Raw genomic sequence first — 57,671 nt, 5'->3', positions numbered from 1 at the left:
AGACGCCCAGGGAGAACGACGGATAGTCGATGCCCGCCAGGCTGTTCTCCAGGACGCCCGCGTCGACGGCCGCCTCCTTCACCTTGTCCAGGCCGACATCCATGCCGAGCTGCACATAGGCCGAGTTCACCGAGTACTGCATCGCCTCGCGGAGGTCGATCTGGTACTTCGGTGCGTCGCCGTGGGTCTGGTCACCGTCGTTGACCTGCAGCCACTCCTTGCCCTTGTCGTCGTGCCAGACCGATCCGTCATATTGGTTGATCTTGAGCTTGTTCTTGCCGCTGTACAGACTCTTGGGGGAGACGACGGTCCGCTCGTCCTGGGCCTGGGTGGGCCCGAGGTCGGGATCGCGGACGCCCCACTTCATGGCGGCCGCGAGCACGAACGGCTTGAACGTCGACCCGACCTGGGCGCCGGTCTCGTTCGCGTTGTTGGTGAAGTGCTTGGTGGCGTCCTCACCGCCGTAAATGGCCACGATGGCGCCGGTCGCCGGATCCACGGAAGCGCCACCGAACTGGACGTGCGTGTCGGTCTTGGGGCGCTTCTTGGGATCGATGTTGGCCTTCTGGACCTTCTTCACCGACTTCTCGAGCGCGTCGATCTTCTTCTTGTCGAAGGTCGTCTTGATCGAGAGGCCGCCCGAGCGGAGCTTGCGCTCGGTGACGCCGGTCTTCTCACTGTTGTTGACCAGGTAGCCGTTGGCGAGGTCGACGAGGTAGCCGATCTGGCCGCTCAGCGCCCGGTTGGCCCGGGGGTTCTCGACCTTGGGGAGCGTGGTGTGCTTGGCCCGCTCCGTGGCGTCCAGGTGGCCGTACTCGACCATCTTGTCCAGCGTGTCCTGCATCTGCCGCAGAGCCCGCCTCTTGTTGGCCTCCTCCGTGGCGGCAGGGTCGATGGACGTGGCACCGGCCGGGTCGTAGTACGTGGCGCCCTTGAGCATGCCCGCCAGGAACGCGCACTCGCCCGCGTCCAGATCGATGGCGTTCTTGTTGAAGTACGCCCGGGCCGCGGCCTGGATACCGAAGGCACTGCGGCCGTAGTACGCGGTGTTGAGGTAGCCCTCCATGATCTTGTCCTTGGGGACGGAGGCGCCCACCTTGATGGAGACGAAGAGCTCCTTGAACTTACGCGTGGCCGTCTGCGACTGGTCGTCCAGCATGGCGTTCTTGACGTACTGCTGGGTGATGGTGGAACCACCCTGCGTCTCGCCGCCCCTGGCCATGTTGAACACCGCGCGGGCGATGCCCTTCGGGTCGATGCCCTTGTCCGTCTGGAAGGTCTTGTTCTCCTGCGAGATGACGGCGTACTGCATGTCCTTCGGGATCTGCGACAGATTGATGATCTGCCGGTTCGTCTCCCCGCCCGTGGACACCATCTCGGAGCCGTCGGCCCAGTAGTAGACGTTGTTCTGTGCCGTGGCCGTGTCGGCGACGTTGGGCACTCCCACCATGGCGTAACCGATGCCCGCGACGGCGATCATGCTGCCGAAGAAGCCCAGGCACAGGCCGGAGGCGAGTTTCCAGGAGGGCATCCAACGGCGCCATCCGTCCCGGCCGGCACGCGGATAGTCGATGATCCGCTTCCTGTCGGAAGCCGCGCGTCCCTGACTTGGTCCGGTCGTGCCTGCGCGCCGGCCACCGCGGCCGGGGTCTGCTGCTCTGCGACGACTGCCACCACTCCTCTGTGCCGCGCGCCGGGCCTCGGCGCGGCCGCCGTACGGCCGCTCCTCGCCTCCCGGTCCAGAGGACTCCGACCCGTACGCGTCGGAAGGAGACCCGGTGGCGCCTCGCGGTGCCGCACGGCGACCGGAGGACGAACCGGACTGGCCGCGTCGGGCCGCGGCACGTCCGCCTCCCTGCGGCTGCTGCGGTTTGCGACGGTGCTCGCTCATCGAACGACTACTCCTAGGGCAGGCGCACCCTGGCGCGCCTGGAAACGGCGGCTGGTTTCCGGTCCCCCCGAAGTACGGATGTGGTCGGTCCCTCATTCACCCGTACTGCACCGGGGACAAGGACGCCCCCAGAGGCAACTTGGTTCCCGGTGGTGTGCATGCCGCACAGACTACGCAGCACCAAAACACGCCTAGTCCCGAAGTTCACCCCAAAACAGGCAAGTTGCTTCCTACGAATCAGTGATGTGACGCCGTTCACGATTCCACCTCTTGTCGCATTCCAGGAGGCGTTCTATCGTGCTGATGTATCGAGTCGATACATCAGCTCGGCATAAAGACCGTGCCGGCGCGACCGCAGCAGAGAGGAGGCGACCATGAGCCGGCGTTCCGGGATCCTCGAGTTCGCCGTACTCGGCCTGCTCCGCGAATCTCCGATGCACGGCTACGAGCTGCGCAAACGGCTCAACACGTCACTGGGTGTGTTCCGGGCGTTCAGCTACGGGACGCTTTACCCCTGCCTCAAGACGCTGGTCGCCAACGGCTGGTTGATCGAGGAGCCGGGGAACACCACAGAGGACGCCCTCGCCGCTCCCCTCGCCGGACGCCGCGCCAAGATCGTCTACCGGTTGACGGCGGAAGGTAAGGAGCACTTCGAGGAGCTGCTCGCCCAGACGGGTCCGGACGCGTACGAGGACGAGACCTTCGCCGCCCGGTTCGCCTTCTTCGGCCAGACCTCCCGTGACGTACGCATGCGCGTACTGGAGGGCCGTCGCAGCCGGCTGGAGGAGCGCCTGGAGAAGATGCGCGCCTCCCTCGCCCGCACCCGGGAGCGCCTCGACGACTACACGCTTGAGCTCCAGCGCCATGGGATGGAGTCCGTGGAGCGCGAAGTGCGCTGGCTGAACGAGCTCATCGAGAGCGAGCGGGCCGGGCGGGACCTTCACGGTTCCGCCACCGGGGGGTCCGCTCAGCAGGACACCACATCTGGAGCGTCGGGCGACCTGCCCCGGCCCGGGGACACCTCCCGGTCGGATTCGCCCGACGACACCGCCACGTGAGGTCCCCGTCAGGGCCTCACCGAATACACACAGGGAGCAACCGGAATGGGTTCGGTTCGCGTAGCCGTCGTCGGCGTGGGCAACTGCGCCGCGTCGCTGGTGCAGGGAGTCGAGTACTACAAGGACGCCGACCCGGCGTCCAAGGTCCCCGGCCTGATGCACGTCCAGTTCGGCGAGTACCACGTCCGTGACGTGGAGTTCGTCGCCGCGTTCGATGTCGACGCGAAGAAGGTCGGCCTCGACCTCGCGGACGCCATCGGCGCCTCCGAGAACAACACCATCAAGATCTGCGACGTGCCCAACACGGGTGTGACCGTCCAGCGCGGCCACACCCTGGACGGTCTCGGCAAGTACTACCGCGAGACGATCGAGGAGTCCGCCGAGGAGCCGGTCGACATCGTCCAGGTCCTCAAGGACAAGCAGGTCGACGTCCTGGTCTGCTATCTGCCCGTCGGCTCCGAGGACGCGGCGAAGTTCTACGCCCAGTGCGCCATCGACGCCAAGGTCGCCTTCGTCAACGCCCTCCCGGTCTTCATCGCCGGCACCAAGGAGTGGGCGGACAAGTTCACCGAGGCCGGTGTGCCGATCGTCGGTGACGACATCAAGTCCCAGGTCGGCGCCACCATCACGCACCGCGTCATGGCGAAGCTGTTCGAGGACCGGGGCGTCATCCTGGACCGCACGATGCAGCTGAACGTCGGCGGCAACATGGACTTCAAGAACATGCTCGAGCGTGAGCGCCTGGAGTCCAAGAAGATCTCCAAGACGCAGGCCGTCACCTCGCAGATCCCCGACCGGGACCTCGGCGAGAAGAACGTCCACATCGGCCCGTCCGACTACGTCGCCTGGCTGGACGACCGCAAGTGGGCGTACGTCCGCCTGGAAGGCCGTGCCTTCGGTGACGTCCCGCTGAACCTGGAGTACAAGCTCGAGGTCTGGGACTCCCCCAACTCGGCCGGTGTCATCATCGACGCCCTGCGCGCCGCGAAGATCGCCAAGGACCGCGGCATCGGCGGCCCGATCCTCTCCGCGTCGAGCTACTTCATGAAGTCCCCGCCGGTGCAGTTCTTCGACGACGTGGCCCGCGAGAACGTCGAGAAGTTCATCAAGGGTGAGGTCGAGCGCTAAGGCGCACCCTTTCCGGGCAGAGGGTCCCCGAGGCAGTGTGCCCGGGGGCCCTCCCGTATGTGAGGCTGTGCCCATGGCCGTCGTACGCGATCTACGCGTCCTGCTCCGTTTCCGGAACTTCCGGCGCCTGCTCGCGGTACGGCTCCTCTCCCAGGGCGCCGACGGCGTGTACCAGGTCGGCCTCGCCACCTACGTGGTCTTCTCCCCGGAGCGGCAGACCTCGCCCGCCGCGATCGCCTCGGCCATGGCGGTACTGCTCCTCCCGTACTCCCTGGTGGGCCCCTTCGCCGGCGTCCTGCTGGACCGCTGGCGCCGCCGCCAGGTCTTTCTGTACGGCAACCTGCTGCGCGCCCTGCTGGCGTCGGCGACAGCGATCCTGATGATCAGCCAGGTCCCGGACTGGCTCTTCTACGTCTCCGCGCTGTGCGTCACCGCCGTCAACCGCTTCGTCCTCGCGGGCCTGTCCGCGGCGCTGCCCCGGGTCGTCGACGAGGACCGCCTGGTGATGGCCAACTCCCTCTCCCCGACGGCCGGGACGCTCGCCGCGACCGCCGGCGGCGGCCTCGCCTTCGTCGTACGGCTGGTGCTCGCGGACTCGGACGCCGCCGTGGTGCTGGTCGGCGCCGCGCTGTACCTCTGCTCGGCGCTGGCGTCACTGCGTATCGGACGCGAACTGCTGGGCCCCGACCGCACACTGGTGCAGCCTCGCCTGAAGGCAGCGCTCTCCGGCACCGCACGCGATCTCATGGCGGGTCTTCGCCATCTCGCCGCGCCCGCTCGGCGGGAGGCCGCCTGGGCGCTGGGGTCGATGACACTGATGCGGTTCTGCTACGGCGCCCTGACGGTCATGCTGCTGATGCTCTGCCGCTACGCCTTCAGCTCGAACACCGACGACGGACTCGCCCTCCTGGGGCTGGCGGTGGGCGTTTCCGGCGCCGGCTTCTTCGCCGCGGCGGTGCTGACCCCGTGGGCCGCCGGACGGTTCGGTCCCGGACGCTGGATCGTGGTCTGCGCGGCCTCCGCCGCCGTCCTGGAGCCCGCGCTCGGCCTGCCCTTCGCCACCGGGCCCACACTCGTCGCCGCCTTCGTCCTCGGCCTGACCACGCAGGGCGCGAAGATCTCCACGGACACCCTCGTGCAGTCGTCGGTCGACGACGGCTTCCGGGGCCGGGTCTTCTCGCTCTACGACGTCCTGTTCAACGTCGCCTTCGTCGCCGCCGCCGGAGTGGCCGCCCTGATGCTGCCGCCGGACGGCCGCTCGGCAACCCTGGTGCTGACGGTGGCAGCGATCTACGGGCTGGTTGCGGCAGCTATGGCCCGCTTTGGACGCCAGTAAGTGTCACATCAAAGACACAGAGTCCCTCCTGGGCGCCGAGTTGTCAGTGCGGCGCTGTAACTTACGTGCGTCTTATGCGCGGGAGCTCCCGCGCTTCTCACGTCCAGTTTTCAGGGGGACCCCCAAGTGACCACTCCGCCGCCTCAGGGCAACCCGTACGCGCAGGGCCAGCAGCCTCAGGGCCAGAACCCCTTCGCACAGGGCCAGAACCCGCATGCGCAGGGCCAGCCCCCGCAGCCCGGTTTCCCGCAGCAGGGCGCCCCCTACGGGCCGGTGCCGCCGGAGCAGCCGCGCCGCAAGCTGGGCTTCAAGAAGATCAAGAACATCGTGGTGGGCGTCGTGGTCGTCGGTGTCGTGATCGGCGGCTTCATAGCCAGCCGGGACGACGCCAACAACGCGTCGGTCGGCGACTGCATGAGCATCTCCAACCCGGAGAGCATCACGGACCCGGACCTGGAGGTCGTCGACTGCGGCGACGCCAAGGCGGAGTTCAAGGTCGCCGAGAAGAAGGACGGCACGTCGGAAGGGTGCGACCGCACCAAGTACAGCGAGTACACCGAGACGGGCGGCAGCAACGACTTCACGCTCTGCCTGGAGGAGCTCTCGGCCCAGTAGAACCTGGGACCTGACGAGGGGCGATGTTTCACGTGAAACATCGCCCCTCGTCGACGCCTGGAGACCCTGTGCCGGGCCTATGTTTCACGTGAAACATAGGCCCGTTTCATGCCCCTCAGCTCTGCTGGGCCCACCACTCCTTGAGCGCCGCGACCGCCTCGTCGTGCCCCATCGGGCCGTTCTCCAGGCGCAGCTCCAGCATGTGCTTGTAGGCGCGGCCGACCGCAGGGCCCGGCTTGACGTCCAGGATCTCCATGATCTGGTTGCCGTCGAGGTCGGGACGGATGGCGTCCAGTTCCTCCTGCTCCTGGAGTTGGGAGATCCGCTCCTCCAGGCCGTCGTACGCCCGTGACAGCGCCGCCGCCTTGCGCTTGTTCCGCGTGGTGCAGTCCGAGCGGGTCAGCTTGTGGAGACGGTCGAGAAGGGGCCCCGCGTCCCGGACATAGCGACGGACGGCTGAGTCGGTCCACTCACCGGTGCCATAGCCGTGGAAGCGGAGGTGGAGCTCGACCAGACGCGAGACGTCCCTCACGAGTTCGTTGGAGTACTTGAGCGCCGTCATCCGCTTCTTGGTCATCTTGGCGCCGACCACCTCGTGGTGGTGGAAGGAGACCCGGCCGTCCTTCTCGAAGCGACGGGTCCTCGGCTTGCCGATGTCGTGGAGCAGCGCGGCCAGGCGCAGAGTCAGGTCGGGACCTTCCTCCTCCAGCGCCATCGCCTGCTCCAGGACGATCAGGGTGTGGTCGTAGACGTCCTTGTGGCGGTGGTGCTCGTCACTCTCCAGCCGCAGGGCCGGCAGCTCCGGCAGCACGTGATCGGCGAGCCCGGTGTCGACCAGCAGCCTCAGTCCCTTGCGCGGGTAGGGGGAGAGGATCAGCTTGTTCAGCTCCTCCCGGATCCGCTCCGCCGAGACGATCTCCAGGCGCCCGGCCATCTCCTTCATCGCCGTGACGACCTCCGGTGCCACCTCGAAGTCGAGCTGGGCCGCGAAGCGCGCCGCCCTCATCATCCGCAGCGGGTCGTCCGAGAAGGACTCCTCGGGGGTGCCCGGCGTACGCAGCACCCGGGCGGCGAGATCGTCGCGACCGCCGTGCGGGTCGATGAACTTCTTCTCCGGCAGCGCGACGGCCATCGCGTTCACGGTGAAGTCACGCCGGACGAGATCCTCGTCGATGGAGTCGCCGTACGAGACCTCCGGCTTGCGCGAGGTGCGGTCGTAAGCCTCCGAGCGGTAGGTGGTGACCTCGATCTGGAAGCCGTCCTTCTGCGCACCGATCGTGCCGAAGGCGATACCGACGTCCCACACGGAGTCCGCCCACGGCCGGACGATCTTCAGTACATCCTCGGGGCGGGCGTCGGTCGTGAAATCCAGATCATTGCCGAGCCGGCCGAGCAGCGCGTCCCGGACCGAGCCGCCGACCAGGGCGAGTGAGAACCCGGCCTCCTGGAAGCGGCGGCCAAGGTCGTCGGCGACAGGGGCGACCCGCAGCGGCTCACTCGTCGCACGGGGCGGCACCTGACTCAGGGCACGGGTGTCATCGTTGGCGTTCGGCACAACAGAACAGGGTACGTGGCCCGGACCACCGCGAGCGTCTCGATTAAGGGCGGGCGGACACCAGCCCCGATACAGCACAAGACCAGCCCTCAGGACGTTCGGAAGTGTTCCTCTTAATAGGCACACATACGGGACAGCGGCCCATGGCTCCCCCGATCTTGTGGACCGGACCGCGGCACTTCCCCTCAGCGGGCATCGTTACCATGCGTGGACGCACATCCGACGACCACTGACGACGACGAGGGACGGGCAAGCGCGTGGCCGAGGCGGCAGACTTCCAGGGGACGAGTCCCTCAGCTGCCCGCCGGTGGCTGAGGCGCACCGGAGCGTTGCTGGCCGGGGCGCCGCTGCTGGCGGGGCTTCTCCAGCTGCCCGCCGCCCCTGTCGCGCAGGCCGCCGGGCAGGACTCCGCACAGCAGGCTTCCGGCTCGCGCACCGTGTCCGTGGCCCTCGACTCGCTCAGCCCCAGCGCTCCCACCGGCGGCGACATCCTGACCATCTCCGGCACGGTGACCAACAAGGGCAGGCAGCCGATCACCGACGCCCATGTGGACCTGCGCACAGGACCCGAGATCGATACCCGCTCGTCGATCGACAGCGCCGCCAGGCGCACCGGCCACTCCCCGGACGCCGACGGCACGCAGATCGACGACACCTACCGCCAGGACTTCGCCAGTCTCACGCCGGGCGTCGCCCAGCGCTTCAGCATCGCCGTGCCCGTCGACGAGCTCGATCTCGGCGACGCCGGCGTCTACCAACTCGGTGTCTCCCTCTCCGGCGAGACCTCCGCGCAGCCCTGGGACCAGGTGCTGGGCATCCAGCGCACGTTCTTGCCGTGGCAGCCCGAAGAGGCCGACACGAAGACGAGGACGACGTTCCTGTGGCCGCTGATCTCGACCGGGCACATGACGGCGGAGACAGGTTCGAACGAGCAGCAGACGCCGGTCTTCCGCAGTGACGAACTGGCCAAGGAGATCTCCCGGGGCGGCCGCCTGGAGCAGCTCGTCTCGCTGGGCCGGGACCTCGACGTCACCTGGGTGATCGACCCCGACCTCCTCGCCTCCGTGGACGCGATGGCCCGTGGCTACCGCGTGCAGGGCGAGGGCGACGCCACCGCGCCGGGCAGGCAGCAGGCGGTCGCCAAGCAGTGGCTGGCCGATCTGCAGAAGGCGGTGACGGACAAGGAGGTCGTCGCCCTGCCCTACGCCGACCCGGACCTGGCCTCCCTCGCCCACAACGGCACCAACGTCACCGGCTCGCTCAGCCGCCTCAAGGAGGCCACGGACGTCGTCGCCAACACGGTGGAGCCGATCCTCCATGTGAAGCCGAACACAGACTTCGCCTGGCCCGTCAACGGCGCCGTCGACCCGTCGATCGTGAAGGTCGCCACCTCCGCCGGCGCCGACAAAGTGATCACCCGCAGCGACAGCCTGGAGGAAACCGGCGCACTGCCGTACACGCCCTCCGCGGCCCGTCCCATCGGCGGCGGCACCACGGCGGTGGTCGCGGACACGCGGCTGTCCACGGCCTTCCAGGGCGATCTGACGAGGGCCTCCGCGAAGACGCTGTCCGTGCAGCGGTTCCTGGCCCAGAGCCTCGCCCTCAACCTGCAGACGAACCAGCAGCGCAGCATCGTCGTCGCCCCGCAGCGCATGCCGACCGCGAGCCAGGCCCAGGCCATGGCCGAGGCGATCTCCTCGATGCAGACCGGCGGCTGGAGCGAGTCGCAGAACCTCGGCGCGGCCGCCAAAGCCAAGCCGGACCCCGCGGCCTCCACGAAGGTGCCGTCGGGCTCCGAGTACCCCTCCTCGCTGCGCAAGCAGGAGCTGCCGCGGTGGGCCTTCGAGCAGATCGCGCGGACGCAGGCCAAGCTCGACAGCTTCAGGGTCATCCTCACCGACCAGTCCCGCGTGGTGACGCCCTTCGGCAGGGCCATAAACCGGGAGATGTCCACGTCCTGGCGTGGCCGGGCCACCGAGGCGCAGAACTACCGGGACGGCGTGGAGGACTACCTCGACGGCCTCGCCGCGGGGGTCACGCTGATCGACAAGTCGGAGACCAAGCTCTCCGGCCGCAGCGCCACGATCCCGGTGACCGTCCAGAACAACCTGGTGCAGGATGTCGACCACCTGGTCCTGCGGCTCACCTCCACCAGTCCGACCCGGCTGGAGTTCGGCGGGACCGGCTACGCCGAGCAGCCCGTCACCGTCTCGGGCGGACACAGCCAGTCGGTGAAGTTCGGCACATCGGCCAACGCCAACGGCCGGGTGACGGTGAAGGCCCAGCTGTTCACGAAGGACGGCAAGGCCTACGGTCCGGCCGTCTACTTCGACGTGAAGGTCACCGAGATCACCGCCACGGTGATGCTGGTCATCGGCGGCGGCGTCCTGCTCCTTGTCCTCGCCGGCTTCCGGATGTACACCCAGCGCAAGCGGGCGGCCGCCCGGGAGGCCGAGGAGGAGGGCACGGACACGTCCGGCGATTCCGGCGAGGCTGCACAGAAACCCGAAGGCCCCGTGGACCGTCTCCAGGAGGAGTCCGGTCCGCGGCCCGGGGCAGGCGACCCGGAGCAGCCGAGTGACCCTGGGCCGGACACCCCAGCGGAAAGCGCCGACCCGTCCGGGACGGGTGAGAGAGTGGACCGTTGACATGTCGTGGCCGGTGGGCCCGGGACGATGAGGTGGGGTAACCATGAACGCGCCGTACGACGGTGACCGCGGCCAGGCCGCGGGCAGCTCGGGGCACCCCGAGGGTCCGCCGCCCGAGCACGGCCAGGTGCCGCCGCAGCACCCCGCGGACATGTACCTCCAGGACGCCTACGAGCAGGACCCCTACCGGGCGCAGGACCTGGCTGCCCAGGACCCGGTCACCGAGGCGCTGTACGACCGCGCCGCGCACCCTCCGCCGCCCCCGGGCACGTATCCGTCGCCGCAGCAGCTGTACGCACAGCCGCCGCAGTCGCCGTACGCCCCTGACCCGCGCGTGTGGGCCCAGACCCCGGCTCCCGAGCCGGCGGGCCCCACGCAGCACCTGCCGTACGGCGACGACCCGCGCACGACCCAGTACGTGGGTGTCGACGACCTGGTGACCGAGGCCGGTGACCAGCGTCACGAGCCCGATGCCTTCGCCCACCTGTTCCGGGACCAGCAGCAGACCGGCGCCCGCCCGCCGATGGACTACGCGGGCGTGCCGGGCCCGGCCGCCGCGCCGGGCACCGGGCACGGTCCGGCCGGCCAGTACGAGGGGACGTACGCCCCGGAGGGCCAGTACGGCGGTGGTGCCCAGGCGCCGGCCGAGCAGTACCAGGCACCCGCGCCACGGCACGCCGCCGAGCCCGCCCCTGCTCCCGCTCCCGCCGCCCCGGCGAAGAGCGGACGGGCCGCGGGCCTGCTGAAGTCGAGCGCCGTGATGGCGGCGGGCACGATGGTGTCCCGCCTCACCGGGTTCATCCGGTCGGCGATGATCGTTTCGGCGCTGGGCGTCGGCCTGCTCGGCGACACCTTCCAGGTGGCGTACCAGCTGCCGACCATGATCTACATCCTGACCGTCGGTGGTGGCCTCAACTCGGTCTTCGTGCCGCAGCTCGTGCGTGCCATGAAGGAGGACGACGACGGCGGCGAGGCCTACGCTAACCGGCTGCTGACACTCGTCATGGTGGCGCTCGGCGCGCTCACCGTGCTCTCGTTCCTCGGCGCCCCGCTGCTGATCCGCATGCTGTCCGACGCGGTGGCGAGCGACCCGGCGGCCAACGAGGTCGGCGTCACCTTCGTGCGCTTCTTCCTGCCTTCGATCTTCTTCATGGGCATCCACGTCGTGATGGGTCAGATCCTCAACGCCCGCGGCCGGTTCGGCGCGATGATGTGGACCCCGGTCCTGAACAACATCGTCATCATCGCCACGCTCGGCATGTTCCTGTGGGTGTACGGCACGGCCGAGCACTCCGGGATGAAGGTCACGAACATCCCGCCGGAGGGCGAGCGGCTCCTCGGTGTCGGCGTGCTGCTCGGTCTCGTCGTGCAGGCGCTCGCGATGATCCCCTACCTTCGCGAGACCGGCTTCCGGCTTCGGCTGCGCTTCGACTGGAAGGGCCATGGCCTCGGCAAGGCGGTGACCCTCGCGAAGTGGACCGTCCTGTTCGTCCTCGCGAACCAGGCGGGCGCCATCGTCGTCTCCCAGCTGTCCACGGCGGCCGGCAAGGACTCGCCCGTCGACGGCACGGGCTTCGCCGCCTACGCCAACGCCCAGCTGATCTGGGGCCTGCCGCAGGCCATCATCACCGTCTCCCTCATGGCCGCCCTGCTGCCCCGCCTCGCGCGCTCCGCCGCGGAGGATGACGCCGGTGCCGTCCGCGACGACATCTCCCAGGGGCTGCGGACGACCGCGGTGGCGATCGTGCCCATCGCCTTCGGCTTCCTCGCGCTCGGCATCCCGATGTGCACGCTGATGTTCGGCTCCTCGGGCAGCAGCGAGGCCACCAACATGGGCTTCATGCTCATGGCCTTCGGCCTCGGGCTGATCCCGTACTCCGTGCAGTACGTCGTCCTGCGGGCCTTCTACGCGTACGAGGACACGCGCACCCCCTTCTACAACACGGTGATCGTGGCCGGCGTCAACGCCAGTGCCTCGGCCCTCTGTTACTTCGTGCTCCCCTCCCGCTGGGCCGTCGTCGGCATGGCCGCCTCCTACGGCCTCGCCTACGTGATCGGCGTCGGTGTCGCCTGGCGCCGGCTGAGCAAGCGGCTGGGCGGCGACCTGGACGGGGGCCGCGTCATGCGGACGTACGCGCGCCTGAGCATCGCCTCGGTACCCGCCGCGCTGCTGAGCGGCGCGGCCTGCTACTACATCTCCAAGGCACTCGGACAGGGCGTCGCCGGATCGCTCGCCGCGCTGGTCGCCGGTGGGGCCGTCCTCCTGGGCGTCTTCTACGTCGCCGCCCGGCGGATGCGCATCGCGGAGCTGAACTCGCTCGTCGGTATGGTCCGAGGGCGTCTGGGCCGCTGAATCGGGGGGTAGGCGCACAACCATCGTCCGCCATCGCGTGTCGTGCATAGCGGCGGACTGTGGGCACAATTGGTTTCGGCGTCGGACGGCGCGCAACGGAGTTCGCCGGCGCGCTATGAATGGGGAGGCAGGAACGACGGTGGCGGAACGGAGCACGGCTGCCGTCGACGTGGCAGACAACAGCGGCGACGAGCCGCTGACCGCCAAGGCGGACCAGTCCACGGCCGACGGGGTGGCCAAGAACCCGGAGCGGGACACGGAACACAACCAGGCACAGGGGAGTGGCGGGACCGAGGGTCCCGGCGCCAAGGCTTCACCGCCCGAACTGCACAGCGGTCACAAGCTCGCCAGACGCTACCGCCTCGAGGACTGTGTCACCCGTCTGGACGGTTTCAGCAGTTGGCGTGCGTTCGACGAGAAGCTGCGCCGCGCCGTCGGCGTGCATGTCCTGCCGGCGGACCACGCGCGGGCCCGTGCGGTGCTGGCCGCGGCCCGTTCCTCCGCGCTGCTCGGCGATCCCCGCTTCGTCCAGGTGCTGGACGCCGTCGAGGAGAACGACCTCGTCTACGTCGTGCACGAGTGGCTGCCGGACGCCACGGAGCTCACCACGCTCCTGTCCGCCGGGCCACTGGAGCCGCATGACGCCTACCAGATGGTGAGTCAGGTCTCCGCCGCCATGGCCGCCGCCCACCGCGAGGGCCTCGCCCATCTCCGGCTGAACCCCAATGCCATCCTGCGCACCTCCACCGGACAGTGGCGCATCCGCGGCCTCGCCGTGAACGCCGCCCTGCGCGGCATCAATTCCGACACCCCGCAGCGCACCGACACGGAGGCCATCGGCGCCCTGCTGTACGCGTCGCTGGTACAGCGCTGGCCGTACGAGAGCGACGCCTACGGTCTGTCGGGGCTGCCCAAGGACGTCGGCCTCATCCCTCCGGACCAGGTCCGCGCCGGCGTCCACCGCGGCCTGTCGGAGCTCGCCATGCGCGCGCTCGCCAACGACGGTGCGACCGCCTCCCGGCACGAGTCCCCCTGCACGACGCCGGAGGAGCTGGGCAAGGCGATCGGCGAGATGCCCCGCATCCGCCCGCCGGAGCCCGCGTTCACCGCCCCGCCGGACTACCAGCGCACGACGTACCAGCAGGGCACGTACGGCCGCACCGGCTCGCATCCCGGCGTCCCCCAGTCGGTGGCGTCCCCGCCGCCCCCGCTGCAGAGCCGTACCGGCAAGGCCCTGAAGTGGGCCGTCTCCGCGCTGCTCATCGCGGCGCTGGGACTGGGCAGCTGGCAGCTGGCTGACGCGCTGATGGAGCGCGGCAACCAGTCGGACGACCCGAACAAGTCGCAGACGACGGACGGCAACGAGAAGGGCTCCGGGGAGAACAAGGTCACTGCCAAGCCGCTCACCATCGAAGGGGCCCAGGAGTACGTCGCCAGCGGTGGGGCCCAGGCAGCCGATGACGTCGGCCTCACCTACGACGGCGACAGCTCGACGTACTGGCGCACCCTGCGCTACAACGACGGTCCGGAACTGGCTCCCTACAAGCCCGGCGTGGGCATCGTCTACGACCTCGGCTCCTCCCAGAAGGTCTCGGCCGCGTCGATAGGGCTCCGGTACGCGGGCGACCACACGACGGTCCACCTCTACGCGACCGACTCACTGACCCCCTCGACCGGGGTCGACGGGATGCAGGAGATCGGAACCGCCACGTCGAGCGGGACCTCTCTGAGCGTGAAGGCGTCGAAGTCGGTCAAGACGCAGTACGTGCTGCTGTGGATCACGGCAGTGCCGAACGCGCCCACCGACGGCTACAGCGGCGCCGGCTACAAGCAGGCCGTGACCGATGTGAAGTTCACGGGCTGACGTCTCACCGAAGGGGGAGGGGGTCCGATGGCGGAAGGCGCCGGGTACGAGACGGCGAGCGATCAGGATCTGCTCGCCCGCCATGTGGAAGGCGACCCCGATGCCTTCGGTGAAATCGTGCGGCGGCACCGTGACCGTCTCTGGGCGGTCGCGCTGCGCACGCTGGGCGACCGCGAGGAGGCCGCTGACGCCGTCCAGGATGCCCTCGTCTCGGCCTACCGGGCCGCCCACACCTTCCGCGGTCAGTCGGCCGTCACAACCTGGCTGCACCGCATCACGGTGAACGCCTGCCTCGACCGCGCCCGCAAGGCGGCGTCGCGCAAGACATCCCCGGTCGACGACACCGAGCGGCTGGAACAGCTGCTCGAACCGCACGAGTCGGCCTCGGCGCCCGCCGAGCGCAACGATCTGCACCGGCAGCTGCTCGAAGCGCTCGGCACGCTCCCCCCCGATCAGCGCGCCGCCCTCGTCCTGGTGGACATGCAGGGCTACCCGGTCGCCGAGGCCGCCCGCGTCCTTGACGTCCCGACCGGCACGGTGAAGAGCCGCTGTGCACGCGGCAGAGCCAGACTCCTGCCGCTGCTCACCCATCTGCGACCGGGGAGAACCGGCGACGGCGAAGAGCCGGCCGCCGTACGGAACCGGGCGCAGGGGACATCCGTCCCACCGGCAGCGGGACCGCACGATGCGGGCCCAGGCAATACAGGGCCAAGCGACTCAGCTGCCGTGAAGGGCGGAGGTGGGCGAAAGTGACTTCCACGACGGACACGGCCGGGCACCCGGACGTCTCGGAGATCTCCGACCTCGCAGAAGGCCTGCTCCCACCGTCCCGGACAGCGGACGTACGTCGGCACTTGGACGAGTGCGAGATCTGCGCGGACGTCTTCGCCTCGCTGGAGGAGATCCGCGGCATGCTCGGCACCCTGCCGGGCCCGGCAGGTATGCCCGCCGACGTCGCCGAACGGATCGACGCCGCTCTCGCCGCGGAGGCACTGCTCGACGCCACGGCGCCCGACATGGTGAGCGCCGCCGCCCCCGTCGAAGCGGATCAGGCGGGCGACAGCGCCCATGTTTCACGTGAAACATCGCCCCCGGCCGCTCGCCCCTCGGGTCGCGCCCGCACCTCCACCAGCGGGCCGGGCCGAAAGGAACGCAAGCCCGGCAGGCGCCGCAGGGTGGCCGTCCTGGGAGCCGTCCTCTCCGTCGGCGCCCTGGGACTTGCTTCCCTGCTGGTGTCCTCGATGGAGGGCGACCAGAGCACCACGGCCGAAGGGCGGCACTCCGCGGCCGCTGACACCTTCGCCGAGAGCAAGCTGGAGCAGCAGGTCTCCGATCTCCTGGCCAAGAGCGAGTCCGGTGGTACCTCGCGCATCCCCCGCAATCCGGGCACGGAATCCGACTCCGGCACCGACGGCCCACGCATCCTCACCAAGCCCGCGGTCCCCGTGCCCGAGTGCGTGCAGAACGGCATCGGTCGCGACGACGACGCCCTGGCGACCGAACGCGGCACATACAAGGGGACGACCGCGCTGCTCGTGGTCATGCCCGACACCTCGAACCCCTCACGGGTCACGGCCTACGTCGTGGATGCCACGTGCGTGAAGGAGTCCCCTTCCGCCTCGGCCGAGGTGCTGCTGAAGCACTCCTACGCGCACTCCTGAGAACGCCGGTACTCCTGGGAAACGGCTCTCCGCTGTGCCCGGGCACAGCGGGAATGCGCGCCCCTTAGGATCCGTTGGGTGGGATGAGAGTCCCGAGTGGGCTCCCACCGGTCGAAGACGCAGTCCAGAGACGAGGAATCAAGCCGTGAGCGACGTCCGTAACGTGATCATCATCGGCTCCGGGCCCGCCGGCTACACGGCGGCGCTCTACACCGCGCGCGCGTCGCTGAAGCCACTGGTGTTCGAGGGGGCCGTCACCGCCGGCGGCGCCCTGATGAACACGACGGATGTGGAGAACTTCCCCGGCTTCCAGGATGGGATCATGGGCCCCGAGCTCATGGACAACATGCGCGCCCAGGCGGAGCGCTTCGGTGCTGAGCTCGTTCCGGACGACGTCGTCTCCGTCGACCTGACCGGTGAGATCAAGACCGTGACCGACACCGCCGGCACGGTCCACCGTGCGAAGGCCGTGATCGTCGCCACGGGCTCGCAGCACCGCAAGCTGGGCCTGCCGAACGAGGACGCGCTGTCCGGCCGGGGAGTCTCCTGGTGTGCCACCTGTGATGGCTTCTTCTTCAAGGACCAGGACATCGCCGTGATCGGCGGCGGTGACACCGCCATGGAGGAGGCGACCTTCCTCTCGCGCTTCGCCAAGTCCGTGACGGTCGTGCACCGCCGGGACACCCTGCGCGCCTCCAAGGCGATGCAGGAGCGTGCCTTCGCCGACCCGAAGATCACGTTCGTCTGGGACAGCGAGATCGCGGAGATCCAGGGCGACCCGAAGCTCGCCGGCCTGAAGCTGCGCAACCTGAAGACCGGTGAGCTCTCCGACCTGCCGGTGACCGGGCTCTTCATCGCCATCGGCCACGACCCGCGCACCGAGCTGTTCAAGGGTCAGCTGGAGCTGGACGATGAGGGCTACCTGAAGGTCGAGGCCCCCTCCACCCGTACGAACCTGACCGGTGTCTTCGGCGCCGGAGACGTGGTGGACCACACCTACCGTCAGGCCATCACCGCTGCCGGCACCGGCTGCTCCGCCGCCCTGGACGCCGAGCGCTTCCTCGCCGCCCTCGCGGACGAGGAGAAGGCCGAGCCCGAGAAGACCGCTGCCTGATCCCCTCCCCACCCCACGCACCAACCAGTTAAGGAGCCCGCCGTGGCCGGCACCCTGAAGAATGTGACCGACGATTCCTTCGAGCAGGACGTCCTCAAGAGCGACAAGCCCGTACTGGTGGACTTCTGGGCCGCCTGGTGCGGCCCGTGCCGCCAGATCGCGCCGTCCCTCGAGGCGATCGCAGCCGAGTACGGCGAGAAGATCGAGATCGTCAAGCTGAACATCGACGAGAACCCGGGCACGGCGGCCAAGTACGGTGTCATGTCGATCCCGACCCTGAACGTCTACCAGGGTGGCGAGGTCGCCAAGACCATCGTCGGCGCCAAGCCGAAGGCCGCGATCCTGCGCGACCTCGAGGACTTCATCGCCGAGTAACGGGCCGCGCCGACGAACCGGCGACGCATGTTTCACGTGAAACACGAATGGGCCAACCCCAACGGGTTGGCCCATTCGCCTTACCAATGGTCGAAGTGACGGGCTACAGCGGTCGCAGCGCGGGTTCCTTCTGGACCGCCCCGAGCAAACGGTCGAGTGCCATCTCCACGTCTTCCTTCCAGGAGAGTGTCGTTCGCAGCTCCAGCCGCATACGCGGGAAGGTGGGATGCGGCCGGACCGTCTTGAAGCCCACCGCCAGCAGATGATCGGCGGGGAGCACACAGGCGGGTTCCTTCCAGCGCGCGTCCCCGAACGCCTCGATCGCCTTGAAGCCCCGCCGCAGCAGGTCCTTGGCCACCGTCTGGACCATCACACGGCCGAGCCCTTGCCCCTGGTACCCCGGCACGATGAACGCGGTCATCAACTGCACCGCGTCCGGCGACACCGGGCTCGTCGGGAACGCAGTCGAGCGGGGCACATAGGCCGGGGGCGCGTAGAGCACAAAGCCCACCGGTACGTCGTCGACGTAGACGACCCGGCCGCAGGAACCCCACTCCAGCAGGACGGCCGAGATCCACGCTTCCTTCTCCAGGGCGGGCGTGCCCGCCTTCACCGCGGCTTCGCCGCTGACTGGGTCGAGTTCCCAGAAGACGCACGTGCGGCAGCGCCGGGGAAGGTCCGGAAGGTTGTCCAGCGTGAGCGGTACGAGCCGACGGCCCATGAAGGCTGTTCCTCGCTTCCCTCGCCCGCAGCGTCTCGGGCGGCAGTCAGAGCACTCCGTTCCCTGAGCAGGCTGCCGACGAACCCGCCGACCGCGCCCAGGCCCAGTACTGCGCTCAGCAGTCCGGTCCGGCTCATCGTTCGCATGGCCCCCGCCTCCCCATAGATGTACCGCAGACGTACTGCCACGTGGATGCGCCATACCCGATCGCATCGTATCCATGAAGCGATTCCACCGATACCGCCAGAAAGCAAAGTGCGGGCCGTGTTCCGGTACACACCGGACACGGCCCGCACGAGCGGCCACGGAACGGGCTCACGCCGCCGCCCGGGGACTCAGTCCTCCGTCTCCTCGAAGTCGGAGTCGGAATCGCCGCCGTCCAGCAGGCTCTTCTGCAGGACGGGGCCCTCTCCCGGCGCGAGCGAGCCGAGGATTCGCTCAAGGTCCTCCATGGAGGCGAACTCCACGGTGATCTTGCCCTTCTTCTGACCGAGGTCGACCTTGACCCGCGTCTCGAAGCGGTCCGAGAGACGCGTCGCGAGGTCCGTCAGCGCCGGAGAGACCCGGGCACCGGCCCGCGGCCCCTTGGAGCGCTGAGCCGTCTTGGGCCGCGATCCCATGAGGGTCACGATCTCCTCGACGGCGCGCACCGAAAGACCCTCAGCGACGATCCGGTGGGCCAGCCGGTCCTGCTCCTCCGAGTCCTCCACGGAGAGCAGTGCGCGTGCGTGCCCGGCAGACAGCACACCCGCTGCCACCCGGCGCTGAACCGCCGGCGAAAGCTTCAACAGACGCAGCGTGTTGGACACCTGCGGACGCGACCGGCCGATGCGGTCGGCCAGCTGGTCGTGGGTGCAGTTGAAGTCCTTCAGCAGCTGGTCGTAGGCGGCTGCCTCTTCCAGCGGGTTCAGCTGGGCCCGGTGCAGGTTCTCCAGCAGGGCATCGAGGAGGAGCTTCTCGTCGTCCGTGGCACGCACGATCGCAGGGATGGCTTCGAGGCCCGCCTCACGGCAGGCCCGCCAGCGCCGCTCACCCATGATGAGTTCGTAGCGGGCGGGACCCAGCTGGCGTACGACGACGGGCTGGAGAAGCCCGACCTCCTGGATGGAGGTGACGAGCTCCTGCAGCGCGTCCTCGTCGAAGACCTCTCGGGGCTGGCGCGGGTTGGGTGTGATGGAGTCGAGCGGCAGCTCGGCGAAGTGGGCGCCCATGGGAGGTGCGGGCATGTCCATCACGTCGTTCACCGACGGCTCTTCGGTTTCACGTGAAACAGGCGGCAGTGTGGCCACCTTGGCCGCGGCCACGCCACGGTCGGACGTCAGCACCGGCACCGCCGTGGGCGACGCGGATGCAGCACCTCCCACCGCAGCCTGGGCCGGCGTCCTCTCGGTCGGGGCCGCAGGGATCAGAGCCCCGAGACCACGGCCCAGTCCCCTCCGTCGCTCGCTCACTGGATCCCCTCCACCATGCTGTGGTCGCTCTGAGCGCCGATGTGGGCGTGTGTCGCGTCATAGCTGACGCCGACGCCCTTCAGCGCGATTTCTCGTGCCGCCTCCAGATAGGAAAGGGCACCGCTCGAACCTGGATCGTAAGTCAGGACCGTCTGCCCGTAGCTCGGCGCCTCGGAGATACGGACCGAGCGCGGGATGCTCGTCCGCAGCACCTCGTCGCCGAAGTGGCTACGCACCTCGTCGGCAACCTGGGACGCAAGGCGCGTCCGGCCGTCGTACATGGTGAGCAGAATTGTCGAGACATGCAGGGCCGGGTTGAGGTGCCCTCGCACCAGGTCGACGTTGCGCAAGAGCTGACCCAGCCCCTCCAGCGCGTAGTACTCGCACTGGATCGGGATGAGGACCTCCTGGCCCGCCACAAGGGCGTTGACCGTGAGCAGGCCCAGCGAGGGCGGGCAGTCGATGAGGATGTAGTCCAGCGGCTGCTCGTATGCCTGGATCGCTCGCTCAAGACGGCTCTCGCGCGCCACCAGGGACACCAGCTCGATCTCCGCACCGGCGAGATCGATCGTGGCGGGGGCGCAGAAGAGACCCTCGACGTCGGGGACCGGCTGGACGACCTCCGAGAGCGGCTTGCTCTCGACCAACACGTCGTAGATCGATGGCACTTCGGCGTGGTGGTCGATCCCCAGAGCGGTGGACGCGTTGCCCTGCGGGTCGAGGTCGATCACCAGGACGCGGCCGCCGTGCAGAGCCAGCGAAGCGGCCAGGTTGACGGTCGTCGTCGTCTTGCCCACCCCACCCTTCTGGTTGGCGACAACGATGACACGGGTCTGTTCAGGTCTCGGTAGACCCTCCCCGGCCCGGCCCAGAGCCTCGACCGCCAGTTGGGCAGCACGACCGATGGGAGTGTCGTCCATCGGGGGCGGTGTTTCACGTGAAACATCCTCCCCCGGCGACTCGGTACGGGGACCGGGGACCGGATCGGTCATCGGTCCCGCGATGTTGGCGTCGGACCGCAAGGATTCACTCTCCTCGACTTCAGGCTCGCAATGAACAGAGCCTCCCATGCCTTCGGGGTCGTGAACCAGTGAGGCCTGTTGTTCTGTGGAGAAATCCACCTCTGTGGACAACTCCGGACCCCTTGCGGGGGGCGGAGCGTCATCGGAAACGACCGGAGCTTCGCCGAGTGAGCCGAGAGGCTTGCGGTCTCGGGGTTCGGCCGCGGCCCGGCCGCGGCTGATAATGCCGTGCAGCAGTGAGCGACGTTTCACGTGAAACACGATGCACAGCAGCCGGGACCGGACTGTCGCGACACTCCGGGATGCATAGGTTTGGCAGCTTGTGTGGAGTAAGTCTCGTCCTCAGGACGGATCAGCGACGCCGGCGTACGCGTCCCGTCCGCGCGGCCTTCGCCCGCTTCGCCGCGAACCGCACACCGCCAGGGCTCTCCCCGACCTCGACCCGCACGACCGTGGACAGAGGATCCACGACGCCCTCACCCACATGCAGGATGGACGTGCCCACGGCCCCGAGCTTGCTCAGCGCGGTGCCGGCGGCCTTGAGCTCCTCCTCCGCGGTGTCGCCCTTGAGCGCGAGCATCTCGCCGTAGGGACGCAGCAGCGGAATTCCCCAGGTGGCCAGCCGGTCCAGCGGGGCCACCGCCCGCGCCGTCACCACATGAACCGGTGGGAGCTTCCCCATGACCTCCTCGGCGCGACCGCGCACGACGGTGACATGGTCGAGGCCGAGCAGCTCGACGACCTCGGTCAGGAAGTTCGTCCGTCGCAGCAGGGGCTCCAGCAGCGTGATCTTCAGGTCCTCCCGGACCAGGGCCAGCGGGATGCCCGGCAGACCGGCACCGGAGCCGACATCGCAGACGGTGACGGCCTCGGGCACGACCTCCGAGAGCACCGCACAGTTCAGCAGATGCCGCTCCCAGAGCCGGGGCACCTCCCTGGGGCCGATGAGCCCTCGCTGTACGCCTGCCTCGGCCAGCAGCTCCGCGTACCGGACCGCGTCCGAGAAGCGATCGCCGAATACCGCACGGGCTTCCTCGGGAGCGGGGGGGAGCTCCGCTGCCTCCGTCACGGGGACCGTCCTTCCGTACCCTCCAGCGCACGCGCGCTGACTACCAGGCTGACAAAGATCGGCCCCGCCTGCGCAACAGACGGGGCCGGTGGAGCGTGGGACTGCTCAGGCGGGCAGCACGACGACGAAGCGCTGCGGCTCCTCGCCCTCGGACTCGCTGCGCAGACCCGCGGCCTTGACGGCGTCGTGCACGACCTTGCGCTCGAACGGCGTCATCGGCTTGAGCTTCACGGGCTCGCCGCTGTTCCTGACCTCCGCGGCGGCCTTGGCGCCCAGCTCGGAGAGCTCGGAGCGCTTCTTGGCGCGGTAGCCCGCGATGTCCAGCATCAGCCGGCTGCGGTCACCGGTCTCCCGGTGCACGGCCAGGCGCGTGAGCTCCTGGAGCGCCTCCAGCACCTCGCCGTCCCGGCCGACCAGCTTCTGCAGGTCACGGCCGCCCGCGTCACTGATGATCGAGACAGCGGCGCGGTCGCTCTCGACGTCCATGTCGATGTCGCCGTCGAGATCGGCGATGTCCAGCAGACCTTCGAGGTAATCCGCCGCGATCTCGCCCTCCTGCTCCAGGCGGGTCAGGGTGTCTGCACCCTCGGCAGCGGCGGAGGTGGTGCCTTCCGTCACGGGATGGACTCCTTTACTTCTTGGAAGAGGACTTGGGCCGCTGCGGGCCCTTGCGCTGGCCGGACTGGGCCCGGCTGCGGCCCCCGCCACCGGACTTGGGCGCCGCCTTGCCGGACGCATCCGCCGATCCAGCGTCCTGCGGTTCGTCGGACTTGCTCAGCGAGGTCGTCGGCGCGGCGTTCTCGGCGCCGGTGTTCTCGGCACCGCCCGCGGGCTTGGGACCGCCGGCGGCCTGGCGCTTCGCCTTCGGCTGCCGCTTGGGCTGCTGACGCTTCGGAGTGCCGGCGGTGACGGTGGGCGTACCGTCCTCGGTCACGGTGGCCACGGCGCCCTCGCTCTTCACGACGTTGCCGTCGGGCTGGGCCGCGAGACCGGCCTTGCTGAGGCCGTTGATGAACTTGCGCTCGTAGTCGTTGCGGTCCCGGCCCTTGGCGACGATGGCCTTGACGATGGCGCGCTCACCGCGTCCGCGGGTCTTGCCGTGGTGCGTGACGCTCTTGGTCAGACGCTCCAGGTACGCGGCCTGTGCCTTGGAACCCGGGGTCGGGTTGTTGTGGATGACGTACATCTGCTGGCCCATGGTCCACACGTTGGTGGTCAGCCAGTAGACGAGGACACCGACCGGGAAGTTGATGCCGAAGACGGCGAACATGATCGGGAAGATGTACATCAGCATCTTCTGCTGCTGCATGAACGGCGTCTTCACCGAGGTGTCGACGTTCTTCGTCATCAGCTGGCGCTGCGTGTAGAACTGCGACAGCGACATCAGGACGATCATGATGGCCGTGACGATCCGCACATCGGTGATCGATGAGCCGAGCGCCTCGACCTTGTCCGCGTTGTCGGTGAACTTCGCGGCGAGCGGGGCACCGAAGATGTGCGCCTTCTGCGCGCTCTCCAGCAGCCGCTCGTTGATCACGCCGATCGTGTCGTTCGACGCGATGCTGTTGAGCACGTGATACAGGGCGAAGAAGAACGGAGACTGCGCCAGGATGGGAAGGCACGAGGAGAGCGGGTTGGTGCCCGTCTCCTTGTACAGCTTCATCATCTCTTCGGACTGACGCTGTTTGTCGTTCTTGTAGCGCTCCTGGATCTTCTTCATCTCGGGCTGAAGCGTCTGCATCGCCCGGGTCGCCTTGATCTGCTTCACGAAGAGCGGGATCAGGCAGATGCGGATCAGGATCACCAGCGACACGATGGACAGGCCCCAGGCCCAGCCCGTGTCGGGGCCGAAGAGCGCACCGTACAGCGAGTGGAACTGGACGATGACCCACGAAACGGGTGTGGTGATGAAGCTGAAGAGGCTGGCAATCGTGTCCACTAATCATGCTCCTTGGGCATGGGACGGGGTCTCTGCGGCCGGGCTCGAAGGAACGTCGCTCAAAGAACTCGAATGAACGTTCTCTTCGGTGGCCGTTTCGGCGGCGGAGGGCCCGCCCTTGCGTGCGCGCCATGTGTTGCGCAGCATCTCGTGCCACCGCGGACGCTTACGCGGCGGGACATGGTCCACGCCGCCCAGCGACCACGGATTGCAACGCAGGATGCGCCAGGCCGTGAGTGCGGTGCCCTTGAGGGCACCATGCCGGTCAATGGCCGTGTAGCCGTAGTGGGAACACGACGGGTAGTACTTGCACACCGGCCCGAGCAGCGGGCTGATGGTCCACTGGTACAGCTTGATCAGCGCCAGCAGCGGGTACTTCATCGCGCGCCCCCTCCCAGTAGCCGCTCCAGGGCGGCGTCCAGGTCTCGGGCCAGCTGTGCATGGTCGGCGTCGCCCGCACCGGGCAGCGCTCGTACCACTACCAGGCTACCGGGGGGCAGCAGGTCGACTCGGTCACGCATCAGATGGCGCAGTCTGCGCTTCACTTTGTTGCGTACGACCGCGCCGCCCACAGCCTTGCTCACGACGAAACCCGCACGTGTCCGGGGAGCGCTCTCCCCAGGCGCGTGCGGGTCCGTGGCACCGCTACGAAGGTGGACGACGAGGAGTGGGCGTCCGGCCCGGCGCCCTCGTCGTACCGCGGTCGCGAAGTCCTCGCGCCGCCTCAGCCGGTTCTCGGTGGGCAGCACGACGTCATGACCTGATCGGAATCAGGCGGACAGACGGGCGCGACCCTTGCTACGGCGGGACGCGAGAATCGCGCGGCCGGCACGGGTGCGCATACGCAGCCGGAAGCCGTGGGTCTTGGCGCGACGACGGTTGTTCGGCTGGAAGGTGCGCTTGCTCACTCGGGGGCTCCAGAATAAATCGGGGTTTGCGGGGTGCCGTCCTGGCTGTCACCGTGCGCCCACGAGTAGCTCGCGTTACGCCCGAGTGCACCGCTTTCCGATCACCTTGACGCGATCTGTGCCCATCGGAGGCAGGCGGCAGCAGCCATCGACAACTCGACCTGGTTACGGTACGCGCGGCTACGCCATTCGGTCAAACCAAGGGTCACGGGGAGACACTGTCCACAGGCTGGGGACAACAACTTGAACCGTACCCGTCGCCCTGACTACCGTGACGGGACTCCGATTCGTTCCCTTATCCCCGCCCGACCCGATTTACATCCCGAGCCGTCCCACAACCACACGTTCGTGGGACCCGTGAGAGAGCGTGCCCTGTGGCTGACGTACCTGCCGATCTTGCCGCAGTGTGGCCACGAGTACTCGAGCAACTTCTCGGTGAAGGCCGTGGACAGGGCGTCGAGACCAAGGACGAACACTGGATCCGGCGCTGCCAGCCGCTCGCGCTGGTCGCCGACACCGCACTGCTCGCCGTACCGAACGAGTTCGCGAAGGGGGTCCTGGAGGGACGCCTCGCACCGATCGTGAGCGAGACGCTCACCCGTGAGTGCGGCCGCCCGATCCGGATCGCGATCACCGTCGACGACTCCGCGGGCGAGCCCCCGCCGTCCCCGCCGGCGCCCCCCGCCCAGCACCAGCACCGCTACGAGGAGCCCGAACAGCTCCCGTCGTCCGGTCAGTACGAGGGCTACGGCCACGGCCGGCACCGCGCCGAGCAGCTCCCGGGTTCGCCCGGCGATCAGCTGCCCAACCCGCGCCCCGCCTATCCGTCGGAGTACCAGCAGCGCCCGGAGCCGGGCGCCTGGCCGCGGCAGCAGCAGGACGAGTACGGCTGGCAGCAGCCGCGCCTGGGCTTCCCCGAGCGCGACCCGTACGCGACGCCGCCACGGGAGTCGTACGACTCGCAGGACTCCTACGGCTCGCAGGACTCGTACGGCCCCCCGTCCCGCGACCGCGACCACTACGGCCCGCCCTCGCAGGACTACCGCCCGCAAGGCAGGGAGCGGCCGTACGACCAGCAGCGCTCGGAGTACGAGCCGTCACGTGGTGACTACGACCAGCGCGACGCCCGCCGGGAACTGCCCGAGCAGTCGGTCGGCGGCGGCCAGGTGCACCGCGGTCCGGCCGGCGCCACGCTGCCGGTGTCCAGCGGCGCCCCCGGCCCACTGGCCGCGCAGCCCGCGCCGGCGACCGGTCCCGGGGAGCCGACCGCGCGGCTGAACCCGAAGTACCTCTTCGACACGTTCGTCATCGGCGCCTCGAATCGCTTCGCGCACGCGGCCGCCGTGGCCGTCGCGGAGGCGCCCGCGAAGGCCTACAACCCCCTCTTCATCTATGGCGAGTCGGGGCTCGGCAAGACCCATCTGCTGCACGCGATCGGACACTACGCGCGGAGCCTGTACCCGGGCACGCGCGTGCGGTACGTGAGCTCGGAGGAGTTCACCAACGAGTTCATCAACTCGATCCGCGACGGCAAGGGCGACAGCTTCCGCAAGCGGTACCGCGAGATGGACATCCTGCTCGTCGACGACATCCAGTTCCTCGCGGACAAGGAGTCGACGCAGGAGGAGTTCTTCCACACCTTCAACACGCTCCACAACGCGAACAAGCAGATCGTGCTGTCCAGCGACCGGCCGCCGAAGCAGCTGGTGACGCTGGAGGACCGGCTGCGGAACCGTTTCGAGTGGGGTCTGATCACGGACGTCCAGCCGCCGGAGCTGGAGACCCGGATCGCGATTCTGCGCAAGAAGGCGGTGCAGGAGCAGCTCAACGCCCCGCCGGAGGTACTGGAGTTCATCGCCTCGCGGATCTCGCGGAACATCCGTGAGCTGGAAGGCGCGCTGATCAGGGTGACGGCGTTCGCGTCGCTCAACCGGCAGCCGGTGGACCTGGGCCTGACCGAGATCGTCCTCAAGGACCTGATCCCCGGCGGCGAGGACTCGACCCCGGAGATCACCTCGACGGCCATCATGAGCGCCACCGCCGACTACTTCGGCCTGACGGTCGAGGACCTGTGCGGCAGCTCCCGTGGCCGCCAGCTCGTCACGGCCCGACAGATCGCGATGTACCTGTGCCGTGAGCTGACGGATCTGTCGCTGCCGAAGATCGGCGCGCTGTTCGGCGGGCGCGACCACACGACCGTGATGCACGCGGACCGCAAGATCCGCAATCTGATGGCCGAGCGGCGCTCCATCTACAACCAGGTGACCGAGCTGACGAACCGCATCAAGAACGGCTGACAGCAGCCGCCACAGGCCGCCGAGGGCGCCCCGGGACGAGATCCCCGGGGCGCCCTTCGTCGTACCGCCGTCATCCCGTGTTCGAATACGTGCCGGGTTACGGCCACTCTCCACAGATTCGGTGAGTTTTTCCCGTCCACATGCTGGGGACTGGGAAGTTGTCCATATCGTGTCCACAGCCGCGCCTGTTGAAAGACCATCAGACCAGGTCAACTGCTTGTGGATTGGTGGACGAACGATCTCCACAGACTGTGGACGGCCGACGGATCCACAAGCTGTGCACGGAGTTGTCCACGGGCAACCCACAGGCTCGGGGCGGTTGTCCCCAGCGATCCCCAGCTTCTCCACAGCGCTGTCCACTGTTCGGCAACCCGACGCGCCTGATCACCGGGTCGAGTGAAAGGCGTCACACAAAGGTGCCAGGTTGGGCTGTGGGAAAGGTGGGTAAAGCTGGGGACGGCGCTGGGGAGAAGTCGCCTCGGCCTGTGCACGGGGTGTGCAGAACTTTCTTTTCTCCACAGACAGCCCCGGTTGTCCACCGCCGTCGCCCACAGGGCCCGTGGACAAAATTTCCGCTCTGAGCTGCGCAAACGCAGTTATCCACGGTATCCACAGCCCCTACTACTACTCCCGACTAGAGAGAGTGGGGAATCCGCTTCGAAGGGGGTCCTGTGCACAACTCGCCGTCCGGCGCCCGGCTGCCCCTCGTCACGACTTGACCCCGAGAGGCACCTACTGTCAGTGCGGTGCGTCAGACTGGTCCCCGGTGTTCTTCCCTCCCCGGGGCCAGCGACACCGAGACAGACGACGAAGCCAGGCAGGGCGAGAAGCGCCGGCAACAGCAGGAGGCGGCAACAGTGAAGATCCGGGTGGAACGCGACGTACTCGCGGAGGCCGTGGCCTGGGCGGCGCGCAGCCTCCCGGCCCGGCCGCCGGCGCCTGTCCTCGCCGGCCTGCTGCTGAAGGCCGAGGACGGCCAGCTGAGCCTGTCCAGCTTCGACTACGAGGTCTCCGCACGCGTGTCGGTGGAGGCCGAGGTCGAGGAGGACGGCACGGTCCTCGTCTCCGGCCGCCTGCTCGCCGACATCTCCCGCGCCCTGCCCAACCGGCCGGTGGAGATTTCCACAGACGGTGTACGGGCGACAGTGGTGTGCGGCTCCTCGCGTTTCACACTCCACACCCTGCCTGTGGAGGAGTACCCGGCGCTGCCGCAGATGCCGAACGCGACGGGCACGGTCCCCGGCGAGGTCTTCGCCGCCGCGGCCGCCCAGGTCGCCATCGCCGCGGGCCGGGACGACACGCTGCCCGTGCTCACCGGTGTACGCATCGAGATCGAGGGCGACAAGGTCACCCTCGCCTCCACCGACCGCTACCGCTTCGCGGTCCGCGAGTTCCTGTGGAAGCCGGAGAACCCCGAGGCCTCCGCGGTGGCCCTGGTGCCCGCCAAGACGCTGCTCGACACCGCCAAGTCGCTGACCAGCGGTGACAGCGTGACGCTCGCGCTGTCCGGCTCCGGCTCCGGCGAGGGCCTGATCGGTTTCGAGGGCGCCGGTCGGCGTACGACGACCCGCCTGCTGGAGGGCGACCTCCCGAAGTACCGCACGCTGTTCCCGACCGAGTTCAACAGCGTCGCCGTCATCGAGACCCCGCCGTTCGTGGAGGCCGTCAAGCGCGTGGCCCTGGTCGCCGAGCGGAACACCCCGGTGCGACTGAGCTTCGAGCAGGGCGTGCTGATCCTGGAGGCCGGCTCCAGTGACGACGCACAGGCTGTGGAAAGGGTCGACGCGCAGCTGGAGGGCGACGACATCTCGATCGCCTTCAACCCGACCTTCCTGCTGGACGGCCTGAGCGCCATCGACTCCCCGGTGGCCCAGCTGTCCTTCACGACGTCCACCAAGCCCGCCCTGCTCAGCGGCAAGCCGGCGCTGGACGCCGAGGCGGACGAGGCCTACAAGTACCTGATCATGCCGGTGCGGCTCAGCGGCTGACGCGGGCCGGGCCGGGCAGACCGGTGATCCACAGCCCTCGCGGTCCTGTGGATCACCGGATGCGAAGCCGCAGGTGGGGCGGTACGCGTGAGCGCGTATGCCCACAGATGTGCGCGACCGTCCGGGTCTAGGCTCGGACACGGGTACGAAAGTGCCCGACGCCACTTCGCAACACCTGTCGCAACCTAAGGAACACAACTGATGGAGCTCGGTCTCGTCGGCCTCGGCAAGATGGGCGGCAACATGCGCGAGCGGATCCGCCGCGCGGGCCACACCGTCGTCGGATACGACCGCAACCCGGACCTCGCCGATGTCCACAGCCTGGAAGAGCTTGTGGGCAAGCTCAGCGGCCCGCGCGTCGTGTGGGTCATGGTCCCGGCCGGTGCCGCCACCCAGTCGACCATCGACCAGCTGGCCGAGCTCCTGGAGCCCGGGGACGTCGTCGTGGACGGCGGCAACTCCCGCTGGACGGACGACGAGAAGCACGCCGAGGAACTCGCCGCTAAGGGCATCGGCTTCGTCGACTGCGGTGTCTCCGGCGGCGTCTGGGGCCTGGAGAACGGCTACGCACTGATGTACGGCGGCGACGCGGCGAACGTCGCCAAGGTGCGGCCCGTCTTCGACGCGCTCAAGCCCGAGGGCGACTTCGGCTCCGTGCACGCCGGCAAGGTCGGCGCGGGCCACTTCGCGAAGATGGTCCACAACGGCATCGAGTACGCCATGATGCAGGCCTACGCCGAGGGCTGGGAGCTCCTCGAGAAGGTCGACTCCGTGACCGACGTCCGGGAGGTCTTCCGCTCCTGGCAGGAGGGCACCGTCATCCGCTCCTGGCTGCTGGACCTCGCGGTCAACGCCCTCGACGAGGACGAGCACCTGGACAAGCTGCGCGGTCACGCACAGGACTCCGGCGAGGGCCGCTGGACCGTGGAAGCCGCCATCGACAACGCCGTGCCACTGCCCGCGATCACGGCCTCCCTCTTCGCCCGGTTCGCCTCGCGCCAGGAGGACTCTCCGCAGATGAAGATGATCGCCGCGCTGCGGAACCAGTTCGGCGGCCACGCGGTCGAGAAGAAGTAACCCGAAACAGCCAGTACCAGCGGACCGGGGGAGGTCGGCGCACCACCATGCACGTCACGCATCTGTCGCTCGCCGACTTCCGCTCGTACGCCCGGGTCGAAGTCCCGCTCGACCCGGGCGTCACCGCCTTCGTCGGCCCCAACGGCCAGGGCAAGACGAACCTCGTCGAGGCCGTCGGCTACCTCGCCACCCTCGGCAGCCACCGCGTCTCCTCCGACGCCCCCCTGGTCCGCATGGGCGCCGACCGCGCGGTGATCCGCGCCCAGATCCGCCAGGGCGAACGGCAGCAACTGATCGAGCTGGAGCTGAACCCGGGCAAGGCGAACCGCGCCCGCATCAACAGATCCTCGCAGGTCAGGCCGCGTGACGTACTCGGCATCGTCCGGACCGTGCTGTTCGCTCCCGAGGACCTCGCCCTGGTCAAGGGCGATCCCGGGGAGCGGCGCCGCTTCCTGGACGAGCTGATCACCGCACGCTCCCCGCGCATGGCCGGCGTGCGCTCCGACTACGACCGCGTCCTCAAGCAGCGCAACACCCTGCTGAAGTCGGCCGCGCTCGCCCGGCGGCACGGCGGCCGTTCCATGGACCTGTCCACCCTGGACGTCTGGGACCAGCACCTCGCGCGCGCGGGCGCCGAGTTGCTCGCCCAGCGCCTCGAAATGATCTCCGCGCTCCAGCCGCTGGCCGACAAGGCCTACGAACAACTGGCCCCCGGCGGCGGTCCGGTCGCCCTGGAGTACAAGCCGTCGTCCCCGGGCGACGCCCACGCGCGCGAGGCGCTCTTCGAGCAGCTCATGGCCACGCTCGCCGACGCCCGCAAGCAGGAGATCGAGCGCGGCGTCACCCTTGTGGGGCCCCACCGGGACGATCTGAACCTCAAGCTCGGCGAGTTGCCCGCCAAGGGCTACGCCTCCCACGGCGAGTCCTGGTCCTACGCCCTGGCGCTGCGCCTCGCCTCCTACGACCTGCTGCGCGCCGAGGGCAACGAGCCCGTACTGATCCTCGACGACGTCTTCGCCGAGCTCGACACCCGCCGCCGCGAGCGGCTGGCCGAGCTGGTCGCGCCCGGCGAGCAGGTGCTGGTGACGGCCGCGGTCGACGACGACGTACCGCATGTGCTGTCGGGGACGCGGTACACCGTGGCCGACGGGGCGGTGGAGCGGGCGTGACGGCGGAGGGAGCGGCCCCGAAGAAGTCCCCCGAGCCGTCCGGCGTCGACCTCGCGCGGGTGGCGCTGCGGGCGGCTAAGGAGGCCGCCCGCGCGCGGGGGGACGCGGTGCAGCAGAAGAAGCAGGCGCGCCGCGGCGGCCTGCGCTCCGGCGCACGCGCCGACGGGCGCGATCCGATGGCGCTCGGCTCCGCGATCAACCGGCTGATCAGCGAGCGCGGCTGGGAGGCCCCGGCCGCGGTGGGCGGTGTGATGGGCCGCTGGCCGCAGATCGTCGGCGACGACGTGGCCAAGCACTGCGTCCCGGAGAAGTACGACGAGGACGAGCGGGTGCTCGTCGTGCGCTGCGACTCCACCGCCTGGGCCACCAACCTGCGGCTGCTCGCCCCCACGCTGGTCGCCCGGCTCAACGAGGATCTCGGCCACGGCGCGGTCAAGGCGATCAAGGTGCAGGGCCCCAGCGGCCCCACCCCCCGCTACGGCCCCCTGCGTGCCCCGGGGAGCACCGGCCCCGGCGACACCTACGGCTGAGTCGGACCCGTCACAGGGTGAGCTGCATCACGTCCTGGGGGTGACCCACGCCACGTCTGCTGCGCCCGGTGGCAGGGGTTCTCCACAGGCGCTCACCGATCGTCGTACAACCGCACGCGGTTGCGAATCCTGACCTGACGCCGGAGTAGCGAAGGGTTGACACCCGGAAGCGCTGAGTGCCTCCGTGAGCCTCTTGGAGCCCCCTTCCGTATATCGGTACCCGGCGGAGGATGGTTCAGGGCGGCACATGCGGACTCAGGTACCGGCAAACCCCCATCACTGTCGGCGCTACCGGTAGACTGGGAGACAATCCCGCCCCGATCGTGGGGACCGCCCGGGAAAAGCTGAGCATCGCTGAACAAGGCTTACCAACGCAACATGCCGCAGCCGCTCCGGCAACCCGCCGACGAGCCCGGCTCGTGCTGTGCCAGAAAGGGCGCTTCGTGGCCGATTCCGGCAACCCCAACGAGAACATCCCGTCCACCGACGCCGGCGTGACCGCCGCGGCCCCCGCATCGAGCGGCGAGGTCACGGCTTCTTACGACGCCAGCGCCATCACCGTCCTCGAGGGTCTGGACGCGGTCCGCAAGCGACCGGGCATGTACATCGGCTCGACCGGTGAGCGAGGACTGCACCACCTCGTGTACGAGGTCGTCGACAACTCCGTCGACGAGGCGCTCGCCGGGCACGCGGACACGATCGACGTCACGATCCTCCCCGACGGCGGGGTCCGGGTCGTCGACAACGGCCGTGGCATCCCGGTAGGCATCGTCCCGTCCGAGAACAAGCCGGCCCTGGAGGTCGTGCTGACCGTTCTGCACGCGGGCGGCAAGTTCGGCGGCGGCGGCTACGCGGTCTCGGGTGGTCTGCACGGCGTGGGCGTCTCCGTCGTGAACGCCCTGTCCTCCAAGGTCGCGGTCGAGGTCAGGACCGACGGCCACCGCTGGACGCAGGACTACAAGATGGGCGTCCCGACGGCCCCGCTCGTCCAGCACGAGGCCACCGAGGAGACCGGCACGTCGGTCACCTTCTGGGCCGACGGCGACATCTTCGAGACCACCGACTACTCCTTCGAGACGCTCTCGCGGCGCTTCCAGGAGATGGCGTTCCTCAACAAGGGCTTGACGATCAAGCTCACCGACGAGCGTGAGTCGGCCAAGGCCACGACCGGTGCGGACGAGGCGGGCGCGGACGAGAAGCAGGAGCCCAAGACCGTCACGTACCACTACGAGGGCGGCATCGTCGACTTCGTGACCTACCTCAACTCCCGCAAGGGCGACGTGGTGCACCCGTCGGTCATCGACCTCCAGGCGGAGGACAGGGACAAGAACCTGTCCCTCGAGGTCGCGATGCAGTGGAACAACGGTTACACCGAGGGTGTCTACTCCTTCGCGAACATCATCCACACGCACGAGGGCGGTACGCACGAAGAGGGCTTCCGCGCCGCGATGACCTCGCTGATCAACAAGTACGCGCGGGACAAGAAGCTGCTGCGCGAGAAGGACGACAACCTCACGGGTGACGACATCCGCGAGGGTCTGACGGCGATCATCTCGGTCAAGCTGAGCGAGCCCCAGTTCGAGGGCCAGACCAAGACCAAGCTGGGCAACACGGAGGCGAAGACCTTCGTGCAGAAGGTCGTCTACGAGCACCTCAACGACTGGCTGGACCGCAACCCGGTCGAGGCCGCGGACATCGTCCGCAAGGGCATCCAGGCGGCCACCGCGCGCGTGGCGGCCCGCAAGGCGCGTGACCTGACCCGCCGCAAGGGCCTGCTGGAGAGCGCGTCGCTGCCGGGCAAGCTGTCCGACTGCCAGTCGAACGACCCCATCAAGTGCGAGATCTTCATCGTCGAGGGTGACTCCGCCGGCGGCTCGGCCAAGTCCGGCCGCAACCCGGAGTACCAGGCGATCCTCCCGATCCGCGGCAAGATCCTCAACGTCGAGAAGTCGCGGATCGACAAGATCCTGCAGAACCAGGAGATCCAGGCGCTGATCTCCGCCTTCGGTACGGGTGTGCACGAGGACTTCGACATCGAGAAGCTCCGCTATCACAAGATCATCCTGATGGCGGACGCCGACGTCGACGGCCAGCACATCAACACCCTGCTGCTGACCTTCCTGTTCCGCTTCATGCGGCCGCTGGTCGAGGCGGGTCACGTGTTCCTGTCCCGTCCTCCGCTCTACAAGATCAAGTGGGGCCGGGAGGACGTCGACTACGCGTACTCCGACCGCGAGCGCGACGCGCTGATCGAGATGGGCCGCCAGCGCGGCAAGCGGGTCAGGGAGGACTCGATCCAGCGCTTCAAGGGTCTCGGTGAGATGAACGCCGAGGAGCTGCGCATCACCACGATGGACCAGGAGCACCGCGTCCTCGGCCAGGTCACCCTCGACGACGCCGCGCAGGCCGACGAGCTGTTCTCGGTCCTGATGGGCGAGGACGTCGAGGCCCGCCGCCAGTTCATCCAGCGCAACGCCAAGGACGTCCGCTTCCTCGACATCTGAGTCGGTCTCAGCTGACCGCACCAGGAAGGATCTTCACCAGCTATGGCCGACGAGACCCCCAACACTTCCTCTGGCCCTGTCACGCCTGAGGCCGAGGGCCAGGTCCTCCGCGTCGAGCCCGTCGGGCTCGAGACGGAGATGCAGCGCTCCTACCTCGACTACGCGATGTCCGTCATCGTCTCCCGCGCGCTGCCGGACGTCCGGGACGGCCTCAAGCCCGTCCACCGCCGCGTCCTGTACGCGATGTACGACGGCGGCTACCGCCCCGAGCGCGGCTTCTACAAGTGCGCGCGCGTCGTGGGCGACGTCATGGGCAACTACCACCCGCACGGCGACAGCTCCATCTACGACGCCTTGGTCCGCCTCGCCCAGCCGTGGGCGATGCGCATGCCGCTCGTCGACTCCAACGGCAACTTCGGCTCGCCGGGCAACGACCCGGCGGCGGCCATGCGCTACACCGAGTGCAAGATGGCGCCGCTGTCGATGGAGATGGTCCGCGACATCGACGAGGAGACCGTCGACTTCACGGACAACTACGACGGCCGCTCCCAGGAGCCGACCGTCCTGCCCGCCCGCTTCCCGAACCTGCTGATCAACGGCTCGGCCGGTATCGCGGTCGGCATGGCGACCAACATCCCGCCGCACAACCTGCGCGAGGTCGCCTCCGGTGCCCAGTGGTACCTGGAGCACCCCGAGGCCAGCCACGAGGAGCTGCTGGACGCGCTCATCGAGCGCATCAAGGGCCCCGACTTCCCGACCGGCGCCCTGGTGGTGGGCCGCAAGGGCATCGAGGAGGCGTACCGCACGGGTCGTGGCTCCATCACGATGCGCGCGGTGGTCGAGGTCGAGGAGATCCAGGGCCGCCAGTGCCTGGTGGTCACGGAGCTGCCCTACCAGACCAACCCCGACAACCTCGCGCAGAAGATCGCCGACCTGGTGAAGGACGGCAAGATCGGCGGCATCGCCGATGTGCGCGACGAGACCAGCTCCCGTACCGGCCAGCGGCTCGTCATCGTCCTCAAGCGGGACGCGGTCGCCAAGGTCGTGCTGAACAACCTCTACAAGCACACCGACCTGCAGTCGAACTTCGGCGCCAACATGCTGGCGCTGGTCGACGGGGTGCCGCGCACGCTGTCGCTGGACGCGTTCATCCGCCACTGGGTGACGCACCAGATCGAGGTCGTCGTCCGCCGTACGCGCTTCCGGCTGCGCAAGGCCGAGGAGCGGGCGCACATCCTGCGCGGCCTCCTGAAGGCACTGGACGCCATCGACGACGTCATCGCCCTCATCCGGGCCAGCGACACGGTCGACATCGCGCGCACGGGCCTGATGCAGCTGCTGGAGATCGACGAGATCCAGGCCAACGCCATCCTGGAGATGCAGCTGCGCCGGCTCGCCGCCCTGGAGCGCCAGAAGATCGTCCAGGAGCACGACGAACTCCAGGCGAAGATCACCGAGTACAACGAGATCCTGGCCTCGCCGGTCCGCCAGCGCGGCATCGTCAGCGAGGAGCTCGCCGCGATCGTCGAGAAGTACGGCGACGACCGCAAGACCATGCTGGTGCCCTACGACGGTGACATGTCCATCGAGGACCTGATCGCCGAGGAGGACATCGTCGTCACGGTCTCGCGCGGCGGCTACGTCAAGCGCACCAAGACGGACGACTACCGGGCGCAGAAGCGCGGCGGCAAGGGCGTGCGCGGCACGAAGCTGAAGGAAGACGACATCGTCGACCACTTCTTCGTCTCCACCACGCACCACTGGCTGCTGTTCTTCACCAACAAGGGCCGTGTCTACCGGGCGAAGGCCTACGAGCTGCCGGACGCCGGCCGCGACGCGCGCGGGCAGCACGTCGCGAACCTGCTCGCCTTCCAGCCGGACGAGGCGATCGCCGAGATCCTCGCGATCCGTGACTACGAGGCGGCGCCTTACCTGGTCCTGGCGACCAAGGGCGGCCTGGTGAAGAAGACCTCGCTCAAGGACTACGACTCCCCGCGTTCGGGTGGTGTCATCGCGATCAATCTGCGCGAGCGGGAGGACGGATCCGACGACGAACTGATCGGGGCCGAACTCGTTTCGCCGGACGACGATCTCCTGCTGATCAGCAGGAAGGCGCAGTCGATCAGGTTCACCGCGACGGACGAGTCGCTTCGCCCGATGGGACGTGCGACATCCGGTGTGAAGGGCATGAGTTTCCGCGAGGGGGACGAACTGCTCTCGATGAATGTTGTTCGACCCGGTACGTTCGTGTTCACTGCCACAGACGGCGGGTACGCGAAGCGGACCGTCGTCGACGAGTACCGCGTCCAGGGTCGCGGCGGCCTCGGCATCAAGGCTGCCAAGATCGTCGAGGACCGTGGTTCGCTCGTCGGCGCGCTGGTGGTCGAGGAGACCGACGAGATCCTCGCCATCACGCTGTCCGGCGGTGTGATTCGCACGCGAGTCAACGAGGTCAGGGAGACGGGCCGTGACACCATGGGCGTCCAACTGATCAATCTGGGCAAGCGCGATGCCGTGGTCGGTATCGCTCGTAACGCCGAGGCGGGACGCGAGGCGGAAGAGGTCGACGGCGATCTGGCTGTCGACGACTCCGCCGAGGGTGCTGTCACCACCGGCACGGACGAGGGCGAGGCGCCCTCGGCCGAGTAGCACGAGGAGTGAGTCAGCGTGAGCGGAGCCACGGGCGCCGGATCGACCGGTATCCCGGCCGGTAGTTCGACCGGCGCGGAGACGGACGGCGGCGGCCGTGGCTCCGCCGCGTCTGCGACGGACCCGCACACCACCCAGTTGCGGGCGATCAAGTCGCCCGCGAAGGATGCCCAGACACCCTCGAACTCGCCCGACACTCATGGATCCCAGGGGGGAACTGTGACGGACACCCGTGGCCCGCAGACCCAGCACTACGCGGCTGGAGCGGGCCCGGCCGCCCCAGCGGGCGCCCAGCCGCAGCCGGCGGGCGCCCAGCAGACGGCTTCCCCGTTGCCCGGCGAGCGGCACGCCGAGCAGCAGGCCTCCGGGCCGTACCACCCGCCGCAGGCCTACCCGGCCGCGCCCGGGGCCGGGAACGCGGTACGCCGGCCGCGCACCGGCGCGCGCACCACGCCGCGGGTGCGCAAGGCGCGGCTGCGGGTGGCCAAGGCCGACCCGTGGTCGGTGATGAAGGTCAGCTTCCTGCTCTCCATCGCGCTGGGCATCTGCACGATCGTGGCCTCTGCGGTGCTGTGGATGGTCATGGACGCGATGGGCGTCTTCTCCACGGTCGGCGGCACGATCTCCGAGGCGACCGGCTCGAACGAGTCGAACGGCTTCGACCTGCAGGCGTTCCTGTCGCTGCCCAACGTCCTGATGTTCACGGCGATCATCGCGGTCATCGACGTCGTCCTGGCGACGGCGCTGGCGACGCTCGGCGCGTTCATCTACAACCTCTCCGCGGGCTTCGTCGGCGGGGTGGAGCTGACGCTGGCAGAGGACGAGTGACGGTCTCCTAAACGTCCTGCGACTATCGATTTTGGGAGTGCCGCAGTCGTGCGCTAATCTTCAGGAGTCAGCGCGCGGGACACACACCGCAGAGCGCGGCGGGGCTATAGCTCAGTTGGTTAGAGCGCATCCCTGATAAGGATGAGGCCACAGGTTCAAATCCTGTTAGCCCCACCAGCACGAAGACCCCCGGTCCACCTGGATCGGGGGTTTTTGGTACGTGACAGCGGGGGCGGCCACGACTCAGGGGAGGTCGCGGTGCGGGTGGGTGACAGCGAGCGTCACTGGGTCGGGGCGTGGCACGTTCCACTGAACATCGCCGCCATGCACGTGAGCGGCATGGTGCTGTTCGTCGGCTTCCTCCTGATTCCGGCCGGGTCCGGCCGAAGCCATCTCGAAGTACTGGGCCAGATGATCTGGTTCCTGATGCTGCATGTCGTGATCCAGATTCCGGTCGGCTTCTGGGCTTCCCGGTGGGCGATTCGTGGTCAGGTGTTCAGGGCCGGCCTGGTCGCGCTGGGACTGGCCTCGCTCGTGCTGTGGTCGCTCTACCTGGGTACCGGCCGGGATCCGTCGGTCTGGACGTTGTGCAGGCAGAGTTGGGGAGCGCTTTGTGTCTCCCTGACCAGCTACGTATGGCTGTGCACGCTGCGCCGCTCCACGGCTCGGCGGATCGCCGGGCGATTCGGACACCACGCCCAGTGGCTTGCCATGTGGGCCTTGTTGCGTCCGCCACGGCGGGGACCCCGCTGAGGGCCCTGATCACCGAGCGCCGGGGTCGGCGCGCGTGCCCTCGCGGGACTCCCCCAGGTACGTGCGTGCCAGCGTGCCGGCGCGGGTGAACCAGTCGGCGATCAGGGCGATCTCGTCCGGCGTGTAGCGCGTGAAGAGGTCCGCCAGGAGCACGTAGTACGGCTCGTAGATGGCGCGTACGCGCTCGGCGGCGGCCGGGACGGCGGCCACGCGCACGCGGCGGCGGTCGGCGGGGTCCGGCTGCCGCGTCACGAATCCGCCGCGCTCCAGGCGGTTCAGGATGCCGGTCACGGCGCCCGTCGTGACGTGCGCGCGCTCTGCCAGGTCGCCGGCGGTGAGGGGGGAGTCGGGGCCGGCCTGGAGGACGTACGCGAAGCAGATGAGGTCAGTGACGCTCAGGCCCAGGTGCCGGGCGAACTCCTGCTGGCCGAACATGGCCGTCGCCACGAAGTCGTCCATCGCGTTGATCGCGGCCCAGACGGGCGCGGGGGGTTGGGGCGAGCCCTCCATGGAAATCCCTTAGTTTCTAAGTTAAATTGCTTACCTGCTAAGGCAGTGTAGGCATTGACGGACGTGGCCGAGGGGTGACAGACGTGGGTGGACATCAGTTTGACGAGGGGCACACCATCGCCGGGTGGTCGGGGGTCGCCGTTGCCACGGTGGGGTGCGCGGTTCTGGGCGTCGGTGTGTGCGGGTGGCGGCCGGGGCTCTGGCTGGGGGCGGGCGTCGTGGTCGTGGCCGCACTCCTCACCTGGGGCCTGCATCTCGCCGGGTGGGGGAAGCCGCCCGGGCCGCGGCCCAAGGATCAGTGGGGGGTGCGGGTTCGTGATGCGGGCGCGCGGGCGGGGCATGCGGGGTGCCTCGGATGCCGGGTTGCGGGCCGGCGGGGTGCGCGGGCCTCGGTGCCACGCGCGCTTGCTGTGCCTGCCGCGACACCCGCGCCTTCGGTGCCTGCGTCCACCGTGGCTTCCGTGGCTTCCGTGTCTTCGGCGTCTGCCGGGTCTTCTGTGCCGTCCGGGTCTGCGGAGTTCGGCCGGACCGAGTGATCATCGCCCGGACGGGCTGCGGCAGGCCTCAGCGGCCTTCTGCCGTCAGCCGTTCCACACGAGCGGCCGCACTCCTGGCCCGGCGTCGGGCCTCGCTCACGCGGCGGTCGGCGAAGCGGGTGCGCTCCCTGGCCTGACGTTCGGCCGCGGCGGCCTGCCGGTGCTCCTCCTCTGCCCGCTCCAGCTCCTCGGCCAGGCTGCTGACGCGCTGTCTCAGCTGGTCGGTGTGGTTCTTGGCGCTCTGCGCGTCGTGGGCGGCCACCGTTGCCTCCTCTTCCGCGGCCCGGAGGTCGTTCTCGGCGGTGCCGGCCTCCTCGCGCGCCTTCGTCAGGCGCTCCCGCCTGGTCTCGTCCGCCGCGCGCTCGCGGCGGGCGGTCGGCGGTGGCGCCTCGGACACGGCAGGAGCGGGCCGTACGGCATCCTGTGCGACCGCCGGGAAGCCGACAGCGGCGTCGAGCGGTTTGACCAGCCTGCCCGCGGCCCACTGCCGGGCCGCGTCCGGGTCGGCGAGGACGGCCTGCAGGGTGTTCTCGACCTCCCGTTGGGCGTCCGGCGTGATCGGGCGGCCTGCCTGTGCGGCGAGTTGGGCGGCCTGGCGGGACAGGGTGCTGACCAGGACCCGTTGCCGGCGCATGAGTTCGCGCAGTTGGGCGCCGTCCAGGTCGTGGTGTGCCTGGCGCAGGCCCTCCCCGAGTCGTAGCAGTGGTTCGACCTCGTCCGGCTGCTCACGGACCAGGAGGTTGCCGGCCCATGCCGACAGGCTCGGCCGGCGCAGCTTGCCGATCCTCTCGGCGAGGGCGCGGTCACCGGCCTTGCGGGCCGCCGCCGCGTGGGTGTCGCGGGCGGTCGTGAAGTGCTCCGGCCGCAGCCCGTACAGCTCGTCGGCGACAGCGTCGAAGTCCACGGGCGTTCCTCTCCACGTGACGGGGGCGGCGTAGGGGCGGCCGTCGTGGGGGTCGTCGTACCGATTTTCCCAGAGCCGGCCTGGGGAGGCGTGCCCATGCGCGGCGCACCTGCTGGAGACCTACGACGTACGGCGGGCGCCTCCCGCTGGAGGAAGCGCCCGCCGCAGTCCCGTTCCGGTCGGCTCAGGTGAGCAGCTCCGGTTCCTTGGCCGGGTGCTGGGCCGGGGCCGGGTCGGCCGGGCTGCTCGGCCCGCGGTCGCGCATGACCAGCGTGGCGAGGAGAGCGGCGGTCAGGACGCCGATCGCGCTCAGCGTGAACGTCGTGGACATGGAGGAGGTGAAGGCCTCGCGGGCCGTGTGGATCAGGGCGGGGTCGGTGGTGGCGAGGGCGCCGGTGATGGACTGCTTGGCCTGTTCGGGGGCGTCGGCCGGCATGGCGTCGCCGTAGCCGCCGGCGAGGAGGGTGCCGAGGATGGCGATGCCGAGGGCCGTGCCGGCCTGCTGGATGGTGTCGTTGAGGGCCGAGCCGACGCCGGCCTTGTCGGCGGGGATGGTGCCCATCAGGGCGGCGACCGCGGCCGGCATCGCGAGGCCGGCGCCGAGGCCCAGGAGGGCGAGGGCGACCGCCGGGACGGTGAAGCCGGTGTCGGCCGAGACCGTGGCCAGCAGGCCGAAGGACGCGGCCATGACGAGCATGCCGGCCAGGATGACGAAACGATTGCCGATCTTCTCTGCGAGCTTGACCCCGGCCCCGTTGCCGACGAGGGCGGCGACGGCCATCGGAAGGAAGGCGAGGCCCGCCTTGATCGGCGAGTAACCGAGTACGAACTGGAGGTACTGGGTCAGCACCAGCAGCAGGCCGCCGTTGCCGATCTGGACCAGGGCGAGGGAGAGCGAACCGCCGCTGAAGTTGCGGTGCTTGAACAGAACGAGCGGCACCATCGGGGAAGGCGTGACGTTCTCCCAGATCACAAAGCCGATCAGGGCGACGGCGGCGATGGTCACGGTGACGGCGGAGCGGCCCTCGAAGGCGCCGTGCTGCGGGATCTCGATGATCCACCAGACCAGCGCGGTCATGCCGACGGCGGAGAGCAGCGCGCCGAGCGGGTCCGGCTTCTGCCACGGCGCCCGGGACTCCGGCATCAGGGTCAGACCGGCGATGACCGCGAGGACGACGACCGGGACGTTGATCAGAAAGATGGACTGCCAGGAGAAGTGGTCGATCAGTACGCCGCCCAGCACCGGGCTGCCGACCAGACCGAGCATCGACACCGAGCCCCAGGCCGCCATCGCCCTGCCGCGCTCGTCCTCGTCGAAGACGGTGATGAGGATCGACAGCGTTGAGGGCATGATCAGCGCGCCGCCGACCCCCATCGCGATGCGCGCGGCGATGACCTCGCCGGGGTTGTCGCAGTAGGTCGCGGCCAGTGATGCCGCGCCGAAGAGCACCAGGCCGATCAGCATCACCTTCCGGCGGCCGAAGCGGTCGCCGAGACTGCCCGAGGTGAGCAGGAGACCCGCGAAGACCAGGATGTAGGAGTCCAGGATCCACTGGGTGTCCTGGGCGCTCGCGCCGATGTCCTCCGTCATCGAGGGCACCGCGACGGTCAGCGCCATGCTGTCGACCACCAGGACCAGCGTGCTCAGGCAGAGCACGACGAGGATCCACCAGCGGCGCGGATTACGGGTTTCCATGGCCGTTCCTTCCGGGTTCGGGCTCTGCTTTCGCCGTCTCTGCGTACAGCGTTCCTGCGTGTGCGAACACTGTACGCAGAACGGAACAGTGTTCGCAAGGGAAGGTTTCTGTACGCTTGATGCGCACGCCGTACGCACGGAGCCACCCGAGGAGCGCCATGGCAGCCAGGACCAGCAAGAAGTCCGACTCGAAGCCGATCCCGTCGGTGTGGGCCCGGCAGCGGAGCGAACCGGACCAGCCCGCCTTGAGCAGGGACGCGATCGTCCGTGCGGCGGTCGAGGTCCTGGACACCGAGGGCGTCGACGCGCTCAGCATGCGCAAGCTCGGCGCCCGCCTGAACGCCGCCGCGACCTCCCTGTACCGGCATGTCGCCACCAAGGACGAGCTGATGGAGCTGGCCGTCGACGAGGCCGCCGCCGAGATCCACGTACCGCCGGCCGACAGCCCCGACTGGCGCGCGGCCGTGACGGAAGCCGCGCAGTCCTTCCGTACGACGGCCCTACGGCACCCCTGGCTGTCCTCGGTGCTGGGCCAGGCCGGCCTCGCCTACCTCGGACCGAACCTGATGTCGTTCTCCGAGCGGCTCGCCGCGCTGTTCGCGGGCGCGGGGTTCGCGGAGCCGAGCCGGGCCATCGACACCCTGCTGTCGTACGTCATCGGCATGAGCTCGACCGAGGCGGCCTGGCTCATCACGGTCGCCCGCTCCGGCGAGACCGAGGCCGACTTCATCGCCCGCCTCATGCCCGCAGCCCAGGAGGCCACTGCCCCCCACGCCCACCTCGTTGCCACCGGGCATGAGGACGCCGTGGCCGCCGGCACGGATCCTGCCGCGCTGCGGGACGACAAGTTCGCGTACGGCCTGGAGGTGGTCCTCGACGGGCTGGCGCTGCGGTTGCCGCAGGGGCGGTGATGTGGCAGGGGGGATGAACGACAAGAAGGTGCTCGGCAGGAGACGGGTCGGCAGGAGACGGGTCGGCAGGGGTGCCGCGTCCGGAGGGGGCGCGGGCGGGCAACACGAAGGCCCGGCCACTGTGGGGAGTGGCCGGGCCTCGGCTTGGACGCGGGGTACGCAAGTTCGCCGCGACGACAGGGTGAAGAGAGAGGGATGGAAGGGGTGGGGGGAGCAGGAGGAGCAGAAGGGATAAGAGGAGGCGCTACGGCGACCTCAGCGCTGGAGGGGCATCGACTCGGGGCCGGAAGCGAGGGGTGTCTCCGCGTCGCAGTCGTCGGTCCGCGCGGCGGTGGCGGTCTCCGGGGCGTCGGCGGAAGCGGTCTGGTCGGTCTCGGCGAGCGGGCGGTTCCGGCAGCTCGGGGACTTTCCGTGAGCCTCGGCCCGGATGCGCTGTTTCATCGTGGGGGGCAGTGACCTGGCATGTACCCAGGCCCAGGGAGACATCGTCGTCGGCAGTGTGATGCTCGCGGCGCTGTTGCGAGCCGGCTCGGGCTGCGGTACTGCCGCCGAGGCGGAGGTGGTGATGAGTCCGAGCGCCGTGAACAGCGCGAGAAAGGCGGTGACGAGGACGTTCCACAGTTTCATGACCGAGTTCCGGGCCATGGCCCCTCACTTTCGGGTTGGGCGATTTGCGTACTTTCCTCATGATGTGTATGAGGCTCGCGAAGTGTTGGACCAACGCCCACGGCGCGTGGATCTTCCGATGAACACCACCCGGATGGACGCAAGAGGTCCGAAAAGCCCTGAAAGGGGGAGGGAGGCGGCGAAGACGGGGCAAGTTTCACCGTCCGTGAGGAGGTGATCACCCCCGGATCGGGGTGGCGTCGTCCGCTCTGAGTGCGCTTCCGGCTCCGCTTCTAGTGCGCGGTTCCGGTGGGAAGTTGGGGCGCCCACGCAGGTCACCGATCGATATCGGCCGGTGTGTATAGTCGGGCGCCAGAGGTCCCCTACGTCAAGGAAAGACGAGGTCGCGCGGTGAAGAAGCTTCTCCTGGTCGCACTGGCCGCCATCGGCGGGCTCCTCGTGTACCGCCAGATCCAGGCGGATCGCGCCGAGCAGGATCTGTGGACGGAGGCGACTGACTCCGTGCCCACGGGTTCGTGAGTACCGACAACCGAATCTGAACAGACCCCGGCCGCCTCGCGGTCGGGGTTTTGCGTGTATGCGGGTGCTCGCCGAGGGACCCGCGGGGCAGGATGTGCCAGGCACGGACGATTCGAGGTCGGAACTCCCGGGGGTGGGTTGCACGTGATCGGGCGGCGGTGTACAGCGTGGGGGCGCGCGGTGGCTGGGGGGCTGCCGGGGGTGCTGTTGGTGCTGCCGGGTGCGGTGGGGCTGGTAGGGCTTTCGGGACAATCGGGGCTTCCGGGACTTTCCGGGGTTGCCGTTGCTGCTGGGGCGACGCCGAGTGGGTCGTCCTCCGCGTCCGGGTCATCTTTGTCGCCCTCCTCCTATGCGTTCGCGGAAGACGCCCGGACGGTCCCCGCCGCCGGGGGTACCACCGACGCCGTACGCCTGGAGCCAGGCCGTACGTACCGGAGCACCCTGCCGGGCAGCGGCGAGGCGTACTACCGCCTCGTACTCGACGCCACCTCGAACGCGTACGTCTCCGCCACCGCCGTACCCGACCCGGACGCCACCGTCTCCGCGATCGAGGGCATCAAGGTGTCCGTGCAGGACGCCGACGGCAGGTCCTGCTCGTCCGAGACGACCACCTTCGGGGCCGCCCGCAGCCCGCATCCGATCGCGGCAGGGGGCTCGCGAGAGGCCGGCGGGACTCGCTGCCAGGGCGCGGGCACGTATTACGTGGTCGTCGAACGCGCCGGGACGGCGGACTTCGCGCCGGCCGACTGGGATCTGGAGCTCACCGCGGTTCAGGAGCCCGGGCTGGCGCAGGGCGGTGCCACGGAGGCGCCTCAGGACTGGGACTCCGGCACGCCCGCACCGCCCACGGACGAGCCCCAACGGCGCCGGGGCGGCGCCGGTTTCGCTACGGCGGCCTCCCTGGGGCAGGGCGTCTGGACCGACGACATCGCACCCGGGCAGACGCTCTTCTACGAGGTCCCGGTCGACTGGGGACGGCAAGTGTCCGCCACGGCCGAGCTCGGCACGGCCTCCGCAGATTCCGGCTACGTGAGCAGCGCGCTGGACTTCTCCCTCTACAACCCGGTGCGCGCCTTCGTCGCGGACAAGAGCGTCGGCTACGACGGCAAGCAGCGGACCGCCGCCCTGGCTCCGCTTCCGCCGGTCGACCACGCCAACCGTCACTCCTTCACCGGCCGTGTGAGCGCGATGCGCTTCGCGGGCTCCTATTACCTCGTCGTGCACCTCTCCGCGGAGGTGACCGAGAAGTTCGGCGACGGGCCCTTCGGGCTGACGTTGCGGGTGGGGATGAAGGGGGACGCGCAGGGCGGGCCCGGCTATGCAGGGCAGTCCGTGCCGGAGGGCCTGTTCGCCGTGCGGGGAGGGGGCCTGGGCGGCGGTCCGGGGGCCGCGGTCGGTGGTGCGGGGGAGAGAGACGGCGGTGACGGGGCCATGACGGCCCTCGCCGTGGGCGGGATCGGAGCGGGCAGCCTGATTCTCGTTGGGCTCGGTGCGTGGACGGCTGCGACGCGGAGGAGGACGGGGGGCGCGGGGTAGGCGGGCTGCCGGGCAGTCGGGAGTCGGGTCGCCGGTTTCTCGGGTGGCCGGTCAGGCGTGTGGGCGGGTAGGCGGCGGCGTGATGGCGTCCATGGCAGGCCGGGCGGGGGGCCGCGGGCCTGGCGAGGCCGGGCGGGGGGCCGCGGGCCTGGCGAGGCCGGGGCGGAGGGCCGCGGGCCGGGGGGCCGGATACCGGTGCCCGTCAGATGCGGGTCAGCGCCCAGAACCCCACGGCGTAGCAGAACAGCGCGAGCAGGAGCAGTGGGACCACCGCCTTGGCGGGTGGGCCGGGGCGCCGGGCGGCGCGTCGGCCGGCCCGGCGATGTCCGGCGGGCGGTCGTGAAATCGAGGGCACCGAAGGCGGAACCTGCGGGCCTTGAGCGGTGTACGAAGCAGTAGAGACATCAGCGCGCTGCGGTGACATCGAGGGGGCCTGGAGGGGCGCCGAGCTGGGATGGCGCGGCGCGTGCGGCTGGGGGGAGGCGAGGGAAGGGTGCTGTGGTCTTGGGGAGGACTGGGGCTCTGGGTAGTGCTGGGGTTGCTGTGTGCCGTGCTGCTGCTGGTGCTGCCCTCGGGGCTCTGCGGGGGATCGGCGAGTGGTGACCGTCGGCTGAGGCGGGGGGAGGTGGAAGCTGCCGGTGTCGGACATGCCGGCCGGCTGCGCGGGCGCCGCCGGCTGATGCCGGGGATCAGTGGGTACGTCCATGGCGCCGGCCCGGCCTGTCACGGAAGCCGTGCCGGGCCACGGGTCCTCGGATGCGTGGCCGTCCGTCACGCCGGGCGGCAGCGAACCGCCGCTGCTCAGCTGCGGTCCCTCGGGGGCCATCGGACCGCTGCCCGCTCGCGCTACCTCGGGCGGCAGGGAAGCGTTGCCCGGACGCGGGTCTTCGGCCGGTACGGAGCCTCCCCCTGGAGGGAATCCTTCGGGCGGTGCGGAGCCGTCCCCTCGGAGCGAGCCTTCGGGCGAAGGGCCGTCGCCTGCCGCCCGCGCCACCTCGTGCGGTGCGGAGCCGTCCCCTCGGAGCGAGCCCTCGGGCGCCCGACCACCGCTTCCGCCTCGCGAGGCCTCGGCCGACTCCACCGCCCGAGCCCCACCCCCCGGCGTGAGCGGCCCGCTCGCCCCGAACCCCTGGGGCAGTGGCCCGACCTGGTCGAAGATCTCGATCTGCTCGTCGTCAGGGCCAGACTCCGGCAGCAGCTCGGCCGCGGCGGCGAGCGCCTTCCGCGCCCCCGTGGCCGTGCGGAACCGAGCCACCGGATCCGGCTGCAACAGCGAGGCCACGACCTGCCACAGCGGCTCCGGAATGCCTGCGGGCGCACCCGGTGTCCCGTGCTCGGCGAAGTACTGGACGAGCGCCTTGGCATCCGGCTTGGCGCCCTCCAGCAGATACAGGGCGACCAGCCCGACGGCGAACAGGTCGGCCGGGAAGTCCGGTTCCGCGCCCATCATCTGCTCGGGCGCGAGATACCCGGGCGTCCCCACCACGAGGTTGGTCTCGGTCAGACGCGGTTCGCCCAGCCGCATGGCTATCCCGAAGTCGGACAGCCGCAGCCGCGGCCGCCCGGTGCCGGTGGCTTCCAGCAGGACGTTGGCGGGCTTGATGTCACGGTGCACGACGTCTTCCGCGTGCACCGCGGCCAGGCCCGACAGGAGCTGGTCGAGGAGGGTGCAGACGAAGGACGGCGGCAGGGGACCGTAGTCCCCGACGACATGGACCAGCGAACCGCCGGCGACCAGGTCCATGGTGAACAGGACCTTGTCGTCGTCGGCGGCCCAGCTGGCCGGTGCGAGGACATGGGGGTGATCGATCCGCAGTGCCTGCTCGCGGACGAAGCGCAGCAGGGAGTGCGCGTCGCGCTGTTGCAGCACCTTGGCGGCCACATAACGACGGCGGCGGTGGTCCCAGGCGCGCCACACGGCGCCCACTCCTCCGCGTCCGATCGGGTCGACCAACTCGTAACGCCCGGCGAAGATCTCACCCATCGCTGTGCGCCGCTCCTCCCCCTGCGGTCCCCTTCAGTCCCAGTTCAGTGCAGGCTTCCCCCGTTGCCTGCCCCTCGACGGGCCCCCGGTTCAGCTCTGGTGCGACTGGTAGTGCGCGACGGCGTCGGAAGTGCGGCCTGCGCCGTACACCCGGAGGAACTCTGCCAGCTCAGGGTGGGTCGGGGCGAGGGTGTCCGCGGCGTCGATGATGTCTCCCGCGGCGGCCACGGACCGCAGCAGGGACTGGATCTCACGGACCACCCGCTTGACCGTCGGCGCTCCCGAACTGTTCGTCGTATGTGTGGTGTTGCTGAGCACCGAGCCCCCCTGGGACTTCTTGATCTCGTCCATCCGGTCGGTGGCCTCGGCCGCGCTCACACTGCCGTCCGCCACCTGTGCGGCCAGGTCCTGGAGCAACTGCACCCGCTGGACCACGGCCGGATTGCCGATCTTCGCCCGCTGACCGCTCATCAGCTGGGACAGCATCGGTGCGGACAGTCCCAGCACCCCCGCGAGACGAGCCTGGTTGAGGCCAAGATCGTCGATGAGCTTACGGAAGAGCGCCCCCAGCGGCTCCCCGTACCAGTTCCGCTGCAGTTCCCGCGCTCTTGCGGTGGCTTCCTGCTGTGCGGCGTCCATTGCGTCTCCCCATCGCTTCCCCTAAAACGGCGGTTCGCTGTCGCGAACCACGCCGAGCATCTTACGGAGAGTGGTCGTTCACGGGGACCCCCCAATCTTTTTGCGAGATGCCGGGGGTGACCCGCTACTCTGGTCTGCGGCGCTGCCGGTACGCGGTACTTCCGGCGGATGTCCCTCTTCCCGGGGCCTTAGCTCAGTTGGTAGAGCGCTGTCTTTGCATGGCAGATGTCAGGGGTTCGACTCCCCTAGGCTCCACACCACGAAAGCCCTCTGAACTGCGGAAACGCGGTTCAGGGGGCTTTCTTTTCGTTGGGAGGGACCGGCCGCACTCCGGCAGGGGGCGCGCCCTCGTTCGTCTCTGATCGATCCGATGTCCGCGGCGCCGAACCAGCTCGGCAGCCTTACCCGGCGGCTGCCCCCTTGGGCATCCCTGCTCGGCGGAGGCGCCCTGCCCCGGTGATCGGCCTCACGCCCGCCCCCCACCCTCCGGCCCTGATCGCCCTCGCCCGTCCGCGACCCGGAGACAGGCAGAGCCCGGCCGCCCGAGAATCAGCCGGCCCCGGACTCAGCCGACCCCGGACTCAGGCGGCCCCGGACTCAGCCGACGCGAGTCCCAGCCGAGCGGCGCCCAGTTTGCGCAAACTCCCCCCGCTGATCCCCGCAGCCGTACCGTGACGAGGCATGAGTCCTGCTCACCATTGCATCCGCGATCACTCTCCTCCTGCGGACACAGCACCCCGCCCTCACCAAGTCCTTGACCGCAGAGCTCAGTTGGTTCCACGTGAAACATCATTGTGGGGCGGGCGACCCTCAGGTCACCCGCCCCACAGTTGCTGGCGATCTCGGCTCAGCCGCGGTCGTCGCGGTTTGCGGCCTCGTCCTCGGCCTGCTTGGCCTGTACCTCGGGGTCCAGGACGGACTGACCGCTGCCGTCCACCGACGTGAGCCGGCCGGATTCGGAGACCTCGGTCGCGGCAGGGGGCTCGACCAGCCAGTCGGGGTTGGCCTGCTTGTCCCACCACTTCCAGGCGGCGAAGGCGCCGCCCGCGAGGACACCGACCACGGCCAGCACCTTCACGGCCCGGCCGGCCTTGGCCCGGCGCTCGTGCTTGCGGACGAGTTTCTGGATCTCCTTGGGCGAGACCTGGCCGCGCAGCGCGGCCAGTGCGGCCGTACCCCGGGCCGCGGCCTCGTCCTTGACGGGCCCGGCCGCGGCCACTGCCTGCTCGATCCTCGGCAGGGAGTAGTCGGCGGCCTGACGTGCGGCCTCGCGGGCGCGGGCGGCGGCCTCATGGGCGGCGTGGTCGACCTTCGGCGGCACATGCGAGCGGACCTGGTAGCGGGCCTGCTCCACGTGCGGCGCGAGATGCGACGCGTACTGGACGCGAGCCTGCCCAGTGGCCTGCGACACCTTGGGCGCGAGCCGTACGCGTGCCTCGTGTGCGTAGTGCGCGGCCCGGTCCTTGGCCGTGTCGGCGTAGGGCGCCACCACTTCCGCGGCGTGCAGCACGCTGTCCCTCGCCGAGCCGGTCGCGGCGCGCACGCTGTCGATGCGGGTCACGGGTTTCCTCCTCCTCGGTGGCGTACGGTATTTCGACTTTCCACCCTTTTACGGATCATGCATGTCGGAGAGCGATGCGGCATGCGAGGGCGGGCATCCGGGTCACGATTGCGGTGCAATAGCGGATGAACGATGAACAAGGGGCAACAGGAGCTTGTCGTCGACAATGCCACGGATCGGGGCTCAGCGCCCGTGTCACGGGGCGACTAGGCAGGAATTCCGCAAGCGGGACGCCCGGATACGCGGCTGTCGGTGGGCGTCGGGCGACGCCGGGCGTGGACCGTGCGAGGATCGTGGAGTCACAGGAAGACAACGGAAGGCAGATCGTGGCTGAGCAGCTTTACGCCACCCTGAAGACCAACCACGGCGACATCGCGGTTCGGCTGTTCCCGAACCAGGCGCCGAACACGGTCAAGAACTTCGTCGAGCTCGCCAATGGCGAGCGGGAGTGGACCAACCCCGCGACGGGTCAGAAGTCCACGGACAAGCTGTACGACGGCACGGTCTTCCACCGGGTCATCAGCGGCTTCATGATCCAGGGCGGTGACCCGTTGGGCAACGGCACGGGCGGCCCGGGCTACGAGTTCGGGGACGAGTTCCACCCGGACCTGCAGTTCGACAAGCCGTACCTGCTGGCCATGGCGAACGCCGGCCCGGGCACCAACGGCTCGCAGTTCTTCATCACCGTCTCCCCGACGGCCTGGCTGAACCGCAAGCACACCATCTTCGGCGAGGTCACCGACGCGGCCAGCCAGAAGGTCGTGGACACCATCGCGGGCGCCCAGACCAACCCCCGCACCGACCGCCCGCTCAACGACGTCGTCATCGAGTCGGTCGTCGTCGAGTCCCGCGAGGCCTGAGCCCGCGAGGCTTGAGTCCCACGAGGCCCCGCGGGGCCCCCGAGATCACGCACGGGCTCGGTCCCCGTCAGTGCCGAGGTCGGGCCCCCGCAGAGGGGCCCGAGACCTCCCGGTGGGGAACCAAACGCCCCGCTCGTCCGTAGAGATGAGCGGGGCGTTGCAGTGCCACGACGACTTAGGGGAGCTCATGGACCAGGCGCAGGGCAGTCAGCCGGACGCACAGAGCGCGCCTGTCTGCTATCGCCACCCGGGCCGCGAGACCGGTGTGCGCTGCACGCGCTGTGATCGTCCGATATGCCCCGATTGCATGGTCAGTGCCTCCGTCGGTTTCCAGTGCCCCGAATGTGTCCGCGGCGCCGCCGGCACCGGTCACGCGCCGAGCGCCTCCCGCCCCCGCACCCTTGCGGGCGGCACCGTCGCAGCCGATCCCCGGCTGATCACCAAGATCCTGATCGGGATCAACCTCGCGGTGTTCCTCCTCGTCCAGGCACGCCCGTCGGTGCTGAGCAGCCTGGTGCTGATCGGCGAGTGGCCGCCGGCCCCCTGGGGCCCGACGGAGGGCGTGGTCGAGGGCGAGTGGTATCGCCTGGTCACCTCGATGTTCACGCACGAGGCGATCTGGCACATCGCGTTCAACATGCTCAGCCTCTGGTGGCTCGGCGGCCCCCTGGAAGCGGCCCTCGGCCGGGTCCGCTACCTCACGCTGTACTTCATCTCCGGCCTCTCGGGCAGCGCCCTGACCTTCCTGCTGGAAGCCCCCACGACCGCCTCGCTCGGTGCCTCCGGCGCGGTCTTCGGGCTCTTCGGCGCGACGGCCGTCCTGATGCGTCGGCTGAACTACGATCTGCGGCCCGTCCTGGCGCTGCTGGCGATCAACCTGATCTTCACGTTCGCGGTGGGCGGCATCGCCTGGCAGGCCCACATCGGCGGCCTGGTCGGCGGTCTGTTCATCGGCTACGCGATGGTGCACGCCCCGCGTGAGCGCCGGGCCCTGGTGCAGTACGGCGTCTGCGCGCTGATGCTGGCCGTGGTGGTCGGTGTGACGCTGCTGCGAACGGCCCAGCTCAGTTGAGCCCGAGGGTTATCCACTGAGCTCGGCAGTTGTCCACAGCGTGTGCCGGATCTTGCGCATACTGTGCGGGAAAGCATGTGCCCCCTGTCGCAGACCGGTGTTTCCGCAGGTCAGGCAGGGGGCGAACAAGCATTCGGGGGATGGTGTGACGGTCGTACCGGCGTCAACGTCCGATGGGTTATCCACAGATCGTCGTCTTTTCCCCAGGTCAGGTGTGGAAATTCTCCCCGGGCTGTGGATAACTCAGCGGATAGCCATGGTCAGAACTCCGTTCACCGCCCGGTGGCCTGCCCTTCCACGGACCACGTCACCGGGCGGAGACCGGCTACTTCCACTGCGTGGAGACGCCGAATCCGGCCGCGATGAAGCCGAAGCCGACCACGATGTTCCAGTTGCCCAGCGACTCGATGGGCAGCGAACTGTTGGTCACATAGAAGACGACGATCCAGGCCAGGCCGACGAGGAACAGGGCGAGCATGACCGGTGCGACCCACGCACGGTTCGTCAGCTTGATGCTGGTCGCCTGCTTCGAGGGCGGCGGCGTGTAGTCGGCCTTCTTGCGGATACGTGACTTCGGCACGAGGGTCTCTCCTGTCGATGCGCTGCGTGGCCGCGCAGGGAACTGGGTCGGGCTCGGGGCAGCGTACAAGGGGACACTGAGCGCTCCCCCGGGCGTCCGTTAGCGTAGTGCTTCCGTGGCGCCGAAGGAGATAAGGGTACGTTGAGCAATTCTGCCGACTCCCCCGGGACGGGATCCAGCACTGAGCGCCGAGGGGCCTTCCGGCCCGTGCGGCTCCTCACAGCGGCCGTCTTCGCTCTCGCGGGCCTCATTTTCTTCACCAGCTTCCACACGGCCAAGGGCACCAACATCCGCACGGACGCGTCCCTGCTGAAGCTCTCGGACCTGATCCACGAACGCAGCCGCAACAACGGCGAGCTCGGCGAGGCCAACGCCGCCCTGCGTGAGGACGTGGAGTCCCTGGCCGACCGGGGCGACGGCAGCACCAAGGCGGAGGACGACAAGCTCGCCGCCCTGGAGAAGGAGGCCGGGACCCACAAGCTCACCGGAGAGGCGATCTCGGTGACCCTGGACGACGCGCCGCCGAACGCCACCGCCAAGCTCCCCGGCTACCCCGAGCCCCAGCCCGACTACCTGGTCATCCACCAGCAGGACCTGCAGGCCGTGGTGAACGCCCTCTGGCAGGGCGGCGCCAAGGGCATCAAGGTCATGGACCAGCGGCTGATCTCCACCAGCGCCGTGCGCTGCGTGGGCAACACCCTGATCCTCCAGGGCCGCGTCTACTCACCGCCGTACAAGATCACCGCGGTCGGGGATCCCGAGAAGCTCCAGCAGGCGCTCTCCGCCTCCCCGTCGATCCAGAACTACATGGTGTACGTCAACGTGTACGGCCTCGGCTGGAAAGTCGAGGAGAACGGCACGGTGACTCTGCCCGGCTACTCCGGCACAGTGGATCTGCGGTACGCCCAGCCCATGGAGTGAGCGCCTTCCCAGGAGCCGCCGGTGCGCCTAGTCGTCAGGACCGTCAGCGAACTGTGCATCACCGTCGGCACCGTGATCGTGCTGTTCGTCGTCCACGTGCTCTTCTGGACCGGCGTGAGGGCCGACACCGTCATGGACGACGAGATCGACCGGCTCGAAGGGCAGTGGGCCCAGGGCGAGGTCCGCCCGACGGACACGGGGGCCCCGGGCGCCCCCGCCGCGCCCCCGAAGCCGACGGCGTACGAGGACGGCCGGGCCTTCGCGATCATGTACATCCCGCGGCTCGGTTTCACGTGGAACAAGCCCGTGCTCGAAGGCACCGGCACCGGCACCTTGAAGAAGGGCCTCGGACACTACGCCGGTACCGCGCAGCTCGGACAGAAGGGCAACTTCTCCGTCGCCGGGCACCGGCGCACGTACGGCGATCCCTTCAAGGACTTTCCGCGGCTGCGGCCCGGTGACGCGGTGGTGCTGACGGACGGGACGACCTGGTTCACGTACCGGATCGACAAGGGGCCGTACAAGACCGTTCCGACGGACATTGAGGTGATCGACCCGCTGCCACGTAAGTCGGGGTACACACGGCCGGGCCGCTATCTGACCCTCACCACCTGCGAACCGGAGTGGGGCCACAGCCACCGCCTGATCGTCTGGGCACATCTGGATTCCACACAGCCTGTGGAGGCCGGGAAACCAGCCGCCCTGCGCCGTTAGTCTGGTGGCGTACGGCGTGAGTTTCTGGTGCCGTGGTGCGACGGAAGGGACGGCATGTACGGCTGGATCTGGCGGCATCTGCCGGGAAACGCGTGGATCAAGGCGTTGATCTCACTGGTGCTGATCCTGGCCGCGGTCTACGTCCTGTTCCAGTACGTCTTTCCCTGGGCCGAACCGCTGCTGCCCTTCAACGATGTGACGGTGGACAACCAGTGAGCGCGCGCATTCTCGTCGTGGACAACTACGACAGCTTCGTCTTCAACCTGGTCCAGTACCTGTACCAGCTGGGCGCCGAGTGCGAGGTCCTGCGCAACGACGAGGTCTCGACCGCGCACGCGGGCGACGGCTTCGACGGCGTGCTGCTCTCACCCGGCCCCGGCACGCCCGAGCAGGCCGGCGTCTGCATCGACATGGTCCGCCACTGCGCCACCACCGGCGTGCCCGTCTTCGGCGTCTGCCTCGGCATGCAGTCCATGCAGGTGGCGTACGGCGGTGTCGTGGACCGAGCGCCCGAGCTGCTGCACGGCAAGACCTCGCTGGTCGAGCACGAGGGCAAGGGCGTCTTCACGGGCCTGCCCACGCCGTTCACCGCGACCCGCTACCACTCCCTGGCCGCCGAGCCACCCACGGTTCCGGCCGAGCTCGAGGTCACCGCGCGCACGCACGACGGCATCATCATGGGCCTGCGCCACCGCGACCTCCCCGTCGAGGGCGTGCAGTTCCACCCCGAGTCGGTGCTGACCGAGCACGGGCACAGGATGCTGGCCAACTGGCTGACGGAGTGCGGCGACGAGGGCGCGGTGGCGAGGTCGGCGGGGCTCGCCCCGGTGGTGGGCAGGGCCACGGCGTGACCGCGCTGCGCCCCGAGCGCGAGTCCGGCACCGCCGCCTACGGCGACGCCGGCGACCAGGGCTCCTCGTACGGGCAGCAGCCGTACGAGAGGGCGGGTGCGTTGGGGGACTGGTACGGGCAGCAGCCGTACGAGGCGCCGGTGGGCGGTGCGCCGGGCCATTCACCGAGGGGCGGGGCTCCGGTGGACGACGAGACGATGGCCCTGCGGATACCGGAGCCGCCGGGCGGGCCCGGAGCGACGGGCACCGCGGCCGGCCGGGGCAGGACCGCACGAGCCGCAGGCGTCACAGGAGCCCCAGGAACCTCACCGGGCGCCGGGATGACCGGGACCGCTCCGGGTGGCCGGGCGGCCCGCAGAAAGGCCGCCAAGCGCCGCCACGGGCGCCATGGCGCCCACGCCGACCCCGCGGGCCAGGCCGGCTCACCCGGGGAGGCCGAAGGCGGCGGACGGAGCCGACCGCTCTCCCGCGTCGAGGCCCGCCGGCTCGCGCGGGAGCGCAAGCCCGGCGCCGCGGTCATCGCCAGCCGGCTGATCGGCGAGGTGTTCATCACCACCGGCGTGCTGATGCTCCTCTTCGTCACCTACCAGCTGTGGTGGACCAACGTCCGGGCGCACGCGCAGGCGGGGAACGAGGCCAGCCAGCTCCAGGACGACTGGGCGAACGGCAAGCGCAACCCGGGCGCCTTCCAGCCGGGGCAGGGCTTCGCGCTGCTGCACATCCCCAAGCTGGACGTGGTCGTGCCGATCGCCGAGGGCACCAACAGCGACAAGGTGCTCGACCGGGGCATGGTCGGTCACTACGCCGAGGGCGCGCTGAAGACGGCGATGCCCGACGACAAGACCGGCAACTTCGGGCTCGCGGGCCACCGCAACACGCACGGCGAGCCTTTCCGTTACATCAACAGGCTCCAGCCGGGCGATCCGATCGTCGTCGAGACCCAGGACAGGTACTTCGTCTACGACATGGCGTCGATCCTGCCGGTGACCTCGCCGAGCAACGTGAGCGTGCTCGACCCGGTGCCCCCGGGGTCGGGCTTCACCGAGCCCGGCCGCTACATCACCCTGACGACGTGCACACCGGAGTTCACCAGCAAGTACCGGATGATCGTCTGGGGCAAGATGGTCGAGGAACGGCCGCGCAGCAAGGGCAAGCCGGATGCGCTCGTCAGTTAAGGGCAGATGACACGTGGCAGCGACCACCGATCGCGAAGAGCACACCGATGCCGTTCCCGGGGCTCCCGAGCCACGGCGCCGCGGACCCGGGCGGATCGCCATGGCGGTCAGCGTCTTCGGTGAACTCCTCATCACCGCGGGCCTCGTGCTCGGCTTGTTCGTCGTGTACTCGCTGTGGTGGACGAACGTCCTCGCCGACCGCAAGGCGCACCAGGACGGCGACAGGGTCCGCGACCACTGGGCCACCTCCGAGCCCACCGGCCCCGGCCGGCTGGACACCAAGGACGGCATCGGTTTTCTGCACGTGCCCGGGATGAACAAGGACGAGATCCTGATCAAGAAGGGCACGTCCCCGGAGCTGCTCAACAACGGCGTCGCCGGCTACTACACCGACCCCGTGAAGGCGACCCTGCCCACCAGCGGCAAGAACGGCAACTTCTCGCTCGCCGCCCACCGGGACGGTCACGGCGCCAAGTTCCACGACATCCACAAGCTCGAGAAGGGCGACCCGATCGTCTTCGAGACGAAGGACAAGTGGTTCGTCTACAAGGTCTACGCCGTCCTTCCCGAGACCTCGAAGTACAACGTCAAGGTCCTCGACCCGATCCCCGAGGAGTCCGGCCGCAAGAAGGCCGGCAAGTACATCACCCTGACCACGTGCACCCCGGTCTTCACGAGCAGGTACCGGTACGTGGTGTGGGGGGAGCTGGAGCGGGTGGAGAAGGTGGACGGGGAGCGGACGGTGCCGGAGGAACTGCGCGGCTGACAGAGGTTCTTCGAGCAACTCTGGCCCCTGACATGGTGGAGGCCCGAATCCGCAACCTTCTTTTGCGGCTTCGGGCCTCTTTACGTCATGCCGTGATGAACTTCTGGACCTCGGGGCTGGTGACGCTCCGGTCCCGGTGGCCGCCCTGGACGACGACGTTGATGCAGCCGTCCCGAAGCAGCGGTTTGGCGATGCGGCGCTCGAGCGTGCGGCCGTTCATGGCGTCCATGGCGGCCAGCACCTCGCAGCACTGCCATGCCGTCGACTTGGGAGTTCCTCGCGGTGGCGCTTTGTCCACGACATCGCGCTCGCCCCAGGAGTCCGGCCGTGCGAAGGCGCGCGCTGCCAGTCTGAAGAAAATCACGACAGTTGCCGCCTCGCTCGGTGCCTTTACCGGTGCCGGGGTCGTGGCCGCACCAGCCGTATCCGCCGCGGCAAGCTACAACGGTGCCTGCGGCTCCGGTTATACGGTCGTCAACTCGGCCAGGATCAGCGGTATGGGCACCGTGTTCCTCACGTACAACGCGGCGAACGGGTACAACTGTGCCGTCACCATTCGTGACACCCCGGACACCTCCTCTCCGGAGCTGCTGATGGTCCGGCTGGAAAGAACCAACGACATCTACAGCGCCAAGGTTGACTCGGGCAACTACACGACGTACGCGGGACCGGTCTACCTCTCCGGCGGGGGATCCTGCATGTCCTGGCGTGGCGTCATCGTCCGCAACGATCTGGCCTGACAGAGCCAGCACCACGACCTGAGCCCCGGCACCCTGAGAAGGGTGCCGGGGCGCAGGTCGTGGTGG

At 69.2% G+C, this 57,671-nt stretch carries 53 protein-coding genes and 2 tRNA genes (1 of these 55 running past the window's edge); 35 read left to right on the top strand and 20 right to left on the bottom strand.

The window, feature by feature from the left end; translation table 11 throughout:
• On the bottom strand, nucleotides 1-1,891 hold the 5' portion of the coding sequence (locus tag ACFV6X_RS26580; protein WP_385387451.1) for a transglycosylase domain-containing protein. It extends 818 nt beyond the left edge of the window; the window shows 1,891 of its 2,709 coding nt (coding positions 1-1,891); it begins with the start codon at nucleotides 1,889-1,891; its stop codon lies beyond the left edge, outside the window.
• 374 nt (nucleotides 1,892-2,265) lie between these two features.
• Between ACFV6X_RS26580 and ACFV6X_RS26575 the strand changes: the two genes are divergently transcribed.
• The 4 genes from ACFV6X_RS26575 (at nucleotide 2,266) to ACFV6X_RS26560 (ending at nucleotide 6,028) form a co-directional block, all read left to right on the top strand.
• The gene (locus ACFV6X_RS26575) at nucleotides 2,266-2,949 is read left to right on the top strand and encodes a helix-turn-helix transcriptional regulator (protein ID WP_385387449.1); all 684 of its coding nucleotides are present in this window, start codon (nucleotides 2,266-2,268) and stop codon (nucleotides 2,947-2,949) included.
• Nucleotides 2,950-2,994: 45 nt separating this feature from the next.
• Entirely contained in the window at nucleotides 2,995-4,077 is a 1,083-nt protein-coding gene (locus ACFV6X_RS26570; RefSeq protein WP_385387447.1) for an inositol-3-phosphate synthase, read from the top strand.
• 73 nt (nucleotides 4,078-4,150) lie between these two features.
• Nucleotides 4,151-5,413, top strand: coding sequence for an MFS transporter (locus tag ACFV6X_RS26565; protein ID WP_385387445.1), 1,263 nt, complete (start codon nucleotides 4,151-4,153; stop codon nucleotides 5,411-5,413).
• Nucleotides 5,414-5,539: 126 nt separating this feature from the next.
• Nucleotides 5,540-6,028 (top strand): hypothetical protein, encoded by a 489-nt coding sequence (locus ACFV6X_RS26560; protein WP_385387443.1) that lies wholly within the window; start codon nucleotides 5,540-5,542, stop codon nucleotides 6,026-6,028.
• A gap of 115 nt (nucleotides 6,029-6,143) precedes the next feature.
• On the opposite strand, the gene ACFV6X_RS26555 is transcribed toward ACFV6X_RS26560, so the two are convergent.
• Nucleotides 6,144-7,583, bottom strand: a complete 1,440-nt coding sequence (locus tag ACFV6X_RS26555; protein ID WP_385387441.1) for a CCA tRNA nucleotidyltransferase — start codon at nucleotides 7,581-7,583, stop codon at nucleotides 6,144-6,146.
• Nucleotides 7,584-7,840: 257 nt separating this feature from the next.
• Between ACFV6X_RS26555 and ACFV6X_RS26550 the strand changes: the two genes are divergently transcribed.
• From ACFV6X_RS26550 to trxA, 7 genes are all read left to right on the top strand, one after another.
• The gene (locus ACFV6X_RS26550; RefSeq protein WP_385387439.1) at nucleotides 7,841-10,231 is read left to right on the top strand and encodes a DUF6049 family protein; all 2,391 of its coding nucleotides are present in this window, start codon (nucleotides 7,841-7,843) and stop codon (nucleotides 10,229-10,231) included.
• Nucleotides 10,232-10,274: 43 nt separating this feature from the next.
• Complete coding sequence (gene murJ, locus ACFV6X_RS26545) at nucleotides 10,275-12,584, top strand: murein biosynthesis integral membrane protein MurJ (protein ID WP_385387437.1); 2,310 nt, start codon at nucleotides 10,275-10,277, stop codon at nucleotides 12,582-12,584.
• A 139-nt stretch (nucleotides 12,585-12,723) separates the two neighbouring features.
• Nucleotides 12,724-14,448: a protein kinase family protein gene (locus tag ACFV6X_RS26540; protein WP_385387435.1), complete on the top strand. Its 1,725-nt coding sequence runs from the start codon at nucleotides 12,724-12,726 to the stop codon at nucleotides 14,446-14,448.
• A 27-nt stretch (nucleotides 14,449-14,475) separates the two neighbouring features.
• Complete coding sequence (gene sigM, locus ACFV6X_RS26535; protein WP_385387433.1) at nucleotides 14,476-15,201, top strand: RNA polymerase sigma factor SigM; 726 nt, start codon at nucleotides 14,476-14,478, stop codon at nucleotides 15,199-15,201.
• Nucleotides 15,198-16,109 carry a hypothetical protein gene (locus tag ACFV6X_RS26530; protein ID WP_385387431.1) on the top strand — a complete coding sequence of 304 codons (912 nt, stop codon included), beginning with the start codon at nucleotides 15,198-15,200 and terminating at the stop codon, nucleotides 16,107-16,109. Before sigM ends, ACFV6X_RS26530 begins: the two co-directional genes overlap by 4 nt.
• A gap of 145 nt (nucleotides 16,110-16,254) precedes the next feature.
• Entirely contained in the window at nucleotides 16,255-17,223 is a 969-nt protein-coding gene (trxB, locus tag ACFV6X_RS26525) for a thioredoxin-disulfide reductase (RefSeq protein ID WP_385387429.1), read from the top strand.
• Between the two features lie 42 nt (nucleotides 17,224-17,265).
• Nucleotides 17,266-17,598, top strand: a complete 333-nt coding sequence (trxA, locus tag ACFV6X_RS26520) for a thioredoxin (RefSeq protein ID WP_365449566.1) — start codon at nucleotides 17,266-17,268, stop codon at nucleotides 17,596-17,598.
• A gap of 103 nt (nucleotides 17,599-17,701) precedes the next feature.
• Here the strand turns inward: trxA and ACFV6X_RS26515 are convergent, their stop codons facing one another.
• From ACFV6X_RS26515 to rpmH, 9 genes are all read right to left on the bottom strand, one after another.
• Entirely contained in the window at nucleotides 17,702-18,319 is a 618-nt protein-coding gene (locus ACFV6X_RS26515) for a GNAT family N-acetyltransferase (RefSeq protein ID WP_385387427.1), read from the bottom strand.
• A gap of 335 nt (nucleotides 18,320-18,654) precedes the next feature.
• Nucleotides 18,655-19,770, bottom strand: a complete 1,116-nt coding sequence (locus ACFV6X_RS26510) for a ParB/RepB/Spo0J family partition protein (RefSeq protein WP_365449570.1) — start codon at nucleotides 19,768-19,770, stop codon at nucleotides 18,655-18,657.
• Entirely contained in the window at nucleotides 19,767-20,840 is a 1,074-nt protein-coding gene (locus ACFV6X_RS26505; RefSeq protein ID WP_385387502.1) for a ParA family protein, read from the bottom strand. The genes ACFV6X_RS26510 and ACFV6X_RS26505 overlap by 4 nt, the downstream gene beginning before the upstream one ends.
• A gap of 304 nt (nucleotides 20,841-21,144) precedes the next feature.
• Entirely contained in the window at nucleotides 21,145-21,861 is a 717-nt protein-coding gene (rsmG, locus tag ACFV6X_RS26500) for a 16S rRNA (guanine(527)-N(7))-methyltransferase RsmG (protein WP_385387425.1), read from the bottom strand.
• Nucleotides 21,862-21,966: 105 nt separating this feature from the next.
• Nucleotides 21,967-22,479 (bottom strand): protein jag, encoded by a 513-nt coding sequence (locus ACFV6X_RS26495; protein ID WP_385387423.1) that lies wholly within the window; start codon nucleotides 22,477-22,479, stop codon nucleotides 21,967-21,969.
• A 13-nt stretch (nucleotides 22,480-22,492) separates the two neighbouring features.
• Complete coding sequence (yidC, locus tag ACFV6X_RS26490; protein ID WP_385387421.1) at nucleotides 22,493-23,800, bottom strand: membrane protein insertase YidC; 1,308 nt, start codon at nucleotides 23,798-23,800, stop codon at nucleotides 22,493-22,495.
• Nucleotides 23,801-23,803: 3 nt separating this feature from the next.
• Nucleotides 23,804-24,181 (bottom strand): membrane protein insertion efficiency factor YidD, encoded by a 378-nt coding sequence (yidD, locus tag ACFV6X_RS26485; RefSeq protein WP_385387419.1) that lies wholly within the window; start codon nucleotides 24,179-24,181, stop codon nucleotides 23,804-23,806.
• Nucleotides 24,178-24,549 carry a ribonuclease P protein component gene (gene rnpA, locus ACFV6X_RS26480; protein WP_365449580.1) on the bottom strand — a complete coding sequence of 124 codons (372 nt, stop codon included), beginning with the start codon at nucleotides 24,547-24,549 and terminating at the stop codon, nucleotides 24,178-24,180. Before rnpA ends, yidD begins: the two co-directional genes overlap by 4 nt.
• Nucleotides 24,550-24,570: 21 nt before the next feature.
• Nucleotides 24,571-24,708 carry a 50S ribosomal protein L34 gene (gene rpmH / locus ACFV6X_RS26475; protein WP_003956500.1) on the bottom strand — a complete coding sequence of 46 codons (138 nt, stop codon included), beginning with the start codon at nucleotides 24,706-24,708 and terminating at the stop codon, nucleotides 24,571-24,573.
• A gap of 374 nt (nucleotides 24,709-25,082) precedes the next feature.
• On the opposite strand from rpmH, the gene dnaA reads away from it, so the two are divergent.
• The 10 genes from dnaA to ACFV6X_RS26425 all read left to right on the top strand — a co-directional run bounded on the left by dnaA (nucleotide 25,083) and on the right by ACFV6X_RS26425 (nucleotide 38,503).
• A complete protein-coding gene (gene dnaA, locus ACFV6X_RS26470; protein WP_385387417.1) occupies nucleotides 25,083-27,005 on the top strand; it encodes a chromosomal replication initiator protein DnaA in 1,923 nt (640 codons plus the stop codon).
• Nucleotides 27,006-27,862: 857 nt separating this feature from the next.
• Nucleotides 27,863-28,993 carry a DNA polymerase III subunit beta gene (dnaN, locus tag ACFV6X_RS26465; protein ID WP_365449583.1) on the top strand — a complete coding sequence of 377 codons (1,131 nt, stop codon included), beginning with the start codon at nucleotides 27,863-27,865 and terminating at the stop codon, nucleotides 28,991-28,993.
• 201 nt (nucleotides 28,994-29,194) lie between these two features.
• Nucleotides 29,195-30,070, top strand: a complete 876-nt coding sequence (gene gnd, locus ACFV6X_RS26460; protein WP_385387415.1) for a phosphogluconate dehydrogenase (NAD(+)-dependent, decarboxylating) — start codon at nucleotides 29,195-29,197, stop codon at nucleotides 30,068-30,070.
• 47 nt (nucleotides 30,071-30,117) lie between these two features.
• Nucleotides 30,118-31,239, top strand: coding sequence for a DNA replication/repair protein RecF (gene recF, locus ACFV6X_RS26455; RefSeq protein ID WP_385387413.1), 1,122 nt, complete (start codon nucleotides 30,118-30,120; stop codon nucleotides 31,237-31,239).
• The gene (locus ACFV6X_RS26450; protein ID WP_365449587.1) at nucleotides 31,236-31,769 is read left to right on the top strand and encodes a DciA family protein; all 534 of its coding nucleotides are present in this window, start codon (nucleotides 31,236-31,238) and stop codon (nucleotides 31,767-31,769) included. Before recF ends, ACFV6X_RS26450 begins: the two co-directional genes overlap by 4 nt.
• Nucleotides 31,770-32,212: 443 nt before the next feature.
• The gene (gene gyrB, locus ACFV6X_RS26445; RefSeq protein WP_385387411.1) at nucleotides 32,213-34,273 is read left to right on the top strand and encodes a DNA topoisomerase (ATP-hydrolyzing) subunit B; all 2,061 of its coding nucleotides are present in this window, start codon (nucleotides 32,213-32,215) and stop codon (nucleotides 34,271-34,273) included.
• 42 nt (nucleotides 34,274-34,315) lie between these two features.
• The gene (gyrA, locus tag ACFV6X_RS26440) at nucleotides 34,316-36,922 is read left to right on the top strand and encodes a DNA gyrase subunit A (RefSeq protein WP_385387409.1); all 2,607 of its coding nucleotides are present in this window, start codon (nucleotides 34,316-34,318) and stop codon (nucleotides 36,920-36,922) included.
• An 18-nt stretch (nucleotides 36,923-36,940) separates the two neighbouring features.
• Nucleotides 36,941-37,750 (top strand): DUF3566 domain-containing protein, encoded by an 810-nt coding sequence (locus ACFV6X_RS26435; protein WP_365449593.1) that lies wholly within the window; start codon nucleotides 36,941-36,943, stop codon nucleotides 37,748-37,750.
• 100 nt (nucleotides 37,751-37,850) lie between these two features.
• Nucleotides 37,851-37,927 (top strand) — tRNA-Ile (locus tag ACFV6X_RS26430).
• 87 nt (nucleotides 37,928-38,014) lie between these two features.
• Nucleotides 38,015-38,503, top strand: coding sequence for a hypothetical protein (locus ACFV6X_RS26425; protein WP_385387407.1), 489 nt, complete (start codon nucleotides 38,015-38,017; stop codon nucleotides 38,501-38,503).
• Between the two features lie 9 nt (nucleotides 38,504-38,512).
• On the opposite strand, the gene ACFV6X_RS26420 is transcribed toward ACFV6X_RS26425, so the two are convergent.
• Entirely contained in the window at nucleotides 38,513-39,013 is a 501-nt protein-coding gene (locus ACFV6X_RS26420; RefSeq protein WP_385387405.1) for a MarR family winged helix-turn-helix transcriptional regulator, read from the bottom strand.
• 83 nt (nucleotides 39,014-39,096) lie between these two features.
• On the opposite strand from ACFV6X_RS26420, the gene ACFV6X_RS26415 reads away from it, so the two are divergent.
• On the top strand, nucleotides 39,097-39,549 hold the full coding sequence (locus tag ACFV6X_RS26415) for an HGxxPAAW family protein (protein ID WP_385387403.1): 453 nt from the start codon (nucleotides 39,097-39,099) through the stop codon (nucleotides 39,547-39,549).
• Nucleotides 39,550-39,577: 28 nt separating this feature from the next.
• On the opposite strand, the gene ACFV6X_RS26410 is transcribed toward ACFV6X_RS26415, so the two are convergent.
• The gene (locus ACFV6X_RS26410; protein ID WP_385387401.1) at nucleotides 39,578-40,453 is read right to left on the bottom strand and encodes a hypothetical protein; all 876 of its coding nucleotides are present in this window, start codon (nucleotides 40,451-40,453) and stop codon (nucleotides 39,578-39,580) included.
• Between the two features lie 184 nt (nucleotides 40,454-40,637).
• On the bottom strand, nucleotides 40,638-42,149 hold the full coding sequence (locus tag ACFV6X_RS26405) for an MFS transporter (RefSeq protein ID WP_385387399.1): 1,512 nt from the start codon (nucleotides 42,147-42,149) through the stop codon (nucleotides 40,638-40,640).
• 158 nt (nucleotides 42,150-42,307) lie between these two features.
• Between ACFV6X_RS26405 and ACFV6X_RS26400 the strand changes: the two genes are divergently transcribed.
• Nucleotides 42,308-43,060: a TetR/AcrR family transcriptional regulator gene (locus ACFV6X_RS26400; RefSeq protein WP_385387397.1), complete on the top strand. Its 753-nt coding sequence runs from the start codon at nucleotides 42,308-42,310 to the stop codon at nucleotides 43,058-43,060.
• 255 nt (nucleotides 43,061-43,315) lie between these two features.
• Here the strand turns inward: ACFV6X_RS26400 and ACFV6X_RS26395 are convergent, their stop codons facing one another.
• Entirely contained in the window at nucleotides 43,316-43,705 is a 390-nt protein-coding gene (locus ACFV6X_RS26395; RefSeq protein WP_385387395.1) for a DUF6344 domain-containing protein, read from the bottom strand.
• A gap of 372 nt (nucleotides 43,706-44,077) precedes the next feature.
• On the opposite strand from ACFV6X_RS26395, the gene ACFV6X_RS26390 reads away from it, so the two are divergent.
• Together ACFV6X_RS26390 and ACFV6X_RS26385 are read left to right on the top strand one after the other, a co-directional pair.
• Nucleotides 44,078-44,206 (top strand): DLW-39 family protein, encoded by a 129-nt coding sequence (locus tag ACFV6X_RS26390; protein WP_003999697.1) that lies wholly within the window; start codon nucleotides 44,078-44,080, stop codon nucleotides 44,204-44,206.
• 147 nt (nucleotides 44,207-44,353) lie between these two features.
• Nucleotides 44,354-45,742, top strand: coding sequence for a hypothetical protein (locus ACFV6X_RS26385; protein ID WP_385387501.1), 1,389 nt, complete (start codon nucleotides 44,354-44,356; stop codon nucleotides 45,740-45,742).
• Nucleotides 45,743-45,944: 202 nt separating this feature from the next.
• Here ACFV6X_RS26385 and ACFV6X_RS26380 read toward each other — a convergent pair whose 3' ends face one another.
• Together ACFV6X_RS26380 and ACFV6X_RS26375 are read right to left on the bottom strand one after the other, a co-directional pair.
• Nucleotides 45,945-47,726 carry a protein kinase gene (locus ACFV6X_RS26380; protein ID WP_385387393.1) on the bottom strand — a complete coding sequence of 594 codons (1,782 nt, stop codon included), beginning with the start codon at nucleotides 47,724-47,726 and terminating at the stop codon, nucleotides 45,945-45,947.
• A gap of 90 nt (nucleotides 47,727-47,816) precedes the next feature.
• Nucleotides 47,817-48,365, bottom strand: a complete 549-nt coding sequence (locus ACFV6X_RS26375; RefSeq protein ID WP_365449609.1) for a DNA-binding protein — start codon at nucleotides 48,363-48,365, stop codon at nucleotides 47,817-47,819.
• 182 nt (nucleotides 48,366-48,547) lie between these two features.
• Between ACFV6X_RS26375 and ACFV6X_RS26370 the strand changes: the two genes are divergently transcribed.
• Nucleotides 48,548-48,620, top strand: a tRNA-Ala gene (locus ACFV6X_RS26370).
• A gap of 592 nt (nucleotides 48,621-49,212) precedes the next feature.
• Here the strand turns inward: ACFV6X_RS26370 and ACFV6X_RS26365 are convergent.
• The gene (locus ACFV6X_RS26365; protein WP_385387390.1) at nucleotides 49,213-49,926 is read right to left on the bottom strand and encodes a DUF5324 family protein; all 714 of its coding nucleotides are present in this window, start codon (nucleotides 49,924-49,926) and stop codon (nucleotides 49,213-49,215) included.
• Between the two features lie 326 nt (nucleotides 49,927-50,252).
• Between ACFV6X_RS26365 and ACFV6X_RS26360 the strand changes: the two genes are divergently transcribed.
• Nucleotides 50,253-50,786, top strand: a complete 534-nt coding sequence (locus ACFV6X_RS26360; protein ID WP_385387388.1) for a peptidylprolyl isomerase — start codon at nucleotides 50,253-50,255, stop codon at nucleotides 50,784-50,786.
• 187 nt (nucleotides 50,787-50,973) lie between these two features.
• Entirely contained in the window at nucleotides 50,974-51,858 is an 885-nt protein-coding gene (locus ACFV6X_RS26355) for a rhomboid family intramembrane serine protease (protein WP_385387386.1), read from the top strand.
• A 325-nt stretch (nucleotides 51,859-52,183) separates the two neighbouring features.
• On the opposite strand, the gene crgA is transcribed toward ACFV6X_RS26355, so the two are convergent.
• The gene (gene crgA / locus ACFV6X_RS26350) at nucleotides 52,184-52,438 is read right to left on the bottom strand and encodes a cell division protein CrgA (RefSeq protein WP_365457356.1); all 255 of its coding nucleotides are present in this window, start codon (nucleotides 52,436-52,438) and stop codon (nucleotides 52,184-52,186) included.
• Nucleotides 52,439-52,579: 141 nt separating this feature from the next.
• Here crgA and ACFV6X_RS26345 point away from each other — a divergent pair, with 141 nt between their 5' ends.
• From ACFV6X_RS26345 to ACFV6X_RS26320, 6 genes are read left to right on the top strand one after another with little or no spacing between them, the layout of a single operon-like run.
• A complete protein-coding gene (locus ACFV6X_RS26345; RefSeq protein WP_385387384.1) occupies nucleotides 52,580-53,359 on the top strand; it encodes a DUF881 domain-containing protein in 780 nt (259 codons plus the stop codon).
• Nucleotides 53,360-53,380: 21 nt separating this feature from the next.
• Nucleotides 53,381-54,073, top strand: coding sequence for a class E sortase (locus tag ACFV6X_RS26340; RefSeq protein ID WP_385387382.1), 693 nt, complete (start codon nucleotides 53,381-53,383; stop codon nucleotides 54,071-54,073).
• A 54-nt stretch (nucleotides 54,074-54,127) separates the two neighbouring features.
• Nucleotides 54,128-54,289: a hypothetical protein gene (locus ACFV6X_RS26335; protein ID WP_365457347.1), complete on the top strand. Its 162-nt coding sequence runs from the start codon at nucleotides 54,128-54,130 to the stop codon at nucleotides 54,287-54,289.
• The gene (locus ACFV6X_RS26330) at nucleotides 54,286-54,924 is read left to right on the top strand and encodes an aminodeoxychorismate/anthranilate synthase component II (protein ID WP_385387380.1); all 639 of its coding nucleotides are present in this window, start codon (nucleotides 54,286-54,288) and stop codon (nucleotides 54,922-54,924) included. Before ACFV6X_RS26335 ends, ACFV6X_RS26330 begins: the two co-directional genes overlap by 4 nt.
• Nucleotides 54,921-56,099: a class E sortase gene (locus tag ACFV6X_RS26325; RefSeq protein WP_385387378.1), complete on the top strand. Its 1,179-nt coding sequence runs from the start codon at nucleotides 54,921-54,923 to the stop codon at nucleotides 56,097-56,099. The genes ACFV6X_RS26330 and ACFV6X_RS26325 overlap by 4 nt, the downstream gene beginning before the upstream one ends.
• Before the next feature lie 13 nt (nucleotides 56,100-56,112).
• Nucleotides 56,113-56,865 (top strand): class E sortase, encoded by a 753-nt coding sequence (locus ACFV6X_RS26320; protein ID WP_385387376.1) that lies wholly within the window; start codon nucleotides 56,113-56,115, stop codon nucleotides 56,863-56,865.
• Between the two features lie 85 nt (nucleotides 56,866-56,950).
• Here ACFV6X_RS26320 and ACFV6X_RS26315 read toward each other — a convergent pair whose 3' ends face one another.
• Nucleotides 56,951-57,094 carry a hypothetical protein gene (locus tag ACFV6X_RS26315; protein ID WP_385387374.1) on the bottom strand — a complete coding sequence of 48 codons (144 nt, stop codon included), beginning with the start codon at nucleotides 57,092-57,094 and terminating at the stop codon, nucleotides 56,951-56,953.
• Here ACFV6X_RS26315 and ACFV6X_RS26310 point away from each other — a divergent pair.
• Nucleotides 57,093-57,605: a spore-associated protein A gene (locus ACFV6X_RS26310; protein ID WP_385387372.1), complete on the top strand. Its 513-nt coding sequence runs from the start codon at nucleotides 57,093-57,095 to the stop codon at nucleotides 57,603-57,605. The two genes, ACFV6X_RS26315 and ACFV6X_RS26310, sit on opposite strands and share 2 nt — an antisense overlap.
• Nucleotides 57,606-57,671: the final 66 nt, after the last annotated feature.

This window comes from Streptomyces sp. NPDC059861, assembly GCF_042731435.1.
Taxonomy (GTDB): domain Bacteria; phylum Actinomycetota; class Actinomycetes; order Streptomycetales; family Streptomycetaceae; genus Streptomyces.
The sequence above is the reverse complement of the archived record's forward strand: the minus strand, read 5'-3'. Positions and strand labels throughout refer to the sequence as shown.

Excerpts from the sequence above, each read along its gene's own strand:
- sigM (WP_385387433.1), top strand. The coding sequence starts at position 14,476 with ATGGCGGAAGGCGCCGGGTACGAGACGGCGAGCGATCAGGATCTGCTC.
- ACFV6X_RS26375 (WP_365449609.1), bottom strand. The coding sequence starts at position 48,365 with ATGGACGCCGCACAGCAGGAAGCCACCGCAAGAGCGCGGGAACTGCAG.
- ACFV6X_RS26515 (WP_385387427.1), bottom strand. The coding sequence starts at position 18,319 with ATGGGCCGTCGGCTCGTACCGCTCACGCTGGACAACCTTCCGGACCTT.
- ACFV6X_RS26575 (WP_385387449.1), top strand. The coding sequence starts at position 2,266 with ATGAGCCGGCGTTCCGGGATCCTCGAGTTCGCCGTACTCGGCCTGCTC.
- ACFV6X_RS26570 (WP_385387447.1), top strand. The coding sequence starts at position 2,995 with ATGGGTTCGGTTCGCGTAGCCGTCGTCGGCGTGGGCAACTGCGCCGCG.
- recF (WP_385387413.1), top strand. The coding sequence starts at position 30,118 with ATGCACGTCACGCATCTGTCGCTCGCCGACTTCCGCTCGTACGCCCGG.
- ACFV6X_RS26405 (WP_385387399.1), bottom strand. The coding sequence starts at position 42,149 with ATGGAAACCCGTAATCCGCGCCGCTGGTGGATCCTCGTCGTGCTCTGC.
- ACFV6X_RS26335 (WP_365457347.1), top strand. The coding sequence starts at position 54,128 with ATGTACGGCTGGATCTGGCGGCATCTGCCGGGAAACGCGTGGATCAAG.
- gnd (WP_385387415.1), top strand. The coding sequence starts at position 29,195 with ATGGAGCTCGGTCTCGTCGGCCTCGGCAAGATGGGCGGCAACATGCGC.
- ACFV6X_RS26355 (WP_385387386.1), top strand. The coding sequence starts at position 50,974 with ATGGACCAGGCGCAGGGCAGTCAGCCGGACGCACAGAGCGCGCCTGTC.
- ACFV6X_RS26395 (WP_385387395.1), bottom strand. The coding sequence starts at position 43,705 with ATGGCCCGGAACTCGGTCATGAAACTGTGGAACGTCCTCGTCACCGCC.
- ACFV6X_RS26310 (WP_385387372.1), top strand. The coding sequence starts at position 57,093 with ATGGCGGCCAGCACCTCGCAGCACTGCCATGCCGTCGACTTGGGAGTT.
- yidD (WP_385387419.1), bottom strand. The coding sequence starts at position 24,181 with ATGAAGTACCCGCTGCTGGCGCTGATCAAGCTGTACCAGTGGACCATC.
- ACFV6X_RS26400 (WP_385387397.1), top strand. The coding sequence starts at position 42,308 with ATGGCAGCCAGGACCAGCAAGAAGTCCGACTCGAAGCCGATCCCGTCG.
- ACFV6X_RS26315 (WP_385387374.1), bottom strand. The coding sequence starts at position 57,094 with ATGGACGCCATGAACGGCCGCACGCTCGAGCGCCGCATCGCCAAACCG.
- ACFV6X_RS26505 (WP_385387502.1), bottom strand. The coding sequence starts at position 20,840 with ATGGGAGGCTCTGTTCATTGCGAGCCTGAAGTCGAGGAGAGTGAATCC.
- gyrA (WP_385387409.1), top strand. The coding sequence starts at position 34,316 with ATGGCCGACGAGACCCCCAACACTTCCTCTGGCCCTGTCACGCCTGAG.
- ACFV6X_RS26565 (WP_385387445.1), top strand. The coding sequence starts at position 4,151 with ATGGCCGTCGTACGCGATCTACGCGTCCTGCTCCGTTTCCGGAACTTC.
- murJ (WP_385387437.1), top strand. The coding sequence starts at position 10,275 with ATGAACGCGCCGTACGACGGTGACCGCGGCCAGGCCGCGGGCAGCTCG.
- ACFV6X_RS26380 (WP_385387393.1), bottom strand. The coding sequence starts at position 47,726 with ATGGGTGAGATCTTCGCCGGGCGTTACGAGTTGGTCGACCCGATCGGA.
- ACFV6X_RS26420 (WP_385387405.1), bottom strand. The coding sequence starts at position 39,013 with ATGGAGGGCTCGCCCCAACCCCCCGCGCCCGTCTGGGCCGCGATCAAC.